Genomic DNA, 57,671 nt, shown 5'->3' with positions numbered 1-57,671 from the left:
TAAAGAGAGCTTTCTAGCGTGTAATGCTTGACGATTCAGTTCTTCGAGCGCCATTCGCACTTCGTTACTGGTATCCATTTTAGGCGCTACGCCATACACCGGATCTGCGGCCAGTGGATGTTTAATATGTGCCATATGCACACGAATTTGATGGGTTCGACCGGTTTCTAAGCGGCATTCGATCAAGGTGTAAGCGTTAAAACGCTCTAAAATATGGTAATGCGTAATCGAAGGTTTACCACTTCGCACTACGGCCATTTTTACGCGATCTTTCGGGTGACGACCAATCGGTGCATCCACCGTGCCATCTGCATGGATTAAACCGCTGGCAACGGCGAGATAATGGCGTTTAACGCTGCGTTCTTGTAATTGGTTGACTAAGTGCACTTGAGCTTGCAGCGTGCGTGCAACCACCATTAAACCACTGGTTTCTTTATCTAGGCGATGGACAATGCCGGCACGCGGGATTTGGCGTAATTCTGGGTAATGAAACAGCAGGGCATTTAATAAAGTGCCCGACCAATTGCCGCTACCCGGATGAACCACTAAGCCAGCAGGCTTATTGATAATAATAATGGTGGCGTCTTCGTATAAAACATCGAGTTCGATGTCTTCGGCTTCAAACGCCACTTCGTTGGGGTCGGGCTGCACGTCGACTTTAAGCGTTTCTCCTCCCCAGAGTTTGGTTTTTGGTAGCGCAGTTGCGTCATCTACCCAAACCCGCCCGTCTTTAATCCACGTAGTCAAGCGGCTGCGGGAAAAATCAGGCAAAATCTTCGCTAAAGCAGCGTCCAAGCGTGTACCTGCCAAGTCGGCGGGCACAGACAAAACACGGATGTCTGCGAAGTCGTTATAATCGTCGAGTTCAATATCGGATTGCATCATGACTAAGATTCTACCGCGAATCCTGATTTCTGCCTTGTTAGTTAGCTTAATGGCAGGATGTTCTTCGCTTAATAATGAAAAACCAGATGAAACTCAGGGCTGGAGTGCCGAGAAATTATTCTCTGCGGCTAAATCTGAGCAAGTGAGCCGCAGCTATGAAGCGTCTAATAAGCTGCTGGAAAAATTAGAAGCACGTTTCCCCTACGGGCGTTATGCACAGCAAGCGCAATTGGAAATGGGCTACAACTATTACAAAGATCAAGAGCCGGCTTTGGCTTTAGCTGCAATTGATCGCTTTATTAAACAAAATCCAAGTCACCCGAGTTTGGATTACGCTTTGTATCTAAAAGGCCTAGTGACTTTTAATGAGTCTCAGGGTTTTATGTCGAATATATCGAAGCAAGATATGTCCGAGCGCGATCCAAAAGCTGCGAAAGAGTCATTCAATTCATTTCGTGATTTAGTGCAACGTTTTCCTGAGAGTAAATATGCGCGCGATGCCGAAATTCGGATGGGCTATTTAATTGGTGCAATGGCCAAATATGAATTGCATGTGGGTCGTTACTACTTTCAGCGCGGGGCTTATTTAGCTGCAGCCAATCGTGGCCGTGCATTGCTGGATAACTATGCCAATACCAAGCAAGTTGAAGATGCATTGGGTTTGATGATTCAGTCCTACGATAAATTGGGAATGAAAGAGTTGAGCGCAGATACCCGCCGAGTTTTATTGCAAAACTATCCTAATTCGAAGGCCGCTGAGGTGGACTTTGAAACTGATCCTTATTGGTGGGCACCGATTTAAAAATAAGTGCAGAATAATTCAAAGAGGGCTTGACGTACTTTAATTTGCCGTCTATTATTCTGCTCTCTCTGGGGGTATAGCTCAGTTGGTAGAGCGCTTGCATGGCATGCAAGAGGTCAGCGGTTCGATTCCGCTTACCTCCACCAGTTAGATTTAATTGATTGTTTTTGCATCAGTTAAATAAGATTTAAGTCCCTATAGTTTAGCGGTTAGAACACTGCCCTTTCACGGCGGCGGCCGGGGTTCGATTCCCCGTGGGGACGCCAGTATTAAGTTGTATGTTTATTTGTAAGTGCGGGGGTATAGCTCAGTTGGTAGAGCGCTTGCATGGCATGCAAGAGGTCAGCGGTTCGATTCCGCTTACCTCCACCAGTTTTAAGCAAATTGGTTTTAGTGATCAATTTGAGATGTAGTTTTAATGTCCCTATAGTTTAGCGGTTAGAACACTGCCCTTTCACGGCGGCGGCCGGGGTTCGATTCCCCGTGGGGACGCCAATAGATAAAAAAGCACTCAATGTTTTGAGTGCTTTTTTATTGTCTAAAAATTAATGCCGACGATTTTTATCGTATTCAATACGCGCATGTGCAAGGCAATCATAGAAATCAATGCGTAAGTTCGCACAGAGCTCTAAATAATGCTGTAGTTGCGCAGTCACTTCATCACTCAGTTGTTCTGTTGGCTTTTGTTGCGAACCAGTCGGAATATGAGACTTGAGTTGATAGCTGGCCATCTGAATTGCTCCTTGCAACACTGTGAATCAAGTATTGCAAGACGCGTGCCATGTTGCAATGCGGAAAATACGTATATTTGAATGGCGAAACTCATCTTTTGACGTGAAATACGTTGAAACACGGCAAAATTTGCCAGAGTACCGCGGCAATTGATGTATTTGCTCGTGTTATTGCGGCAAATAATTGTTTTTATTGAAGATTACTCATTCCTCCATTCATCGTTTTAAATGCGAGTGTATAAAAAAAGCCACGAAAATCGTGGCTTTTTTGCGTCATAACAGCGATTTATTTTTTGCGCTGTGGCGGCAAATCGGTACAAACACCTTTTGCCACTTCGGCAGCCATACCAATCGATTCGCCCATGGTTGGGTGAGGGTGAATGGTTTTGCCGATATCTACTGCATCTGCGCCCATTTCGATGCCGAGACAGATTTCACCAATCATATCGCCAGCGTGCGGGCCAACAATGGCACCACCGAGGATTTGGCCGTTTTCTGCATCAAAAATCAATTTGGTAAAGCCTTCAGTGCGGCCGTTGGCAATCGCACGACCAGAGGCTGCCCATGGGAATACGCCCTTGGTGATTTTGATGCCGTCTTTCTTGGCTTGATCTTCGGTCAGACCTACCCAGGCCACTTCAGGGTCGGTATAGGCAACACCAGGAATCACGCGTGCGTCGAAGTAGGCTTTGTGACCGGCGGCGTTCTCAGCGGCAACGTGCGCTTCGTGGACCGCTTTATGCGCCAACATTGGTTGACCAACTAAATCGCCAATCGCGAAAATATTGGCCACATTGGTACGCATTTGTTTATCAACGTTGATAAAGCCACGCTCGTCGACCATCACACCGGCATTTTCTGCGCCAACTTTCTTACCGTTCGGTGAGCGACCGGTTGAGTACAGTACCAAGTCATAGCATTGCGCTTCGCTTGGGGCTTTCGGGCCTTCAAACGTCACCCAAACACCGTCTTCTTTTGGCACAATCGACGTGGTTTTTGAGCTGAGCATGATATTGTCAAAGCGATGCGCATTCCAGTCTTGCCATACTTTAACGAGGTCACGGTCTGCGCCTTGCATCAAGCCATCAGACAATTCAACCACGTCTAAACGCGCGCCTAGGGTTGAATACACGGTACCCATTTCCAAACCAATAATCCCGCCGCCGATAATCAGCATGCGTTTTGGTACTGATTTGAGCTCCAACGCGCCAGTTGAATCAACAATGCGTGGATCATTCGGGATAAATGGTAGTTTCACCGCTTGCGAACCCGCTGCAATCACGGCTTGCTTAAATTTAACGACTTTTTTCTCGCCGCTTAAATCTTTACCGGTGCCGCTAGTGACTTGAACTTCCATGTGATTGGCGTCAAGGAAAGTACCAATACCGCGTACTTGTTCAACTTTACGCATTTTTGCCATGCCAGCGAGGCCGCCAGTGAGCTTGTTAATCACTTGCTCTTTGTAGCCGCGTAGGGCATCGATATCGACTTCGGGCGCGCCGAATTTAATCCCGTTTTTGGCCATGTGCGACACTTCATCGATGACCGCTGCATTGTGCAGCAAGGCTTTCGATGGAATGCAACCAACATTCAAGCACACACCACCGAGCGTGGCATAACGCTCAACGATGACAGTTTTCATGCCCAAATCAGCGGCACGGAATGCCGCTGAATAGCCGCCAGGGCCAGCGCCAACGACCAGCATATCGCATTCAATATCGACATTACCGGTGTATTGACCTGCAATCGGTGCCGCTGTTGGTGTAGGGGCCGATACGGGGGCCGAAGTTTGAGCCGGCGCAGTTGCAGCTGGCGCTGGTGCCGCCGCACTTGCAGCAACTTCCAAGATGGCGATCACGTCGCCTTCTGAAGCTTTGCTGCCTGCAGTCAAGCGCATTTCTTTGATGACACCCGCGTGCGTTGACGGTACTTCCATCGTTGCTTTGTCGGTTTCGAGTGCGATCAAGCTGTCTTCTACGGCAACGGTATCGCCGACTTTAACAAACACTTCAATCACATCAACACCAGCATGGCCGCCGATATCGGGTACTTTTAATTCAATCGTATTGCTCATTTTAAAATCCTGTATGGGATCGCCCTGTAGGGTGGGTTAGGCAAAGCCGTAACCCACCGACTGGATATAATGGTGGGTTACGCCCAAGGGCTAACCCACCCTACGGAGCTGCTTACAGCACCAGTCGACGCACATCCGACAACAATTTACCCAAGAACACAGTGAAACGGCCGGCTTGCGCGCCGTCGATTACGCGGTGATCGAATGACAACGACAATGGGCACATTAGGCGTGGCGCAAATTCTTTACCATTCCAAATTGGCTTGATTTGCGATTTGCATACGCCCAAGATCGCCACTTCAGGTGCATTCACGATTGGGGTAAAGCTGGTGCCACCGATGCCGCCGAGACTAGAGATAGTGAATGTCGCGCCTTGCATATCGGTCGGTTTGAGCTTGCCATCACGCGCTAAAGCTGACAATTCACTCAATTCTTTAGTGATTTGTTTCAAGCCTTTTTGGTCGACGTTTTTGATGACCGGTACGACCAAGCCATTTGGCGTATCAGCTGCAAAGCCGATGTTGTAATACTGCTTCAGAATTAAATTATCGCCATCGAGTGATGAATTCATTTCTGGGAAGGCTTTGAGTGCTTCAGCAGCGGCTTTGATAATGAAAGCCAGCGGCGAGAGTTTCAGGCCACTTTTTTCCCATTCTTTACCGATGGTTTTGCGGAAGTCTTCCAATTCGGTGATATCGCACTCGTCGTTAAACGTAACGTGCGGGATCACGACCCAGTTGCGATGCAAGTTGGCGCCAGAAATCTTTTTGATTTTTGACAATGGCTTGCTTTCGATCGGGCCGAACTTGGCGAAGTCCACTTTTGGCCAAGGCAGCAATTCCAAACCAATGCCTGAGCCAGCAGCTGGTGCCGCCAGCGATGAAGCGACTGCACTGGTCATGACTGATTTAACGAAGCTTTGCACGTCTTCATGCAAAATACGGCCTTTCGGGCCTTTGCCGGTGATTTTGCCTAAATCAACACCGAGTTCACGGGCGAATTTACGCACTGATGGTGACGCATGCGCTTTACCAAAAGTCACTTCATTTACAGCGGTGCTTGCAGCTGGTGCCGCAGTCACTACGGCAGCAGGGGCTGCAGCAACGGGTGCTGGCGCTGCGACAGGGGCTGCGACGGCAACTGTGGCTGCGGGTGCGCTCGCGGTTGCGGCGACTTCAAGCAATAAAATTACATCGCCTTCAGATGCTTTGCTGCCGACTTGGATTTTGATTTCTTTCACCACGCCGGCGTGCGTTGATGGCACTTCCATGGTGGCTTTATCTGTTTCAAGCGCGATTAGCGATTGCTCTTTTTCGATGACATCGCCAACTTTAACGAAAACTTCAATCACGTCAACGCCAGCATGGCCGCCGATATCGGGTACTTTGACTTCAACGACACCCGCGCTAGTCGCAGGTGCAGCCGCGGCTGGCGCAGCAGCAACGGCAGCAACCGGCGCAGCAGCGGCTGCAGGCGCAGGCGCCGCTTCGCTGACTTCGAGCAACAATACCACGTCGCCTTCAGAGGCTTTATCGCCGACTTTGATTTTCATTTCTTTAATAACACCCGCGTGCGTTGATGGCACTTCCATCGTCGCTTTATCGGTTTCAAGTGCGATTAAAGATTGTTCTTTTTCGATCGTGTCGCCAACTTTGACGAAGACTTCGATCACATCAACACCAGCATGCCCGCCGATGTCTGGAATTTTTACTTCAATTAAATTGCTCATCATCAAATCCTGTGTGGGTGAGAGTTAGGGGCGAGGTATAGGCCTCGCCCTCTGATCGTTCTTGATTCTTGGGGCTATACCCAACAAGAACGACTCACTCGATTACACTGTCCAAGGGGCTGGTTTCGCTGGGTTGATGCCATATTTTTCCATGGCTTCAAGTACCTTCTCTTTACCGATCTTGCCTTCGTCAGCCAAAGCTTTAATTGCGGCAACCGCAACGTAGAAGCTGTCGACTTCAAAGAACTTACGCAATTGTTTGCGTGAGTCAGAACGGCCAAAACCATCGCAGCCAAGTACCACGTAACGACCTGGTACATATTCGCGAACTTGATCGGCAAAGGCGCGTTTGTAATCGGTTGCAGCGATCACAGGACCTTGACGACCAGTTAAGCATTCGGTCACGTATGGCACCGCTTGTTCACCCATTGGGTTGAGCATATTGTGACGCTCAGCAGCCATACCATTGCGGCGCAATTCGTTAAAGCTTGGGCATGCCCAGATATCAGATTCGATACCGAAATCAGCTTTAAGTAATGCTGCAGCTTGGATCACTTCACGGAAGATTGTGCCTGAACCCATCAATTGCACTTTGAGCTTGGCGTCTTTCGGGCCTTCTTGGAACATATACATGCCCTTCAGAATGCCGGCCTCGCTACCTGCTGGCATGGCCGGCTGGGTGTAGTTTTCGTTCATTACTGACAGGTAGTAATAGATGTTCTCTTGGTCTTGGTACATACGGCGCATACCGTCTTGTACAATCACAGCCAATTCATAGGCAAACGTTGGATCGTACGATACGCAGCTTGGGATGAATTCAGCAAACAAGTGACCGTGGCCGTCTTGATGCTGCAAGCCTTCGCCATTCAATGTGGTACGACCCGCAGTACCGCCAATCAAGAAGCCGCGTGCGCGCAAGTCGCCAGCTGCCCAAGCCAAGTCACCGATACGTTGGAAACCAAACATTGAGTAGTAGATGTAGAACGGAATCATGGTTACGCCGTGGTTGGCGTAAGAAGTTGATGCGGCGATCCAGTCAGACATCGCGCCAGCTTCGTTAATCCCTTCTTGCAAGATTTGACCGGTTTTTGACTCTTTGTAGAACATCAATTGGTCAGCATCTTGTGGCTCGTACAATTGGCCCACGTGTGACCAAATACCGAGTTGACGGAACAAACCTTCCATACCAAAAGTACGTGATTCATCCGGAACGATAGGCACAACGCGATTACCGATTTTCTTGTCTTTGGCCAAGGCAGTCAAAATACGCACGAAAGCCATGGTGGTCGACATTTCACGATCACCAGAAGACTCAAGTAGACCTTTGAATAGATCTAAACCTGGCACTTCAAGTGGTTCGTCAACTGGCTTACGGCTTGGCAAGAAGCCGCCTAAAGCAGTGCGACGCTCGTGCATGTATTTCAATTCTGGAGAATCGGCCGGTGGCATGTAGAACGTGCATGATGCCGCTTGTTCATCAGTCAATGGAATATTGAAGCGATCACGCAGGTTCAATAAATCGTCATTGGCTAATTTTTTCGTGTTGTGAGCTACGTTTTGTGATTCGCCAGCGGTACCTAGACCAAAACCTTTTACTGTTTTAACCAGCAATAGGGTTGGTTGACCTTTGTGTTGTACGGCCGCTTTATAGCCTGCGTACACTTTGTACAGATCATTACCACCGCGAGTCAGGCGCCAGATGTCGTCATCCGACATGCTAGAAACCAGATCGAGCAACTCTGGGTAAGCACCAAAGAAATGCGCACGAACATAAGCGCCATCTTTTGATTTGTAGGTTTGATATTCGCCGTCAACGACTTCCATCATGCGTTTTTGCAACAAGCCTTTTTTGTCTTGTGCCAACAACGCATCCCAGCCTGTGCCCCAAACGACTTTAATCACATTCCAGCCAGAACCACGGAAGTCGCCTTCGAGTTCTTGGATGATTTTGCCATTACCGCGAACTGGGCCGTCAAGACGTTGCAAGTTGCAGTTAATCACAAAAATCAGATTGTCGAGGTGCTCACGACCTGCGAGTGAAATCGCGCCGAGTGATTCTGGCTCATCCATTTCACCATCACCGCAGAAGCACCATACGTGACGATCGCCTTTTTGCGTGAAGCCGCGATCATCGAGGTATTTCATAAAGCGCGCTTGGTAGATCGCCATCAATGGACCTAGACCCATTGATACGGTTGGGAATTGCCAGAAATCAGGCATCAACCAAGGATGTGGGTAAGACGACAAACCGCCACCGTCGACTTCTTGACGGAATTTATTCAGTTGTTCTTCAGAAATACGGCCTTCAAGGAAAGCACGTGCGTAAACGCCAGGTGCTGAATGACCTTGGACGTAAACCAAGTCACCACCGTGGTTTTCGTCTGCGGCGTGCCAGAAGTGATTCCAGCCCACATCATACAAAGTAGCAGCAGAGGCAAACGATGAAACGTGGCCACCTAAATCACCATCAAAACGATTGGCTTTAACCACCATTGCCGCCGCATTCCAGCGGGTGTACGACAAAATACGCTCTTCAAGATGCGCGTTGCCTGGATGTTTGGCTTGTAAATGCGCTGGAATGGTATTGATATAAGCGGTGGTCGCGGTGTATGGAATATTGACACCGTCTTGACGGGCGTGATCGACCAATTGTTCCACTAAGAAATGAGCACGCTCAGCGCCCTCAGTTTCAATCACGCTTGCTAAAGCATCGCGCCATTCTTTAGTTTCTTGTGGATCATGGTCATTGAGTTGCTCTGCCATTTGTATCTACCTTGTGAGTGGTGTTGTGGTACACATCCGATGATCGGTTCGGATATTGTTTGTAAACAGGCGACGAGTAGTCGCCCTTTTGGGTTAGCGCGGGGTGTTCCGCTTGTAGTAATTGATTAAACCATTGGTCGATGCATCATGCGAATGTGTCAGACCTGGGGTAGTTAGATCGGCCTCGATCGCCTTGGCCAATTGTTTGCCGAGCTCAACGCCCCATTGATCGTAGGAATTGACATTCCATACCGTGCCTTGCACAAATACTTTATGTTCGTACAGGGCAATCAATGCGCCTAAGCGGCGCGGGGTCAGGCGTTGCATCAAGATGGTATTGGTCGGGCGATTGCCTTTGAAAATCTTGTGTGGCACGAGTTTTTCTTGGGCTTCACCAGTAATACCAGCTTTGTCGAGTTCGGCTCGCACTTCGGCTTCGTTTTTACCGCGCATAAAGGCTTCGGTTTGGGCAAACACATTGGCCATCAAAATGGTGCTGTGTGGCTCTGGAATGTCCGGATGCTCAATGGTCGCAATAAAATCGATAGGCAGTAGCTGGGTACCTTGATGCAGCATTTGATAATATGCGTGCTGGCCGTTAATACCCGCATCACCCCAAACCACAGGGCCGGTGGCGTAATCAACGCGATTGCCATCAAGGTCAATCGATTTGCCGTTTGATTCCATATCCAATTGTTGCAAGTAGGCTGGAAAGCGCGACAAGCATTGGTTGTATGGCGAAATCAAATACGTAGTGGCATCAAAGAAGTTGGCATACCAAATGCCAAGCATCCCCATAATGACCGGTAGATTTTGCTCGAGTGGTTTGCCACGGAAGTGTTGGTCCATGGTGTATGCGCCATGCAGCAAATCTTGGTAGTTATGTTTACCTAAGAAGATCGCAATCGGCAGGCCAATCGCCGACCACAGGCTGTAACGACCACCAACCCAATCCCAGAATTCAAACATATTGTTGATGTCGATACCAAACTCAGCCACGGCTTTGCTATTGGTCGAAACGGCAACAAAGTGTTTAGCAATGTGTTTTTCTTCGAGTGCGCTCGACAAGAACCATTTGCGGGCAGTGCGCGCATTGGTAATGGTTTCTTGGGTGGTAAAGGTTTTTGACGCAACAATAAATAACGTGGTTTCAGGGTCGAGCTGCTTGAGCGTTGAAACAATTTGGTCGCCATCTACAGTTGAAACAAAGTGCATTGTTAAACGTGCGTGACCGTATTCTTTGAGTGCTTGGCAGACCATCAGCGGGCCTAAATCAGAGCCACCAATGCCGATGTTCACAATGTCAGTAATCGGTTTGCCGGTGTAACCTTGCCATTCACCTGAGCGAACTTTGTCGGAAAACACGCCGATTTGTTCTTTCACGGCATTCACTTTAGGCATCACGTCTTCGCCGTCGACCATGATCGGCGTGCGGTCTAAATTACGTAATGCGGTATGGAGTACGGCACGATTTTCGGTGGTGTTGATTTTTTCACCAGAAAACATTTTTTCAACGCGATCTACCAAGCCCGATTGACGCGCTAAGTCCATGAGTAAGGCCATGGTTTTTTCGGTAATTCTATTTTTTGAATAATCAAAAAATAGACCACCCGATTCAAGCGAAAACCTTTCAAATCGATGCGGATCATTATTAAATAAATCGCGCATATGCATCGGTGACACTTCTTTAAAGTGCTCAGCAAGTGCCAGCCAAGCAGGAGAAGAGGTTAGGTTAGACATCGGGATCGTTCCTTGTTGATCGCTTGCAGGTATTGTCGTGTGAGGGCGAATTTTTTTAGTGCTCATGTCCACGAACTCGTTTTTCTTTCATATTGCGTTTCATTTTCTCGAGCTGATCGATCAGCTCAGGGCCACGTTTGAGTGCAACACCCACGGCCAATACGTCGATGATGACCAAATGCACGATGCGGGTAATCATTGGCGTGTAAAGGTCTGGATCTTCCATCGTGTCGGCAAACAGACAAATATTGCAGCGCTTGGCCATCGGCGATTTGGAATGGGTAATGCCGATCACATCGGCGCCAGAATCACGCGCAATTTCGACCGAGCGCAGCATATCTAAAGTGCGGCCCGAATTGGATACCGCAATTACCGCGTCACCCGGTTTGAGCATCGATGCGCTCATGCCATGCATATGGGGGTCGGTATACGCAACCGTTGGCACGCCAAGGCGGAAGAATTTATTTTGCGCATCAATCGCTACCGCGCCCGACTGGCCTTGGCCCCAAACTTCAATTTTTGGGGTGTTAGATAAGATCTTGATGGCTTTTTCTAATACATCGGTATCGAGTTCATTCCGACAACGCAGTAGATGAGAAATATTATTGTCGAATAATTTTTTTGCCAAGTCATGCGCCGAGTCATCCGCTGAGACCATCGAATGCACATAAGGCACGCCAGAAACCAAGCTGCGCGTGAGGCGTAGTTTGAAATCTTGCAATCCTGAGCAATTGAGTGAACGGCAAAAGCGAATCACGGTAGGCTGAGAAACGGCGGCCAGATCGGCAATTTGTGCAATCGGCGCATTGGCGACTAAATTGGGTTGCGCCAGCACTAAATCGGCTACTTTACGTTCGGATTTAGATAAAGTATCGAGTACTGCTTTGATTCGTTCGAGCATTATTTAGCGCCCTCAATCAAACGCAATAACGCCAAGCAGGATGACTGCTTTGGCGTTGATAGAAAAAAGTTAAAGGAAAAGCGGTTCACTTAAGCGGTCCAATAAACCTGAGCAGGCTGCTCGCTTTGATCGAGCACACGGCGAATTGGATATTGCTCGGTTAGTGATTTTTGTTCTTGCATGGCGTGTTGCAATAATTCTTTTTTGCCTTCACCGGTGATATGGACGTAGAGATTGCGTGCTTTCGCAATCGTTGGCAAAGTGAGGGTGATACGCGAATGCGGTGCAACCGGCGGCGTGACTGCCGCGACCCAGTCTGTGGATGCACAGGCTGCTTCGAGCTCTGCGGCATTGGGGAATAAAGACGCAGTATGACCGTCATCACCCATACCTAAGATCAGTATATCAATAGGGGCTTTGATTTGTTTAAGCTGCGCTTCAATACCTGCTAGACCTGCATGTGGCGTTGCGGCATCGTTGACCATAGAAATAAACTGCGCTGCTGCCGCATTGTCTTGCAATAGATTTTCGCGGGTCAGGCGTTCATTGCTATCGGCGTGATCGATCGGCACCCAGCGTTCATCAACCAAGGTGATGATCACTTTTGACCAATCAATCGCACTGGTTCGCAATGCTTTAAACATGCCAGCTGGCGTGCGGCCACCTGATACGGCCAGACTCGCTGAGCCTCGCTCAGTAATCGCCGCTTGGAGTTGTTGGGCAATGGATTGAGCGAGTTTGAGGTCGAGTTCGTCTTTACTTGTGAACTCATGCCATTGCAACGTCATGCGTGGATCTCCAGATTTATAATTGTGCAATGCAATACGGAGTTTCCCCAATTTTGACATATCCAGTCAAAAATTAGGGAAACTCTTTAAGGTTTGTTGCAGATCAAGATTCTTCGTGCCAGCACAAACCATCGCGAGATAACAGGGCAGAAGATGCTGCAGGGCCCCAAGTGCCGGCCGTATAGGTTTTCGGACCTTCTGAACTATTTTCCCAGCTCTCGATAATCGGCTCAACCCAACGCCATGCGGCACGTTGTTCGTCACGACGTACAAACAGCGATAGATCGCCTTTGATGACATCCATCAACAAACGTTCATACGCTTCTGGACTGCGAGTGCTGAAAGTTTCTTTGAAATCCAAGTCCAAATACACTTCGCGCAAACGTTCACGACCTGGTTCTTTGGCCAACAAGTAGAGACGAACGGATTCATCCGGTTGTAATTGAATCACCATGCGGTTCGCTTGCATGTTTTTGCCAAAAATCGACGTCGGCGCGGCACGGAAATTAATCACGATTTCAGCTAGACGTTCTTGCAAACGTTTACCAGTACGCAAGAAGAACGGCACGCCAGCCCAGCGCCAAGTTTCGATCTCGGCTTTTAACGCCACAAAGGTTTCTGCTTTCGAACCAGCCGGAACGCCAGGCTCATCTTGATAGCCAGGAACAGCTTTGCCGCCAACAGCGCCGGCACGATACTGACCGCGTACGACTTTGTTGTGAACGTTTTCAGGCGTCAGTGGTTTGAGTGCGCGCAATACTTTGAGTTTTTCGTCACGAACTGCGTCAGCATCAATGGATGCTGGCGGCTCCATCGCCACAATCGTGAGCAGTTGCAAGAGATGGTTTTGCACCATATCGCGCAGTGCACCGGTTTTGTCATAAAAATCAGCGCGGGTTTCAACGCCGACTTGTTCAGTAACGGTGATTTGCACGTCGCGAATCCATTCGCGGCGCCACAGTGGTTCAAGCAAAGTGTTGGCAAAACGCAATGCAATTAAATTCAGAACCGGCTCTTTACCCAAGTAATGGTCAATGCGGTAAATTTGCTGTTCTTGGAAGTATTCGCCGACTTCGTCGTTGATTTTATTCGAAGATTCTAAGTCGTGGCCGAGTGGCTTCTCAAGTACGACACGTGAATTACCTTTGTTAAGACCAACTGCAGCTAAATTTTTTGCAATCGGAGCAAAGAAATCTGGCGCAGTTGAGAGGTAGAATACACGGCTACGATTTGGATAAATATTCAGTGCTTCAGCTAAAATCTCGAAGTCGCTGAGGGTATGGGCATCGACTTTAAAGTATTCGATGCGTTCCGCGAACTGAGCCCAATCGGCTTCGTTATAGTGGCTACCTAAAAATTCTTTAGCTTTGCTTTGCGCTTTAGCGGTGTAGCTGGCCGTGTCTGAAGGGCTGCGGCCTAAGCAAATAATCCGGCCATCTTTTGGAAGGTTGCCGTCTTGGTGTTGGTGGTAAAGTGCCGGCAGCAACTTGCGCAAGGCTAAGTCACCAGTGCCGCCAAAAAATACCATGTCGAAAGCGTCGATCGGGTTCATTGCAGCAAATCCTTCCTGATAATAAGGGGGGTTAATATGCACCTAAATGATACAGGTTAACAAGTAAGCTTTGTAATCTTACTACATGCCTAAATGACGGTGCAAACGAATTTAGTTTTTAAGTTTTTCCTTATAGGTATTTTTACCATTTTGCGCGTCAAGTCCATGGTACTAAACACCAATGTTGCATTGCAGCGCGAGTGGCTGACGTACTTTTTGGGTTGCTCTAGCGCGCTGATTGTAGTAAAACTACGCCAAATTTCATAAGCATTTTAGCTGAGTGCTGATCCCTCAGCCTATCAGGAGTTCCGTATGACATTGCATCCTCGTCTGGTCGAAGTAACACAACGTGTTATTGAACGCAGTAAAGCGTCTCGTGGTCGTTATTTAGCACGTATGGAGCTCGCTGCAAGTAAAGAGCCGGTTCGTAAAGGTTTAGCCTGTACCAATCAGGCGCATGCTTGGGCTGCAATGCCAGAAACCGACAAAATCATGATGCGGGAAATGCGCCAGCCTAATTTGGCGATTGTGTCTTCGTATAATGAAATGTTGTCAGCGCATCAGCCGTTTGAAGCTTTTCCAGCACTGATTAAGCGTGCTGCGCACGAAGTTGGCGCAACGGCGCAGTTTGCTGGCGGAGTGCCAGCAATGTGTGATGGCGTGACACAAGGTCAAGCAGGGATGGAATTGTCCTTGTTTAGTCGTGATGTGATTGCGATGTCAACGGCAGTGGCTTTGTCGCACAATATGTTTGATGCGACTTTATGTCTTGGTGTTTGCGACAAAATCGTTCCGGGTCTGTTGATCGGCGCATTGCAGTTTGGTCATCTGCCTACGATTTTTGTACCAGCGGGTCCTATGACCAGCGGTATTTCAAATAAAGAAAAAAACGTCACTCGTCAGCTTTTTGCTGAAGGTAAAGTGGGCCGTGATGCCTTGTTGGCATCAGAAGAAGGCTCTTACCACGGTGCGGGTACTTGTACTTTCTTTGGTACGGCCAACTCCAATCAAATGCTCATGGAAATCATGGGTCTGCATTTGCCAGGCGCAGCGTTTACTAATCCAGGTACGCCATTGCGTGATGCATTGACGATGGCAGCTGCCAAGCGCGCAGCGCAAATTACCTCACTGGGTAATGAATTTATTCCAGTCGGTAAAGTGGTTGATGAAAAAACAGTCATCAACGGCATTATTGGTTTGCTGGCTACTGGTGGCTCGACCAACCATACGATTCACTTGATCGCAATTGCACGGGCGGCTGGCATCATTATCGATTGGTCTGACTTTAGTGATTTATCGAGCATCATTCCGTTGTTGGCTAAAGTCTATCCAAATGGCGCGGCCGATGTGAATCACTTCCACGCTGCTGGTGGCATGGGCTATGTGATTCGTGAATTGCTCGATGCTGGCTTATTACATAACGATGTGTGGACTGCCGCTGGCTTTGGTTTACGTCATTACGCCCAAGAGCCTTTCTTGGATAATGGTGTTGTGGTGTGGCGTGATGCGCCAACGGTTGCCGGTGATGCCGAGGTCCTGAGTACCGTCGCCAATCCATTCCAGGCCGATGGCGGCACTAAATTGTTGCAAGGTAATTTAGGCCGTGCGGTGATTAAAACTTCGGCAGTTGCTCCTGAATTCCGCGTGGTGAATGCGCCAGCCATTGTGTTTGACGATCAAGAAGATGTCATTGCTGCATTCAAACGCGGCGAACTTGAGCGCGATTTCATTGCGGTAGTGCGCTTCCAAGGTCCACGTGCCAATGGGATGCCAGAGCTGCACAAGCTCACGCCACCACTCGGCGTGTTGCAAGATCGTGGTTTCAAAGTGGCGCTAGTGACTGATGGCCGTATGTCGGGCGCGTCGGGTAAAGTGCCTGCTGCAATTCACATTACGCCAGAAGTGGTATCGGGTGGTGCCTTAGGTAAAGTGCGCACTGGCGATATGATTTTACTCAATGCTGAAACCGGTGTGCTTGAAGCGCAAGTTGATGCCGCAGAGTGGGCTGCACGTGAAGTGGTTACCGCTGATCTAAGTAAAAATGAACACGGCATGGGTCGCGAGTTATTTGCGACTTTCCGCCAAAATGCAACCGGAGCCGAAGAAGGCGCGGTTAGCATGGGTTTAGCGCATTAAGCGGTTCGTATTGCCTGTACGGTAAAGGATCGTGCGCTTAGCGCTGTGAGTATGTGTAGTTATTGGTTATATCTGATGGTATGTCGATCTAGGTCATGATTTGATTGGCTTTGGTCGATATACTCTATGCTTTATTTGAGCTATGTTATTTTTGATGGCTTATTTTTATAACGTAAAACGGAAGAGTTAAAAATGCAGATTCGTGACATCATGCGCTCGTGCTCGGTTATGCCGGTGCTCGTAATCGAAAACGTGGAACACGCAGTACCTTTGGCAAAAGCCTTGGTTGACGGCGGCATCCGTGTCTTAGAAGTGACTTTGCGTACCGAAGCTGCATTGGCTGCGGTGAAAGCGATTGTTGATAACGTACCTGGTGCGATTGTTGGCGTGGGTACCGTGGTTCGCCCAGAGCAATTCCAAGCGGCAAAAGACGCCGGTGCCGTATTTGCGGTAACACCAGGTCTTACACCTAAATTGGCCGCGGCGGCTCGTGCTTGCGGTATTCAATTATTGCCAGGCGTAATGACGCCATCAGAAGCGATTGCTGCGCTTGAAGAAGGCTTTGATGCCATGAAGCTGTTCCCTGCTGAGCAAGCGGGTAGCTTGGGTATGCTCAAAGCCATGGGTGGTCCATTGCCACAAATCTTATTCTGCCCAACTGGCGGTGTGAGCTTGGAATCAGCGCCTAAATTATTGGCGTTGCCAAATGTTGGCTGTGTGGGCGGCTCTTGGTTGGCCCCGAAAGATATGGTAGCTAAAGGCGATTGGGCTGGCATTACTGCGCTAGCGCGTGAAGCTGCTGCATTGCGTCCAGAGTAATGATTGTAGCTAGGCGTTTTGCCTAGCTGCTGATAAAGCGCACTTGGTTTATATTTTTGCGCTATTGCGATGCGCGCTGTGCGGGTATCGCAGTGAATCTGTTTTTTTTGCATGGTCTTTGTCGTGGCGCAATGGCACTCCTATTCTGAATAGTGCATGCTTAGTCGTCCCGATTTATTTGATTTCTTTTCTGGAGATGATTCATGACTATTAAAGTTGGTATCAATGGTTTTGGCCGCATCGGCCGTATGGTGTTTCGCGCAGCTGTTTATGACTTTGCCAATGATATTGAAATCGTTGGTATTAACGATTTGCTTGAGCCAGACTACCTAGCTTATATGCTCAAGCACGACTCAGTGCATGGCAAATTCAAAGGTGATGTTGCGGTTGTTGATGGCCAATTGGTTGTGAATGGCAAAACAATTCGCCTGACTGCAGTAAAAGATCCTGCAGAATTGAAATGGGGCGAAATTGGCGCTGATGTTGTTGTTGAAGCGACTGGCCTATTCTTGACTAAAGAAACTTGCGAGAAGCATTTAGCCGCTGGTGCGAAAAAAGTCATCATGTCTGCGCCAAGTAAAGACGATACACCGATGTTTGTTTACGGCGTGAACAACGCAACGTATGCCGGTGAAGCCATTATCTCTAATGCTTCATGCACCACCAATTGCTTGGCTCCGATTGCTAAAGTCCTAAACGACAACTTCGGTATCAAACGTGGTTTGATGACTACAGTGCATGCCGCGACTGCAACGCAAAAAACCGTTGATGGTCCATCCAACAAAGATTGGCGCGGTGGCCGTGGTATTTTGGAAAACATCATTCCTTCATCAACTGGCGCAGCAAAAGCCGTTGGCGTGGTGATTCCTGAGATCAAAGGTAAATTAACCGGTATGGCATTCCGTGTGCCAACTTCCGATGTGTCGGTAGTTGACTTGACGGTTGAGTTGAACAAAGAAGCCTCATACGAAGAAATTTGCGCGGCAATGAAAGCCGCTTCTGAAGGCGCAATGAAGGGCGTGTTGGGTTATACCACTGATAAAGTGGTCTCAACTGACTTCCGCGGCGAAGCATGCACTTCTACATTTGATGCCGATGCCGGTATTGCTTTGGATAAAACCTTCGTTAAATTGGTTGCTTGGTATGACAACGAATGGGGCTATTCAAGCAAAGTGTTGGAAATGGTTCGTGTTATGGCGACTAAATAAGTCGTTGTATATATAAGTAGCAGTCAAAGATTGGATGGTAGGACGTTAAACTTGAGAGCGAATGCCTCAGTGCTTTGATGTAAAGTCGTCATGCAGTCTAATTTTTGATTAAACACTTAGATAGTTAAAGCCAGTCGGTGATGCCGACTGGCTTTTTTTATGTGTATACGCAGTAGTCACTGGTTTTGTGTGCAATGTGCGTTTTGCTTGTTGTTGGTGTGTGGGTGTATCACTGAATTAGGTGGCGCGGGCTGGTTGGCGTTTTTAGGCTGTTTAGGGGCGAATTTTTACTTGCAATTGAGTTTTTTTTGCGGTTTGCGGTTTTTAAACGCAGTTTTTTTTATTTGCTGTGTATTTGTTCTCTTTTGCATCGCAATTTGTCATCGTTGCGTGTCGGTGTTGTGCTGGCTTTGCCGCTGATTTACTTGCTAAGTCAAGCACTTGCTGTTTTGTCTGCGGTGGTGTCGTAAACAAATCACACTTTAGGATTAAGTTGACGCAAATATTATGACAGCAATATTTTTTGTTGCTGTGTTGTGAAGTTTTACACTGTTCAAAGCTACCTTATTGCACAGATTACGAGGGATAGCGTCTGGATAATGCCGAGCATACCTTGCATTTTGGGGTGGTTATTATCTGTTCAACAGGAGTTTAAAATATGTTCAAGCGTGTATTGATTGGTGCTTTGGTATCAACTGCCTTCGCAATGCCAGCAATGGCAGAAGTTTCTATTTCGGGTTCAGCTGAAATGGACTTCTTCTACCGTACTAACCAAGCCAATGGCAATGGTTCTTCTACTGACGGCGCTTTCGGTCAAGAAATCGCGATCATCGTTAACGTAGATGGTAAAGACAAATTAGACAGCGGTGACGTATTGAAATGGCGTCTCGCGCAAAAAGTAGCAACTGACTACCGTTATGACTCTTTCGGTCAACGTGAAGCTTGGATCGGCTACCAAGGTACTTGGGGTGAAGCTCGCTTCGGTAACCAATTCTCTAACCAATACTTGCAATTAGACTGGCCATATGGCGCGCAAGGCGTGGGTAACTTGTGGGCTGACTTCGGCGCGCAAAACGTGCAATACGCTCGTGCAATCAGCTACTTCTCACCAAGCTTTGGCGGTTTTGCATTCCAAGCTCAGTATGACTTAGGTTCAGGCACTTCTGATGCTAACGCTTACGAAATCACTGCAAACTACGCCAACGGCGGCTTCCGCATGGACGCAGGTTTCTCTGAATCGAAAAACAGCGCGACTATGTCTTCTGAAGCTGCTGTATTTGCAGGCGGCGGTAACTGGGGTCGCAGTGGTCAATTTAGTAACGACCAAAAAGCAGATGTTATTGTTGGCGACAACAAAGCTCGTGCCTACAACATCGGCGCAATCTACAAGTTTGAAAGCGGCTTTGATTTAGCAGCTGGCGCTAAACGCAATGAATGGTCTGGCGATGTAAATGACGCTATCCATACTGGCAACGGCAAAACGACTGTTGACCAATACTTGGTTCGCGCTGGTTACACCACTGGCAAGCACAACATGAACTTGGGCTTCCAACGTGTTGAAGACAGCAAAACTGACGGCGTTAAAGCTGATGATGGTATCAACGTTATCAATGCTCAGTACAACTACAGCTTGTCTAAAAACTCGACTGCCTTTGTACAAGTTCGTCACCACATGTTTGACAATGCAAGTAACCACAGCGTAATGCACGGTTCTTGGCAGCTTGATGGTGCAGCTGGTAGCGGTAAAGACAATGCAACACGTATCTTAGTAGGTACTTGGACTGGTTTCTAATCAGCCAAACCACTGATTTATAAGTGTTTTAAACAAAAAACGGCGCAGCAATGCGTCGTTTTTTTGTTGTATCCGAGATACAGTTTGTGTTAGTGCATAGGCATGTTTTTGCTTTGCCTATAAACAGTGAGTATTCTCGAGTCTGTAAAGCAGTGGCAACAATTGTTCAGGTTGTAGCCTGCTGTTACGGTGGTTTTAACTTAACTCTCGTATCTTTTGGAGAATAATAAATGTTCAAGCGCGTTCTTATGGTTGCAGCTATCGCTGCTGCTGTTTCTGCCCCAGCTTTTGCTGAAGTGTCTATCAACGGTTCTGCTGAAATGGACCTGTTCGTACGTACTAACCAAGCTGCTGCTCAAGGTACAACTTTGGCTGAAGAAATCGCCATCGTTGTTAACGTTGATGGTAAAGATAAATTAGACAACGGCGACACTTTGAAATGGCGCCTAGCTCAAAAAGTGGCAACTGACTGGCGTTATGACGGTTGGGGCGGTCGTGAAGCTTGGATCGGTTACGCTGGTAACTGGGGTGAGTTGCGTTTCGGTACTCAATTTACCAACGCTTACTTGACTCTTGACTGGCCTTACGGTTCTAAAGCACAAGGCAACTTGAGCGCTGACTTCGGTGCTGTGAACGACAAATGGAAAGATGCAATTACTTACTTCTCTCCAGATTTCGGCGGCTTTAACTTCACTGCTCAATACAAAATCGGTGCTGACACTGGTTCTAAAGGTACTGGCAAAGCAGCTAATACATTAACTAACGGTTATGACATCGGTGTTAATGGCGCGTTTGGTCCAGTAGCAGTGAATGCTGGATGGCAACGTCATAACGATGCGCTTTTTGGTCAAGCTCCAATCGGTGCCGGTGGTTCTGGTGATGTAATCCAAGCAACTGACGCAGTAAACGGCGCATCTACTGACATGTACTTTGTTGGTGCTCGTGGCTCGTTCGGCGACTTCTCTGTGAAAGCATTGTACAAAAACAATACTTGGAAAGCAGAAGGCAACAAGCTAGAAGTTAACCAATACTTGGTTGGCGGTACTTACTCTGCAGGCAAAAATGCCTTCAGCTTGGGCTGGCAAGAAGTGTTGGATGGTAAATACAACGGTAAAGACCTTGACAACAGCGTTCAGCAAATTTCAGGTCAATGGGATTACAGCTTGAGCAAAAACACTGGCGCATTCTTGCAAGCTCGTTACCACATGTACGGCAAAGACACTCAAGCTTTCAAAGTTGACGGCTCTGCTGGCTACAAAACTGACGACACATTGCGCGTTCTTGTTGGTACTTGGACAGGCTTCTAATCGATTGATTTAATCATCGATAGATAAAAGAAAGGCAGCTTAGGCTGCCTTTTTTTATTTAATTGAATTAAGTTACAGTGTATTCATTATGAAATGAGCTGATGAGTTAGCACAAATTGTAAGCGTGGGCTTGCTCATGAAAGTATTGCCTATAGTCGCTGCAATTGGCCATGGGTTAATGCAAACCACGCTATCGTGATAAGTAGCAAGTTATTATTGGGTCGATTGTCGAAACTAGAGTTTAAAATGAATACAGTACGATTGAATAAAAATGAATTGATTTAAACCTAGGGTTTACTCGAAGTGGAAAGCTTGCAACACGAGAGGCTGATTTAGGGGTACTTTTATCGGTTTGTCATATATTGGTAACTTGAAGCTGCTAATATTTAGATATAAAAAATTAAACTCATCACTAGAATTACATTGACGAGTTAAAACAATTTTTTACTTATTTTAATATCCCTTTTATAAGAGTTAAATCGATATGAGCAAAATTATTGCCCTTTCTATTGCTGCTGCTTTGTTAGCACCATTAGCTTCTGCTGAAGTGACCATTAGCGGTAGTGTTCGTACTGCGATGGAATATCTTAGCCCGGATCAAGTTGGTGTTAAAGCCGGTTCTAAAAATGATGGCGGTAATAAAACCCAATTAGCTGATCAAAGTTCACGTATCCGTTTTTCTGGTGTCGATAAATTAGATATCGGTGGTGATTTGGTTTGGGTTTTAGAAAGCCGTTTCCGCGTTGGCGATCCATACAATAAAGAAGCTGGTTCAGTATGGGGCTCACGTGATACCTATATCGGCTATAAAGGTGATTACGGTTTTGCCCGCTTTGGTAAAATGGATAATGCCTATAAAAACTTATACAAAAACATTGCGCCAACAATTGAAGGCGAAATGAATGATACATCAGGTTATTTGGGCGATGGCCAATTGTTGCGTCGTTTAGGCGCTCGTTCAGGCTCGGTTATTTATTACGAAACACCTAATTTTAGCGGTTTTAATGCGAATGCGTCGTATACCATTGGCGAAAAAACAGCGACTTACGATGCATCAACATATCAAATCGGTGGCTATTGGAAAAATGATATGTTTAACGTCGGTGCCTCATATTCAATGGGCAAAGATCAAACATCTAGCTATACCTCATCAAAAATTACCCCAGTTGGCACTGCGAATGGTTCAAGCATTAGCGGCTTTATGGTTGGCGGTAATGTTAAATATATGGATTTCGGTCTAGGTTTAACTTGGGAACAAGTAGATCGTGATGATGGCAAGCAATCACGCACTCAAGATAGTTATGCCATTGCCGGTTCGTATAAATATGAGAAATTAAATTTCTTGCTATCGTATGTACAAGCTGGTGATGTAGAAACATTAAATGATTCTGGCGCTGATCAAGTTTCGGTTGCGGCTTCGTATAATTTATCAAAACGCAGCAAAGTTTATGCAACATATACTAAAGTGAATAACGATAAAAACGCTAATTTCACCACTGAATCAGGCTATGTATTAAACAATGGCCAAAGCGCTGATTTGTTCTCAGTGGGCGTACGTACTGATTTTTAATTGAATTTAAAGTTTTACCGCTTGAACTTGAGCCGCTCAAACAGTGTTTGGGCGGTTTTTTTTAGCCTGAATAAAACTTCCGTATGCAGAGTCAACGGCAATCCGGCATGCGCGTGGTAAAATTGCAGCAATAAATTCATTTTGAGTTAGGGGCGGGCAATGTCAGGCAATTCTATTGGTTTATTGTTTACCGTAACGTCGTTTGGTGAAAGCCACGGCGCAGGGATTGGCTGCATTGTTGATGGCTGCCCACCAGGAATGGCGCTGTCTGAGGCGGATATTCAGTTGGAACTGGATCGTCGTAAGCCGGGCACCAGCCGTCACGTTACGCAGCGCAAAGAGCCCGATACGGTCGAGATTTTGTCGGGGGTGTATGAGGGTAAAACCACGGGTACGCCAATTGCCTTATTGATTCGCAACCAAGATCAGCGCAGTCAAGATTACGGCAAAATTGTTGAAACTTTCCGTCCGGGCCATGCTGATTACACCTATTGGCATAAATATGGCATTCGCGATCCACGTGGTGGTGGCCGCTCTTCAGCGCGCGAAACCGCGGTGCGCGTTGCAGCGGGCGCCATTGCTAAAAAATGGCTCAAAGAGCGCTATGGTGTTGAAATTCGCGGCTATATGAGTAAGCTCGGTGAAATTGACATTCCATTTGTTAGCTGGGATCAGGTGGCTGAAAATGCATTTTTTGCACCCAATAATGCCATTGTTCCGGAACTTGAAGACTATATGGATGCGATTCGCAAAGAGCGCGATTCGGTTGGCGCACAAATTTCGGTTGTCGCCGAAAACGTCCCCGTTGGTTGGGGTGAACCGGTTTATGATCGACTCGATGCCGATATTGCTTTTGCGATGATGAATATCAATGCCGTTAAAGGTGTTGAGATTGGCGCGGGTTTTGCCAGCATCGCTCAGCGCGGTTCTGAGCATTGTGATGAGTTAACACCACAAGGTTTTGCTAGTAATCATGCTGGCGGTATCTTGGGGGGTATCTCTACAGGGCAAGCGATTACTGTCAACTTGGCGGTTAAACCCACCTCAAGTATTGCACAAGAGCGGCGCTCGATTGATAAAGACGGCAATCCAGTGATGATGGCCACAACCGGCCGTCATGACCCTTGTGTCGGCATTCGTGCTACGCCAATTGCCGAGGCGATGATGGCCTTGGTGCTGATTGATCATGCCTTACGCCACCGGGCGCAGTGTGCTGATGTGGTGGTGAATACACCACAAATTGCGGGGAGTATCAAAGTATGAAATTACGCGGATGGAGTGCTGTGGTTGGCCTGATGTTACTGGCCGGTTGTGCCAATACTTTTGTTTCACAAGTCTCTGTTCGCCATGATTTACCTGCATCAATGGCCGGTAAAGTATTTGCCATTGATCGCCCCAAAGCCGATGACCAAAGCTTGGCGCGCTATGACTTTGAAAACCTATTGGCGACTGAATTACGCCGCCAAGGCTTGGTGCAGCAAACCGATCCTAAGCTAGCTGATTGGTTGGTGCAGCTCGATTATCAAATTGACGACGGCAAAAATGCATCTTACCAGCAGCCGATTTGGGGCACGATTGGTTACTCAGTGAGTTATCAGCGCATCAATACCGGTGGCGGTATTGCCTTTATTCCGCGCTATTACCCAGAAACGGGGATTATCGGCTCGCAAACCATCAATGAAACGCTATTCACTCGCGAAGTGTTTGTCGATATTTTGGATCGTAAAGCCTTGGCTGCTGGCGATTTTGCCAAGTTGTATGAAGGACGAGCCAGAAATCGTAGCCTCAATGACGTGCTCGATCCGGCCGTGCCTTGGTTGATCCGCAGCTTATTTTTACCTTTTCCGGGCCCTTCGGGCGTGACGCGAGAAGTGCGGCAAGTTTTGCCTGAAACCAAATAAACTGTGCGGCCAGCGCATCAATCGTTGGCAGCAACAGATTAAGTAGTCAGGCAAAAGTTTCCGTGCAGCGTTGCTTCGCCTTGTCGTACGTGTGTACTGTCTGCGGCTTTGCGCTTTGCGCGAAAACTTTTGCTCAGTGACTTAGTTATTTTTGAATTGGATTTTCTTGTGACACCAGATCAATATTGTGAAGATAAAGCGGCGAAAAGCGGCTCGAGTTTTTATTACAGCTTTCGTTTTTTAAGTCCAGAAAAGCGCATTGCCATTACCGCTTTGTATGCATTTTGTCGTGAAGTGGACGACGTGGTCGACGAAATCAGTGACGAAGGCGTTGCGCGGACGACGTTGGCATGGTGGCGCAATGAAGTTGACCAAATGTATGCCGGCTCGCCGCAACATCCGGTAACTCAATCATTGTGGCCAGCGGTCCAAGCCTATGATTTACCGCGTGAATTGCTGCTTGAAATTATCGATGGCATGGAAATGGATTTAAATCAGGCGCGTTATAACAGCTTTAAAGATTTGCATCTTTATTGCTATCGCGTTGCCAGCGTAGTTGGGCAATTGGCGGCGATGATTTTTGGTTTTACTGATCGTAAAACCTTAAAATACGCGCATGATTTAGGCATTGCTTTTCAGTTGACCAATATTATTCGCGACGTCGGTGAAGACGCCCGCCGCGGCCGGATTTATTTACCGGTGGATGAATTGCAGCGCTTTAATGTGCCCGCTGCCGACATTATGAATTACCGTGAAACGGCTGAATTTAAAGCCTTAATGAATTTCCAAATTGATCGTGCCGAACAATATTACGATCAAGCCATCGCTTTATTACCTGAGTGCGATAAAAAAAGTCAGCGTACTGGCTTGGTGATGGCGGCGATTTACCGCGCTACCTTGGCCGAAATTCGCGCCGATGGCGCGCAAAAAGTACTCAATCAACGCATCAAACTCACCCCCATCCGCAAGCTCTGGCTGGCTTGGAAAACATGGTGGTTTGCTTGAGCGTAACTAGTGCAAAGCATCATCCTGGGGTGAAAACCGTTGCTATTATTGGCGGCGGTTATGCGGGTATGGCGGCGGCGGTGGAGTTAGCTGCGGCGGGGGTATCGGTCACGGTGTTTGAGGCCGGCAAAGTGCTCGGTGGCCGTGCGCGCCGCGTTGCGCGTAGTCATCTGGTTGGGGATAGCGCCGTGGATAATGGCCAGCATTTATTGATTGGTGGCTATAGCGAATTATTGCGTTTAATGGCGCAATGCGGCGTGGATTTATCTCGCGTTTTTTTGCGCTTGCCGATGCGTTTACAAGTCGATCCCGATTTTGTATTAGCCTGCCCACGGTTGCCAGCACCCTTGCATTTGGCCGTGGGTTTATTGTTGGCCAAAGGCTTATCGTGGTCTGAGCGTTGGGCCTTAATTCGCACCATTCAGATCAGCAAATGGCGGCGCTGGCGTTTAGCGCAAGACATCAGCGTGGCGCAGTGGCTAAGCAATGAGCGGCAACCGGCGAGTTTGATCGCTAAATTTTGGTCGCCGTTGACCTTGGCGGCGCTGAATACACCGCTGGAGCTGGCCAGTGCCCAAGTGCTGCTTAATGTGTTGCGCGATAGTTTGGGTGGCGCCCGCGCTGCGTCTGATTTATTGTTGCCGCGTTGTGATTTTAGTCAGTTATTTCCTGAGCCTGCGGCGCAGTATATTGAGCAGCATGCTGGGTATTTAAAGCTGGGCCATAGGGTAAAAGGGATATCGATAGATACCCAAGGTTTTTTGCTGGATGATAGTGAGCGATTTGACGCGGTGATTTGTGCCACGCCACCGCATCAAGCGGCGAATATTTTGCCATCATTACCGGCGCTCAATGCCTTAAGCGCGCAGTTAGCCGCTTGGCAATATCAGCCGATTGTGACGGTGTATTTGCAATATGCCGCCGAGATTAAACTGGCTACGCCGATGCTCGGTTTGGCTGATGCGTATTCGCAATGGGTGTTTGATCGCGGTGTGAGTCACGGCCAGCATGGTTTGATTGCGGTGGTGATTTCTAGCGAAGGGCTGCATAGCGGCTTAAGTCATGATGAATTAGCTACAGCCGTGCAAGCTGAATTGCATCAGCGCTTAGGCCTGCCCGATTTAGTGTTGCGCCAACAAGTCATTAGTGAAAAACGTGCGACGTTTGCCTGTACGCCCGACTTGCTTCGGCCTGACAATAAGACCGATATTGCGGGTTTATTTTTGGCGGGGGATTTTACCGCTGATTTAGCCGGACAAGGGCGCGGTGAATACCCCGCGACGCTCGAAGGCGCGGTGCGTAGTGGCGTTAAAGCGGCGCAGCAATGCTTGCTGTATTTGCAACGCTAGATTGTCGCGCGAATAAAGCGAGCGTCAACCCCACGCTAACAATCCATGATGAATTTGCCGCGGTCGGCCTAGGCCCACTTCGGCGGAATTGATTGCAACGATGAGCCGAGATCTCAGTGTATTTTTCGGTGCGCCGCTGGCGAATTAAGTAGCACTTTAAGTAATCACACTTCAAGCCGTTTGGCTGATGATTAGGAATAAAAAATGGCAGATTGGAAATCAGCAAGCATTGCAGCAGATGCATTTAAAGATCGAGTAATTCTCGTTACCGGAGCCGGTCAGGGCTTGGGCGCAATGGCCGCTATTGAGCTGGCCAAACTCGGCGCGACGATTATTTTATTGGGCCGTAACGAAAAAAAACTCAGCCGTACTTACGATGCCATCGAAGCGGCTGGCGGGCCGCAGCCTGCGGCTGTACCGCTTGATTTAGCCAAAATGGGTGAAGCTGAGCTCAATCAATTGGGCGTACTCATCCAAAAAGAATTTGGTCGTCTAGACGGCATTTTGCATTGCGCCAATGGTTTTAATCATTTGTCGCCACTGGCTAATCAAAAGCTGGATGAATGGGTGGATATGTTCCGCGTGAATGTGGCGGCGCCATTTGCGATGACGCGGGCGTTGTTTCCGCTGTTGCAGCAATCGCCCGATGCCGCGGTATTGGTTTTGGGTGAAACCCATGCCTTTGAGCCCAATGCGTATTGGGGCGGTTTTAGCGTGAGTAAAGCTGGGCAAAAAAACTGGGTTGAAATTGCCGCTGCCGAATGGGAAAACATCCCGAATGTACGGATTAATTTACTGGTGCCCGGCCCGATTCAATCGCCATTCCGTTTGGCAACGCATCCGGCAGAATCGGCTGAGAATCTACCCCAAGCCAGTGATTTATTCCCGGCGATGGCGTATTTATTAGGCGGCAATAGCACCGGTCAATCTGGCCAAGTGGTGTTTTTTCAAGCGCAAAAAAATTAACACTTGTGCTGAACTTTTGCCAATAGCGGCACTCTGAACAAGGGTAGTGAGCAATGCGATAGATTGTGTTGGTTTAGGTTGAAAGATCTGCGCTAATGCGATGTGTATTGTGTTTTTCATCTCTCCCTGTATTGATTGGCCCCGCCGCGTGCGGGGCTTTTTTTTTGCCCGATGCCATATTGAAATTGACCACGTTGATTCAAGCGTCAGCAGCGCCTAGCTACGGTACAATCGATCATCCGATGTTTTGAGCTTTCCATGACTCTTGAAGAAGTTTTTGCCGATGACGGCCCGTTTGGTGCTGCTTTTCCCGGCTATAAATTGCGTCAACCCCAGCTAGAAATGGCGCAAGCGGTTGAACGCACGATTGAAGCGCGTGGGCAATTGATTGCCGAGGCCGGCACCGGCACCGGTAAAACCTTTGCCTATTTAGTACCCGCACTCTTGTCGGGTGGCAAAGTGATTGTTTCAACCGGCACCAAAACCTTGCAAGATCAGTTGTTTAATCGCGACGTACCGAGCGTTCGCGATGTGCTCAAAGTACCGGCGATTATTGCCTTACTCAAAGGGCGCTCCAATTATGTGTGTCATTACCATTTGGCGCGTGCCGAGCATGAAGGGCGCTTTATGCGCCGTGAAGACATCGCCGATTTACAAAAAGTAAAACGCTACGCCAATACCACCGGCTCTGGTGATAAAGCCGCTTGCCCTGGGGTGGCCGAAGACGCGCCGATTTGGGCGCAAGTGACTAGCACGCGCGATAATTGCCTGGGGCAGGATTGCCCCAATCACAAAGAATGCTTTGTGCTCAAAGCGCGTAAAGACGCCCAAGAAGCCGATATTGTGGTGGTGAACCATCATTTGTTTTTTGCCGATGTGTGGCTAAAAGACGAAGGCGCAGGGGAATTACTACCGGCATGTAATACGGTGATTTTTGACGAAGCGCATCAGCTGCCTGAAGTCGCTAGCCTGTTTTTTGGCGATACGCTGACCAATGGGCAAATCATTGAGCTGGCGCGTGACGCGCGCGCCGAAGCTTTAGTGGTGGCCAAAGATTTTGTCATGCTGCCCAATGCCGCCGAAGCGCTGGAAAAATCAGTCAAAGATGTGCGTTTAATTTTTAAAGACACCGTGCGCTTACCGCAGCATGAGCTTAAAGAAAAATTCCCGAGCTTTTTTAGCCAGCTGGTTGAAATGACCGGGCATATTCAGCATTTAACCGAATTACTCGCCAAGCAAGCCGAGCGCGGTGAAGGGCTAGAAAAGTGCTATAAACGCGCGGCAGAAATGTTGGCCTTAGTCGAAAAATGGCAAAAATCAGATTCAGCCGAAACCGTGCATTGGCTCGATGTGACGCAGCATGGTTTTTTGCTGCATATTACCCCGCTCAATATCGCTGATTTATTCCAAAAACAAGTCAATCTCAATCCGCGCGCTTGGATTTTTGCCTCGGCGACGTTGGCGGTGAATCATCACTTTACCCATTTTCAGCATGAATTAGGTTTGTGGTCAGCCGAAACCGCTACCTGGGATAGCCCGTTTGATTACAAGCAGCAGGCTGTGCTGTATGTGCCGCAAGACATGCCCCAGCCTAATACTGCGGAATATACCCGTGCAGTGGTTGAGAAAGCTTGGCCTTTATTGCAAACCACTCAGGGCCATGCTTTTTTGCTGTTTACCTCGTTGCGCGCCATGCGTGAAGCGCATGAAATCTTGCTTGAAAAACTCAAAGCGGCTGGCTTAGATTGGCCGGTGTTTTTGCAAGGCACCGGCTCGAGAACTGAATTACTCGATCAGTTTCGTAAAGAGCCGAATGCGATTTTGGTGGCCAGCCAAACCTTCTGGGAAGGTATTGACGTGCGCGGTGAGCAATTGTCTTTGGTGGTGATTGATAAATTACCGTTTTCGCCGCCCGATGATCCGGTGCTTTCAGCCAGAATGGAGCAGCTGACCAAAGCCGGGCGCAGCCCGTTTATGGATTATCAACTGCCCAATGCCACCATTACGCTCAAGCAAGGCGCAGGGCGCTTAATTCGTGATGAGAGCGACATTGGCATTTTAATGATTGCCGATTCGCGCCTCGTTGAAAAACAATACGGCAAAATGATTTGGAAAAGCCTGCCGCCGATGTATCGCTCGCGCGACTTGGCCAATGTGCAAAAGTTTTATGCCGTGCAACGAGAAAAAGCGCGCAATAACGACGTCGATGGTGATATGAGCACCGCCGAAAATCAACATAACTGACCCTAAGGTAAAACGCAGTGGCTGCACCAACACCCTATAAAAAGAAACCCAATCTCTACCACAAGAAAGCAGTAAATAAACCCGTATCGTTTTGGGGGCGCTTGTTTGGCTTACTCATTTTTGGTTTTTTTGCCGTACTCATTGCTGGTGGCGCATGGTTTTATAGCTGGACACAATCAGAGCAGCCCAATCCGCCTTCGCATTCGGTCTTGATTGAGCGCGGTGGCGTGAATGCGGTTGCTGCGCAATTGGTGCAGCAAGGGGCTATCGATTCCGCGCCATTATTTATTTTGCTGGCGCGAATTACTGGGCAAGATGCCAGCATTAAAGCCGGTAGTTACGTTTTAAAAGCACCGATGTCGCCTTGGCAAATCCTTAAAAAATTAGCCAAAGGTGAGGTTGATTTACAAATGTTCAGCATGATCGAGGGCTGGAATTGGCGCGATCTACGTCGCGCGCTCAACGCTCATCCCAATTTAAAACACGATACAGCGGCCATGAGCGATAGCGAAATTTTGGCGGCATTAGGCATTAGCGCAGCGTCGCCAGAGGGCTTATTTTTTCCCGATAGTTATCGCATCGATAAAGGCAGCTCAGACCTCAAGCTATTAGCGCGTGCGCATCAATTAATGCAAGAAAAACTCGATGCCGCATGGGCTAATCGTCACCCTGATTTGCCACTTAAATCGGCCTACGACGCGTTGATTTTGGCATCCATTATTGAGAAAGAAACCGGCAAAGCGGCTGATCGACCGATGGTCTCGGGCGTATTTGTCAATCGTTTACGTAAGGGCATGCGTTTACAAACCGATCCAACAGTGATTTATGGCGTTGGCGAAGCGTTTAAAGGCGATATCACCAAAGCGCATTTGCGTACCGATACGCCTTACAACACCTATACCCGCGCTGGATTGCCACCGACACCGATTGCCATGGTTGGTGAAGCGGCAATGATTGCTGCAACGCAGCCAAGCAGTACCAATGCATTTTATTTTGTCGCCAAAGGCGACGGTTACTCGGCGTTTTCCGAGACCTTAGAACAACACAATGCGGCAGTGCGGCGTTACCTAAGCAACAAATAAGCAGGCGCTGTGTAAAATCGCAATTCAACTTTGCTGGGCCGACTAAGGGGTAACAATGAAACCGGTTTTAAAAGGCCATTTAATGGTGTTGTTTTGTGTTTTGGTCTGGGGCGTGACCTTTGTTTCCACCAAAATCTTATTAGACTTTCGCAGCCCGGTTGAAATTGCCCTTGATCGTTTTGTCTTGGCCTACGCTTTATTGTTTTTAATGCACCCGGTGCTTAAAAAACCGCAATGGCGCGAAGAATTGTATTTCTGTGGCCTAGGTTTATTTGGTGTAACGCTGTATTTTTTAACTGAAAATATCGCGCTGCAATATACGCAAGCCTCCAGCGTGGGTTTATTAGTCTCATCCGCGCCATTACTTACGGCATTTTTTGCCCATTTCACCACGCACGATGAAAAACTCAGTCTGCGCTTAATTGTTGGCTCTTTAATTGCATTAGCAGGCGTGGCCTTAGTGATGTTTAATGGCAGCGTGATTTTAAAACTCAATCCACTGGGCGATATTTTGGCTTTATCCGCGGGGGCAGCGTGGGCGATTTATTGCTTATTACTCAAGCGAGCAGGGCAGCGCTATGGGTATTTATTTTTAACGCGGCAAGTGTTTTTTTACGGCATCGTTACCTTGCTACCCGCCGCATGGATCATGGGTTATCGCTTGGATTTGGCTTTGTGGCTTAATCCAATACAAGGCGGCAATATGCTGTTTTTAGGTGTAATCGCTTCGGCGCTGTGCTTTGTGGCGTGGAATAAAGCGCTGGGTATCATCGGCGCGGTGAAAGCCAGTAATTACATTTATTTAATCCCTATGGTCACCATGCTCACTGCGATTGTGATTTTGGGCGAGCGCATTACCGCTGTTGGTGCAGCTGGCGCAGTTTTAATTTTGCTTGGGGTATATTACGCTGAGCATGGATTTAAATGGCCTGCAGCTAAATACTAGCTAGAAAATTGAATGCAGGTTTAATTCACCGCCTCGACGCCTTTTTTTGCCGCCAACACATCTACAGGTCGGTTTATATGCAATTGATTTTAATTAGCGGTGGGCAAAAAAGCGGCAAAAGCCGCTACGCAGAACAGCGTGCTTTGGCGCTCTCTACGCGGCCGGCGTATTTGGCCACGTCGCGCGTGTGGGATGATGACTTTGCCCAGCGGATTGCTCGGCATCAAGCGCAGCGCGATGCGCGCTGGGTGAATTTAGAGCAAGAGATTGATCTGGCGGCGCATGGTTTTAGCGGCGAGGTCATGGTGCTCGATTGCATTACTTTGTGGCTCACCAATCTATTTACCGATTGCGCTTACGATGGCGATGCAACGCTGCTTGAGGCGCAAATTCGCTGGGCTGCCTTTGCCGCATGTACGCCGCAAACCGTGATTGCCGTGGGTAATGAAATCGGCTGGAGCTTACACGCCGAAACGCAGATGGGCCGCCATTTTGTGGATTTACACGGCAGCTTTATGCAGTGGGTGGCGGCACAAGCCGTGGAAGTGGTGTTGATGGTGGCAGGGCTACCTTTGTTGGTGAAGGCGCCTTCATCCAAGGAATGATGCATTCGTATCGCTAAACAGCGATTCAGCAAAGAAAATGCCGTCAACGTGAGTTGACGGCGTTTTTATTCTGACTTAGTGAAAGTAAGGGAACTGCGCTGAGTTTACGGGATTAAATTTAAACTGAGCCAACTCGGCAATCGGTAAAGGTTTAGAGAAATAAAACCCCTGCAAATAATCAATGCCCAGTATCGCTAGATAATCCGCTTGATCTTTACTTTCTACGCCTTCGGCAACGACATTTAAATTAAGTTGTCGTGCCATATCGACCATATTCGCAACAATAATTTGGTCTTTTTCTCGGCTAACAATGTGATCAATAAAGCTTTTATCGATTTTTAAATAATGAAATGGAAAGCGGCTTAAAGAAGCCAGTGAGCTATGCCCAATACCAAAGTCATCTATCGCCACCATAATGCCGGATTGTCCCATTTCTTGAATGATTTTATTGGCCAAATCAGGGTCGCTGACTAATCCTTCTTCAGTTAATTCAATCACCAGTTGGTAATCAAGATATTTTAATTTTGCATTGAAGGCAAAGATCGCATTGAGCATGGGCTGCTCGGTTAATTGTTGTGCTGTCATATTCAGCCCAACGCGCGATTGGGCTGGAATGGGTTTGTTGGTTAAATCATTTTCTGCTTGTTGAATTAAACTCAGCATAATTTGAGTCAACACATTTTGCGCTTCAGCTTGTTGAATAAATACCGCGGGGTTTAATACGCCAAGCGTTGGATGTTGCCAGCGTGCAAGTATTTCTACGCCAGAGATGGTATTTTGCTGACCAATGACGGGTTGGTAATACGGTATAAATTGCTGTTGTGCAATTGATTCGATGACTTGCTGGCGAAAGTTGTTTTTTTCTCCGAGTCGTAGCCAAATCCAGCGACTGCTCCAAGCAAGAAAAATCATGCCCAGTAAGAAGGCTAGCGGTAAGTTAGTTTCAATATATTTTCGTAACTGAAAGTGATTATGCTCTGCGGTGACTTTAACTGGCAGCTGATCTAGCGATACTAATGTGCTATCGTTTTTGGCCTCGGTCAGTGGCGTTAATACAAAATCATTACCCTGATTCACGAGCTGTAAATTACCGACTTTGAGCGTAATTGTTTTAACCCGCAAGCCCATGACCAGTTGCAAAATATCTTTGTAATATTGTGAATCCAGTACGCCGATAAGTACGCGACCATTATCCAGTTTGCGATAAATAACTAAAGCTTCTCGATTTGAAACCAGACTGTTCTTATGCCAAGCAATGCCGCTGGCCTGCATTGCGCCATCACTAATCAGGGTTTGTATCGGTGAGTCTATTTGGCCGAGCGCATGGGCCGATGAGCAAAAAATACGCTGTGTTTGGCTATCTGCAATATAAATCGAGCGAAAGTAGGGCGTCGCTGCGCTGATTTTTTGTAAATCCGCGTATAAATCTTGGCAAGGTGCTGTTGGATTTAAAGCGATTTTATCCAGCACGGTATAGGCATTACGTAAAGACAGCTCAATCATCGCCGAGCCACGTTCAGTGAGCAATCGAATCGATTGCCGCGATTGATAGCTCGCCACTTGCCAGACCAAGAGCGCAAGTAATAGAAAAACCCCTAGGTTGCATCCTGCTATTAATAAGATGCGAAACGCTTTCGAGCTCCCAAACATAGGCTTAACAAAAAATGAATTCATGGGACTTGTCTATTTGACCTATTCGGGATGATGGTACTTGGTCTAGATTGTTTATTAGGTATTGCTAATATACAGGATTGATGTAAGGTAGGTATTGCAAGAAAAGTAATATTTTAATACTAAACGTACTAAGGGTCTGTTGATGTTCAGTTTCCCGCCGCGCTGGAGCGATTTTCGCGGCAAACCAAACGTCAACAGACCCTAGGGTTAGTGCAAGATTGATCGCAAACTGGCACTGACTCGGATGCCATTCAAATTAGGCCTTGAGAATGGTTTGCAAAGCTGCGATCAATGCAGCGCTTTCGGCATCGCTGCCGATCGAAATCCGCAAAAATTGCTCAATGCGCGGTAGTTTGAAGTGACGAACTAAAATCGCGCGCTCGCGCAGTGCTTGTGCGAGCTCAGCCGCATCTCTTTGTGGATGAGATGCAAAAACAAAATTGGCGTGTGATGGCAACACCTCAAATCCCAATTGGCTTAATTGCTGGGTGAGGGTATCTCGTGTGGTGTTAATTGCCGTGCAGGTTTGATTGAAATACGCTGTATCTTCAATAGCTGCCACGGCACCGGCCAGCGCAATGCGATCGAGCGGATAGGAGTTAAAGCTATTTTTAACCCGCTCCAACCCCGCAATCAAATCGGCGTGGCCAACAGCAAAGCCAACGCGTAATCCCGCTAAAGAGCGAGATTTAGACAGCGTTTGCACCACCAGCAAATTATTAAAACGATTCACCAGCGCAATCGCGCTGCTACCGCCAAAGTCGATATAGGCTTCGTCCACCACCAGCACTTGATTGGGATGCGCTTTTAATAGTGCTTCGATTTGCGCCAGTGGCAGCAAAATACCGGTTGGGGCATTGGGATTCGGGAAGATAATCGCGCCACCGCCGGTGTAATCGTTGGTGTCGATTGCAAACGCGTCGTTCAGCGGCACACTGCGATATTCAATGCCATACAAGCCGCAATACACCGGATAAAAGCTGTAGCTAATATCGGGAAACAGCAGTGGTGCATCGTGCTTTAGCAGCGCTTGAAAGGTATGCGCCAATACTTCATCTGAGCTATTGCCCACAAAGACATTCGCTCGCGTAATGCCATCGGCGCGATGAAAATGCGCCACCGCGTCTTTAAGCACATCGCCATTGGGATCAGGATACAGCCGTAAAAAATCATTCACCGCAGCTTGCATCGCGCTGATGGCTTTAGGTGATGGGCCATACGGATTTTCATTGGTATTGAGTTTGATCAGATTAGTGATTTTAGGCTGTTCACCCGGCGTATACGGCGTAAGGGTGTGAACAACAGGGCTCCAAAAACGGCTCATGGCATTGATCTTTTGACGTGGGCAAAAACTGATTTTACCAAGATCACGCTCAATAGGAATGCCCGTTTTATGGGATGAAAAAATTTTTAATTAAAATCGCCTAAATCGCATTCAGTTTGCGGCTATTTAACGGTAGGCTGTGTATTGATCAGCTGCTCAAAATCAGCCATTTTCATCGGCTGACCAAATAAATAGCCCTGATAACTCAGGCATCCCATGCTTTTTAATAGGTTTTGTTGCGCTTGGGTTTCTACCCCTTCGGCAATGACGGTTAAGCAAAGATTTTTGCCCAGGGCAATAATGGTTGAGGCAATCGCCGCGTCTTTTGGATTACTTAATATGTCTTGGATAAAAGACTGATCAATTTTTAATTGTTCGAGTGGCAAGCGTTTTAAATATGAAAGAGAAGAAAAACCAGTACCAAAGTCATCAATTGAAAAGGCCACTTTTTGTTTGCGAATGGCATTCATTTTGTTAATAACAACCTCGGTTTTGTCTAAAAATAAGCTTTCGGTGATTTCGATTTTTAGCCGATTTGGATTGGTTTGATAGGTCGCGAGTAATTGCTTAATTTCATGCTCAAAACTAGGTAACCCAAATTGCTTGGCACTGACATTCACCGATAAGGTGAGGTGTGCAAATAAAGGGTCGACTGCCCAACGTGCTAGATGTTGGCAGGCTTGTTCCAGCACCCAAAACCCCATCGGTAGGATTAAGCCGGTTTCTTCTGCTAAAGGAATAAACTCTGCTGGTGAAATTAAGCCTTGCTTGGGGTGTTGCCAGCGAATTAAAGTTTCGGCGCCAATGTATTGCCCTAAATGATTCACCTGCGGCTGAAAATACAGAATAAATTGTTCCTGAACTACGGCGTGGCGTAATTCAGTTTCTAGTGTAATTCGTGTTAAAACCGCTTTTTGCATTTCCGGATCAAAAAAACGGTAGGTGTTTTTGCCGCCACTCTTTGCTTGATACATTGCGGTATCGGCACGCTTGAGTATTTCTTCTGCACTTAAGGTACAGCCTTGAAATAGAGAAATGCCAATACTTGGACTGCAGCGATGTTGAATTGCCGATTTGACTTCGATTTCATTTGGCATTTGGATTTGAAACTCATGAATGAATTGCTCTAAAATTTGCTTGGCAATCCACTCTAAATCTTGTGCCGCATGCGATTCATCGGCGTTAAGATCATCCAAAATAAGCACAAATTCATCGCCACCCAATCGGGCAACGGTATCGCCTTTTCTAACTACACTAATTAGCCGATTGGCGACTTCTTTGAGTAGCCAATCGCCGGCATCATGGCCATGGATATCATTCAGTGATTTGAAATTATCTAAATCAATTAATATGAGCGCAGCATGTTTACCCGATCTGGCGCTACCTAATAGCGTTTGGCCTAGCCTATCGAGCATCAGACGACGATTAGCGAGTCCAGTTAGCGGATCATAAAAAGCCAGTTTTTCAATTTCATGCTCTGCCGCGCGTTTTTCGGTTACATCGATTGATACGCCAAGCAAATGAGTGGCATCGCCTTTTTTATTGGTTAGGGCGATTTTACGCGTAAATAAAGTTTTAATTTCGCCGTTGCGGGTGCTGATGTCTTCGGTATTAATTTCAACAACGCAAGTTTTAGCTAAAATTTGACGATCACTTTGAATAAATCGTTCGGCTTGTTCTTGCGGAAATAAATAAAAGTCATTTTTGCCGATTATGTCTTCTTCTTGAATGCCAAAAAATTCACAACCCGCAGGATTAAGTAATTTGAAGCTTAAATTATCGGCATTTTTTAGGGTCACGATCGCTGGTATATGTCGAATAATTGACGCCATAATTTCTTGCGTTTGTTCTAGTTTTTCGGTGACTGCATTTAATTCATGCTCGTTTTTTTCTAGCTTGAATATATATTCAATTTGATTCAGTAAGGCAGCACCAAAGCGCTGTGCAATCATGATTTGGGCGGGCAGCCAAGCTTGGGCATGCCCTGGCCACATCTGAATCCATTCAGAAAAAGACGTTCTGGGGATTAGTCTGTGCGAGCCATCAGCAGCATGAACGTGGGTTTTATTGGGTTCGCCAGCCCAGTGAATGTGACGAGGGTATTCAGAGCGAAACCACAGCACAAAGCTGCCGTTGCGGAATGGAAATGGTCCTGCCAAAACCCCAGAAACCAGATGCTGATAGGCTTTAGCGGGTTCAAAGCGAAAGCTCAGATCATCACAGGCAAAGGCTTTGTCACCCTCTTGAGTATGCAGCCACTGAATTAAGGCTTCGAGTTCAACTGATTCCGGTACTTTACCAAAATGATGGCGCTTGTCTTTTAAGGATAAAACCACGCCATCTGCAGACATTAAATGTTGAATTTCTTCTAAAATCTTGTCGGGAATGCCTTGCTGTGGCAACCATAAAAATTGCGATAATTTACCAAATAAAAGAATGATTTGTTCATCAAGTGAAAATTGTTCCTGTACCTGATCGGTATTTAAATGTTCAGAAACTAAATTGCCGATTAATTCACACCTTAGCAAGGCTTGAGTGCTTAATAATTTGGGGGTTTTATGGTGGCAGGTAATCAGCCCCCATAAACGTTTATTTTGTAACAAGGAAATAGAAAGTGAGGCTGCAACGCCCATGTTTTTTAAGTATTGCAGATGAATTGGTGATAATGAACGTAATTGAATGTAACTTAAATCAGGCGTTTTATCGCTATATAAGGGGGCAGATAAAATCGGAATTTGATCTGCATCGACGTTAGCGACATAACGAATGGTGTTTTTAGTATAGAGCTGCCTGGCTTGTGCGGGGATATCACTCGCTGGAAAGCGAGAGCCCAGATATGAGTCTGAGGTATTGTGACAGTTTTCTGCGATCACTTCGCCATCCCAATTACTATCAAAGCGATAGATCATCGTATGGTCAAATCCGCTAATTTCTTGAATATATTGCGCTAATAAATTGAAGTAATCAGAATGATGAGTCGTTCTATCGATGGAGAGTAGCTCATTAATTGTACTTTCAATTTTAAATTGATTATCTAATTCAATGGTATTGGGCGTTAATTCGATATATAGACTTTCATCATGAATCGATTTGCTGATATTAAATTGATATTTATTTCCTATGGATATATTTTGATGATGAGCAGCTGTTTTTTTGTCTTTAATCAAGCTCAATAATGGCTGTAGTGCCGATATGTGCTTAATGTTTTTACCTAGTAATTCATTAGGATCTAATCCGAAAAAATGCTCGGTGTTGCTACTCACGTGGGTGAGCTCATCGTTTAGATCTAAAACCAACAAAATGCCATGGTCTTGTATAGAGCCAATTAAATGAATCGCCTCAGTTGCGCATTGGCGCAAGGCTTGCTCAAATTCTGGCGTACTCAATGCTCTATTGGGCATAAAAATCAAGACCTTTATTAAATAAGCCAAAGGTCTGTGATGCTGCAGCGGTGATTTCTGTTGTGGCCACAATCGGATGACGGGCTAAAAAATTTTGGTATTCATGCCAGTATTTTGAGGTATTTAAACCATAGGCATTAAAAAAATGCCCAGCAAACTGCGGGCTAATACGGAGTGATTTTTGTAAACAAGCGCTAATAACGCGGGCTCCTAAAGTTGAGCCCTCAAGCACATACGCCGCACCGAGCCATTGCTCGGGCGTGGTGATGATGCCCGATGTTTCATTAGCGAGAGTGGGGTGGCTCATCGTGGGTGGCGATTCAAGATCCTTTAAATCGGCTTGTAACCATGGCAGCTTATAGCGCGCTTGATAATCAAAATCGAGATTAAATTGGCTTTGTCTTTGCAAAAGTACCGTTTCAATGGCGGAGTAGATTTCATAGTAAGCTTTTAATAATTGAATATAGCGTGCCAAAGAATACCCAGACTGGGTAATCCCTTTGAGTAGGGGGTGCTGATGCAGGCGTGAGTGCTGTTTACGAGTTTTTAATTTTAGCTGTTCTAAAATCATCATCATCTCAGCCCCAGTTTGCTTTCTGTTTGCTTATGTTAGTACTGTTTTTTGGTTTAAGCTCGGTGTAAATGCTAAAAGAATGACATCAAGTCCTTCTTGCCTTGAATCAGCGCTGGGTATAGATATTCAGTCTATTTTTTGACAGTAAATTACGCCGCAATCAGCGCCAAAACCGCAGCAACTAGAGAAAAAAATATCTTTACTTGGTTGTTGAGGTATCGCCCGGCGGGAGCGTGGTATGTGTCGATGAAGTGATGGGACATTGGTTTCAAGATGGATGCTTGCAATAAGCTCACAATCGCAATGTGCTTTTTGGGCTATTTATTCGAAGCCGCACGCTGATTGGACAAAATGTAGAGGGGGGCAGGTTTAGTACTGGCTGTCTTGGGATATGTTGATGCGCTAGACAACAAAAAACCCCGCAAAGCTAAGCTTGTCGGGGTTAATGTTTTTTGTGGTGCGCAACACGAGACTCGAACTCGCACGCCTGTAAGGGCACAGCGACCTCAACGCTGCGTGTCTACCAATTCCACCAATCGCGCACTACATACTGAACTGATTGCTCAATTCAGTGAGGTGGCGAATTCTAGCTAGACTTAGGGCGTTTGTAAACCCCTTGGCGCTAATTTTTTACCGTGGATTGAGTAAATGTTTGAATTCACGCTAAAATTTTTGCTCGCAAGATGACCCGCTTTGCCGTGTAGCGATTTTATTTTGTTTGCTTTGAGATGGGGCGTCGGTGCTGGTGGGCGGTTTGATTGCATTTTTGTCATGGGATCTACTTCAGACTTGATGCTAATTAAAAGGGGCGTCACACTGCTGAGATACACTCTTTTGTAAATCGAAAGCTAGGAGCATTAAATGAGCAATAAAGGTCGTTATAAAGTCGGTGCCCGTGCAAGTAATCGTTTACCTGAAGCATTAAAGTCGAATGAAGGAATTCGTCAGGCGCTAAAGGCGGTGGAAGATCATTTCCCTATGGATTTGTATGTGGATGATTTGGAGTTAGAATTATTGCAAAAGTCATCACGTACATTAAGCCGATTTTTAGTACCGGGCAGCAAGATTGATATTGCGATTCAATTTGCTCAATTGTGCGAAATTTCAAGCGACTTATTTAAAGAAGTAAAAGAAATTCGCAAAAAAATTAAGAGCATTATTAGTGATAATGAAGATGAGCTTGAAAGCAATCACGTTGGCGCTTTGCAATATGTGGGTGAGTTTCGCTCTGAAATGGGCCCAGCCTTAGCTAATTCGATTGTATTGCGTCGTTTTGCTAATTTTGTTGATGCGGTATTGTTGGCGCAAATTCAATATTCGGCAGAAAATGTTGAAATTGAATTGTTTATTACTCAATAAATTGACTTAGCCGTTTGAATGACCAAGCCCCATCGATTGATGGGGTTTTTTTATGCTTATTCGAGGTTACGGTCGGGACATTTTTGTATAGATGCGTTGGATAGTGTTTTGGCAGATTGTTGCGTGGCCTTGGGGTTAACAATATTGAGGCGTCGTGCCATTAGCCTGAATGCGTGAAGCAAAGCGTGAAATAGAGCGGTGGCAGTGAATAAAGAGGCAAGTGGGGCACGTATTAGGAACACTTAACTCAGTTAAGTTCATGGGTATATTGCTGTGAATCATGTAATAAAAAGCCTGTATTGATATACATAGGTATTTTTTAACTGATATCGGCGAGCTATTCGTCGCCTTTGAACAAGAGTTTGATGGCCAGCTGTCAAGTTCACAGCAAGAAAACGACGGGGAATGATTGAATTTTTAAGCAAAAAAAGCCCCGCCTTATGCGGGGCTTAAGCAGATTGTTGCTGGTTTAGTTGACTACAACCGTGGCGCTCTTGCGATTGGTGCTGCTAAAGGTAGCCAGCTTCACGCCCGTAAATCCAGCGGCTTGGCTGAGCGCCGCGTAATCGAGCGCGCCGGTGTAGGGCGCTGATTGTGCGGTGGGTTCACTGCCATCAACGGTGTAGCGAATGGTTAAACCCGGTGCTGAAACATTGGCGAGTAATTGGCCGTTTTCCACTTTGGCCCCCGGCAATGGGATGCGGTAGCCGTAGCCGCCTAAAAATCCATCTAAGCGCGCTAGTTCACGTTGGCCAAGACGATTGGCAAATTCATTCCAATCCGCATCCATTTTGGCTTGGCGCTGGTCTGCATCGGCGATCAAAGTCCATTTTGGATCACGCGCCCAAGCGCGCTCGGCTAAAGCCATCATGCGTGGCATGGCGAGATATTCCAAACGGGCGGCATCACGGATGTTTTCAGCCCACAGCTGGCCTTGAATCCCGATGATATTGTTCACCCCAGTTGGCGTTAACCGTACTTTGCTGGCGATTTTTTCTTGATCGAGCGGGTGGCCCATTAAATCGACGGTGGCGGTGGTGAAAATATCCAAGGGGCAAAATTCAAATGCGCCACGGGTTTCGATAAAGCCACCCCAGTAGTAGCCAGGCTCGGCAGGGTCTTTGCAATAGGCCAAGTCAAAGTACAAATTGGTCACATTGGATAACACGGTTTTATAACCGGCATTGGCCAATTGATAGGCAAAGTCTTCTTGGCCCCAGCCCCAAACGTTGTTCCATACGTAAGGGCGGAAGTTGGCATTCACAAACTCTGGATTTGGCCCATGCGTGTGCTCGCCATTGACTTCTTTTTTGACTAAGGCGATTTCTTCCCAGCCACCAAACACCAAGCCATATTTTTTCAATAAATCACGGTAACGGGCGAGGAAGTAATTTTGCAGTTGAACGATTTGCGTCATGCCTTGCGCTTGCATAAAGGCTTGGCAAACCGGTGATTTTTCCCAGGCACCGTGCGGTACTTCATCACCACCGGTGTGCATCGTGGTTAGCGGCGCGCCAGCTTCAAGGTACATCGCTTGTAAATCGTGCAGTACTGTTTCGATAAAGTTGTAGCAAGACTCTTGGGCGATGCAGATGACATTGTCGTGCCACAACTGCACTGATTCATAGTCGGATGCATCGTCAAAGTCGCACAGCAAATATTGTTTGGCGGCGTCGGTTTGTCCTTGCGCCATCAAGCGATGGTAGCGCAAGTTCATTGCTTTAATTGCCGCACGGGCATGGCCGGGTACGTCGATTTCTGGCACGACTTCGATGTGGCGCGCGGTGGCAAATTGCAAGATTTCGATAAAGTCGGCGCGGCTATAAAAACCACTGCCGGCTGGATTGCTCACATCACCGCCAGAGCCAAAGCACGGCACTAAATGATCGGTTTCAGTTTGGGTAAAGCCGCGTTGGCTGCCGATTTCGGTGAGTTCTGGCAGGCTAGGGATTTCTAGGCGCCAGCCTTCATCGTCAGTGATATGGAAATGAAATTGATTCAGTTTATACAGCGCCATGCAGTCCAGTAGGCGCAAGACACTGTCTTTGCTGCTGAAATTACGGCCAACGTCTAAATGCATGCCGCGATACGCAAAGCGCGGTGCGTCAATGATTCGGCAACAAGGTACATTAAGTACTGCTTGCGGATTGAGGAAGGCAGCTACCGGTAAGAGCTGACGCAGGCTTTGCAAGGCATTAAACACGCCGTGTGCGCTCGCGCCGGTAATGATGATTTCGTTGGCGTTAATCTGTAACGAATATGCTTCGTTGGGCGCCAATGTGTCACTGACTGTGACCGCGCCGATTTGCAACACAATCGCTTGGCTGCCTGTTGGACGAATAGCGGCTTGCTGTAAATACACGCGGCTCACATCATGAATCGCCGCGCGCAAAAAGCGCGCTTCGGTGGCCAATTGGCTGCTGTGAACAATCAAAGTGTCTTTATTAATACTAAATTCACCATTGAGCCATTCGCTCGACAATGGGCTTGGGGTGATTTTACCGACTTGCTCGATTGGCAGTAGGTGCAAATCTTTATTGTGTTCAAACGTCAGTGCAGGGGTGCTCAGCGGCACTAAATCATCGGCTTTGCGATGGCGTTGCTGCTCGGTCACAAACGGCACAATTTCAGGATCACCAATCGTCTCGTGGTAAGCGTTCTCTTGGCCGTCGTTATACACAATATAAAAACCCAGTGGTGCATCGGTCTCGGCAATGACCCAATACAGGCCTTCATAGGCAAAGGTGCGTGCCTCGCCTGGGGCTACCGCAGCAAAACCGGCCTTCGGTGCGAGTCGCCAAAAATCGCCGTTTACATGCGTGACTTCAACGTCACCGCTAACGGTTTCGGGTTTGATTTTGCGGCAAGTATTAAAATACAAAGCCCAGCCCGATGACGGCAAGATTTGATCAGAGAGATTGACGAGGCGAAGCTCGGCAAGGAAATTATCGCCGTTATGGGCATTGGTATGATTGGCCCATATCAGTTTGAGGTGTGCGCCAGCTGGATTGCTCATTATTTTAACTCTCCCTTTGCTTGGTTGAAGTGGGTCTTTTGCCCATGCGACAGTGTAAAAGCGCCACCAGCACAATGCGAGCATTGCCGGTGCGCTGTCGTTCAGATGATGCGACAACGTCCGATGAGTGCAGTTATACCGCGACTATCGCCGATTTTATCTGCTATCAGCTCAATAAAGTATATGATTGGCTCAAACGAGAGGTGACGATGCTCATTAGAGAATGGATTGGAAATTCGCAAGGCCATGCATGGCGCTTAAATCATCATGTGGCCGAGCATATTCCGTTTAATTATCACTTTCATCCCGAGTATGAGCTGACTTTAACGCTAGGCGCAGGCGGGCAGCGCCATATTGGTCATGACATTGAAAGTATCACTGAATGTGATTTGGCCTTGGTCGCGCCCAATCAACCGCATAGTTGGCAAGCGCCGGCACGCAGCGATGGCGCCGCGCTGGAATTACAAGTGGTGCTGTTTCGGCTTGATTGGCTGGTGGCATTGACTGAGCACGGCATGCCAGAATTACGCCATCTGTGCCAATGGCTGGCGCAGATTCGGCAAGGGGTGGTGTTTAGTCCGGCATTTACCCAGTTGCTGGCACCGCGTTTGGCGCGCTTACATGAATTAACGGGCGTCAAGCGCTTGATTGCGGTGCTGGATATTTTGTCTGAATTAGAAAAAGACCGCGCTGCGCGCTTTATTGATTGCGAAGTCGCGCAATTGGAGCCCGATCGCCGTTTAATTAAAGCCATGACGCATTTACAAAGCCATTATCTGCAACCGGTCACTTTGGGTGAATTGGCTGAAGTCGCCGCATGCAGTGTGACGACGCTCAAGCGCTTATTTTTGCAGCAAATGAAATCGAGTTTTAGCCAAGAGCTGATGCGATTACGCATCGCCCATGCCAGTCATTTATTGCTCACCACCGATCGCGGTATTGATTGGGTTGCCAATCAAAGTGGTTATCCGTGTTTAAGTCATTTTTATCAGCAGTTTAGTGCTCGGTTGGGGCTGAGTCCGCGTGCTTATCGCCGTCAGGCCAAAATTAACAACCATCCCCTTGGTTAAGTGATTACTGGCGTTCATCGCGGGTTCTTAGCTTGAAAAATGTCAAATAAATACCGCAGGCTTAGTGCTATTGCATGGGTGCGGTCAGTCCGATTGCGCGTAGGTGAATGCAATCTGGGGTATTGGCTGGGAATTCCTTGCTTTCTTTCTCCTAAAGAGGGTGATTTTTCGGTATAATTACGTACTTTTTGCCACATTTCTGGGTTAATTTCAAACATGGCCAATGTGCTCCAACTACGCGGCGGTACCGCGCTTTCACCGTTCCGGATTGAAAAATTATCATCGGCACTTGCTGCGCAAGGCGTTGCTGTTAATTTGTACGCCGAATTCTGGCACTTCATTGAGCAAACTCAGGATTTGAGTGAGGCCGATACCGCAATTTTGGCGCGAATTTTGAGCTATGGAGAACCAGCTCAAGTCGATTTGGCGCAAGGTACGCCGATTTTGGTCTTGCCACGTTTGGGCACGATTTCACCATGGTCTTCTAAGGCGACGGATATTGCCTTGCATTGCGCTTTGGCCGGCAAGGTGGCAAGAATTGAACGAGGTATTGCGGTGTATGCCAGCAAAGCCGATGGTTCAGCTTTGTCGAGCGCAGAAAAAAACATCCTACTGCCGTTGATTCACGACCGAATGACCGAGCAAGTGTTTGATGGCTTGGCGGCGGGCAATGAATTATTCCGTCACTTTGAGCCAAAACCACTCGAAACCGTTGATGTATTAAACGGCGGTAAAGCGGCACTGGAAAAAGCCAATGGCGAGTATGGCTTGGCTTTGTCGGATGACGAGATTGATTACTTGGTGGAAAACTTCACCAAGCTAGGCCGTAATCCAAGCGATGTGGAATTAACCATGTTTGCGCAAGCGAACTCGGAACATTGCCGACATAAAATCTTTAACGCAAATTTCATTATCGATGGCCAAGCGCAAGACTACAGCTTGTTTGGCATGATTCGCGAAACGCATAAAGCCGCGCCGGAAGGCACTGTGGTGGCGTATTCGGATAATTCATCGGTGATTGAAGGCGCGTTAACTGAACGTTTCTTCCCTGCGGCCATGTCAGAAAATGGCAGCGCTGAGTATGCATTTACTCAGGAAGAAACCCATATTTTGATGAAAGTGGAAACCCACAACCATCCAACCGCGATCTCGCCATTCCCGGGCGCAGCCACTGGTTCGGGCGGTGAAATTCGGGATGAGGGCGCAACTGGTCGTGGCTCAAAACCGAAAGCCGGTCTGTGTGGCTTTACGGTTTCAAATTTGAATTTACCCGGTCATGTTCAGCCGTGGGAAACGCCGTACGGCAAACCTGATCGCATCGCCAGCGCGCTCGATATTATGATCGAAGGCCCAATTGGTGCGGCAGCGTTTAATAATGAATTTGGTCGCCCAAATCTCGCGGGTTATTTCCGTACCTTTGAACTTGATTTCAACGGCGAGCGCCGTGGTTATCACAAGCCGATTATGATTGCCGGTGGTTTGGGCAATATCAGCGCCTTGCACGTGAAGAAAAATGATTTGCCTGATGGCTCCTTGCTGATTCAACTTGGCGGCCCGGGCATGTTGATCGGTATGGGCGGTAGCGCTGCTTCATCGATGGAAACCGGCTCAAACGCGGCGGATTTGGATTTTGATTCGGTGCAGCGTGGAAATCCAGAAATGGAACGTCGTTGCCAAGAAGTGATTGATCGCTGCTGGCAAATGGGTAGCAAAAATCCAATTCAGTCGATTCATGACGTCGGTGCCGGTGGGATTTCGAATGCCTTCCCAGAATTGGTGAACGATGCCGGCATGGGCGCGGTCTTCAATTTACGTAAAGTGAATATCGAAGAGCGTGGCATGGCGCCGAAAGAAATTTGGAGCAATGAATCACAAGAGCGCTACGTGCTCGGCATTCATCCAAATGACTTGCTGACCTTTGAAGCGATTTGCGAGCGCGAACGTTGCCCGTTTGCGGTGATTGGTCGCACTACCGACGAGCGTCAGCTGACAGTAGAAGATCCGTATTTCGACAATAAACCCGTCGATATGCCAATGGATGTTTTGCTTGGCAAACCACCAAAAATGACGCGGGATGTCACGCGGATTGCGCCAGAATTGCAAACTTTTGATTCAGCGGCGCTGGACTTAAAAGAATCGCTCTACCGTGTTTTGGCTTTGCCATCCGTGGCCGACAAATCGTTCTTGATTAATATCGGCGACCGTACTGTGGGTGGTTATACCGCGCGCGATCAAATGGTTGGCCCGTGGCAAGTGCCGGTGGCGGACGTTGCGGTCACTACGATGGGGTATAACACGCTACGCGGCGAAGCCATGGCGATGGGTGAACGTACCCCCCTTGCTTTGATTTCTGGCCCCGCATCTGGCCGCATGGCCGTCGGTGAAGCGTTAACCAATATTGCTGCAGCGCCAATTGCTAAATTGTCTGACGTTAAATTGTCAGCTAACTGGATGGCGCCAGCTGGGCATCCGGGTGAAGACGCTAATTTATACGATACCGTCGCTGCCGTTGGTTTGGAATTGTGCCGTCAATTGGGCGTGTCGATTCCCGTTGGTAAAGACTCGTTGTCGATGAAAACGCTGTGGAATGATGGCGAGGCGAAAGCGGTGACTGCGCCGCTGTCATTGGTGATTTCGGGTTTTGCACCCGTTACCGACGTGAGCAAAACGTTGACGCCGGTACTCAAAGACGTTGAGTCTGATTTATTGCTGATTGATTTGGGCACTGGCAAGTGCCGTTTAGGCGGCTCGGCCTTGGCGCAGGTGTATAGCCAAGTGGGGAATTTTGCCCCTGATGTGGTGAGTGTGGATCACCTGAAATCTTTCTTTGCAACGGTGCAGCAATTGAACGCCGATGGTAAGTTGTTGGCTTATCACGACCGTTCTGACGGTGGCTTGATCTCTGCCGTGTCAGAAATGATGTTTGCTAGCCATTGTGGCGTGACACTGGAAATCGACGAACTCTGTATCGAGCGTCGTTTGCGTCAGCGTCAACAAGATGAAATTTCGTCGGACGACATCGAGCGCGCTGAAAACGGCCGTGTGATGGGCGTGTTGTTCAACGAAGAACTTGGCGCAGTGATGCAAGTGCGTCGCTCCGATACCGCAGCGGTGATTGCGGCGTTTATGAATGCCGGTTTGGCAGGTGAGTTGCACGTGATTGGTTCGACCAACCATGACGACAAGCTTAAAATCAAAAAACGTAATCGTTTGTTGCTGGATGAAACACGCGTTAATCTGCAGCGCGCTTGGAGCCACACTAGCTGGCAAATCCAACGTCTGCGCGACAATCCAGAATGCGCCGACGCTGAATACGCGCGCATTGGTGATAAAGCCGATAAAGGCTTGTTTGCTAAATTAAGTTTTAATCCGGCGGAAGACGTTGCTGCGCCGTACATCAACAAAGGCGGACAGAATGCGAAGCCACGTGTTGCGGTATTACGTGAGCAAGGTGTGAATGGTCATGTGGAAATGGGCGCGGCGTTTACCCGTGCGGGTTTCGCAGCGGTTGACGTGCATATGAGCGACGTGATTGCTGGCCGTGTGCAATTGGCTGACTTTAATGGTTTGGCGGCTTGCGGTGGTTTCTCTTACGGCGACGTACTCGGTGCCGGTGAAGGTTGGGCGAAATCGATTCTGTTTAACGGCGCTGCGCGTGAGCAATTCGAAGCGTTCTTTAATCGCGCTGATACCTTCGGTTTGGGCGTGTGTAACGGTTGCCAAATGATGGCCAATTTGTCGGGCATTATTCCAGGCGCTGAGCACTGGCCGAAATTTACCCGCAATCAAAGTGAGCAGTTTGAAGCGCGCTTTGTGATGGCTGAGGTGATGAAATCACCATCGCTGTTCTTTGCCGGTATGGAAGGCAGCCAAATGCCAGTGGTGGTGAGCCACGGTGAAGGTTTTGCTAACTTTAGTCAGCAAGGCGACAAGGCCAAGGCCTTGGTGGCGATGCGTTATGTAGATAGCCACGGCAAGGCAACGCAAACTTACCCGATGAATCCAAATGGCTCGCCCGACGGCATTGCCGGTGTAACAACGCCAGATGGCCGCTTTAGCATTATGATGCCGCATCCAGAGCGCGTATTCCGCACGGTGCAAAACTCGTGGCATCCGGAAGACTGGTCAGAAGATGGCGCATGGTTGCGGATGTTCCGCAACGCGCGCGTTTTCCTCGGTTAATCCGCTCGGTAATTACTACGATGACAAGCAGCCTACGGGCTGCTTGTTTTTTTTATTTGAAATCAAGGACAAACAGTATGAAACGTTACGTCATTTTATCTTTGCTGGTGCTGCTGATGGCATGTAGCAAAATCACCGTCGAGAATTACAACAAAGTCACAACCGGCATGAGCCGTGCAGAAGTGGTGGCCATTTTAGGCGAGCCGACTCAGAGTGAATCGGGTGGCTTCTTAGGTATTCAAGGTGAAACTGCCAGCTGGAAAGACGGTAAAGTGCAAATCACCGCACAATTTGTAAATCAAAAACTACTGACACATTCCATGGTGAAACAATAAGCAATTAATCGCTTATTTATTACAAATAACTATGGTTATTTTTACTAATAAATAAAGCAAACTATGGCTTGAGTGTTGGATTTGCTTTGTTATACTCAAAAAGAACCGTATTTAGCGGTTTCAATAGGAGATTTCAATGCGTCATTTGATTCAAGCCACATTGCTGGCCACCGCCGTTTTGGGTTCTACCATGGCTTACGCCGACTGTGATGATGGTCCACGTGTGATGCCAAAAGTAGAAGTGACAAAAACGGACTATCTCAAAAAAATGGAAGCCTTTTTTGATTTTGTTGATGCTGATAAAAATGGCGTGATGACCCCTGCTGAGCGCACTGCTGCCAAGCAAAAAATGAAAGCCGATTGCCGTACTAAAAAATCCAACGCATCGGTTTGGTAATTTCAGTCGCTGCCTTGGGGTATTTTTCGGTTGAATATCAAGATGAGCAATAATCAATTGCAATTAAAAATAGGCCAAATGAAATGGCCTATTTTTTTTATCTAAAAATGGATCAATCATCCCTACCGTAAATTAATAGGGTTGGTTGACCACAATATAAGTCACATTACTGCCTTGATATTGCGGTTGATACCAGGTTGATCCGCATTGCATATACGCCGTATTCCCGCGCATCACTTGAACACAATTACTCGGCATTTGGTTCGCATTCACAATACTGCCAATCACTGCTGAGGTGACCGCGACAGCAGCAGTGACTGCCACTGCGGTCGCAACCGGATGATAGTCATCGTCATAATAACCGCCATGACGGTAGCCGCCGTTATTATCGACATTCACATTAACGTTATTGTTGCTGACATTGGTGTTTTTAATATTGTTATTTCGATGATCGTTTTTATTATTATTGCGCTGGTCGTTTTTGTTGTTGCTGCGATTGTTAGTCGCTTTATTATTTTTGTTAGCGGCAGCAGGTCGAGCGCCTTTTTGGTGATCGCCTTTAGCTTGTGCTTGGATTGGCATACCGAGGCTGATTAAAGCCACGGCGCTCAGTGTCAGGATGCTGGCTTTTGTTGCGAATTTAAACATAATGTGCCCCTTATTCTGCCGCTTTTTTAAATGGAATCGCAATATCACCTGCTTTAGCTTTAAAGGTAAATTCGCGGTTATTGAGCTTAGGCTTCAGATTCCAAGTATAGGTTTCGGAGAGTGCCGGGCGATTAGGCTTACTGCTATCGGTAATCAGCACCTTGCAAGGTAGGGATGGCTTGCTGCGGCTAGTCCATAATTGCCACACGGATTCTGCCTGAGCAAACACTAAATGATCACATAATTGACCATTAATTTTGCTGACACCAACGTATTCAGCCAAGGTTAATTGATTGAGTACGGCTTGGTCTTTGCCAATATCAAATAATGATTTGAGTGGAATATTCAGCGCATAGTAGTTTTTGACTTGATTGAGCATATCGCTGGTATTGCTGGCAACATCAACCGTGGTGTAGTAATGCAAGGTGGGGGAGTATTGCGTTAATTGCTTGCCGTTATAAAAATATTCGCGATTTAAATTGTCGCTATTTATTTTTACATAGAGTTTATTGTTGCCATCAATGAGCATCGTGCTATTGCCCATGGTTTGAATCATTTGGCCTGATGGCGACAAAATATCTTGCGTGATAGCGGCTTTAACCTCGGCCTTGGGCAAGCTACGTAGGTAATTGCCGATTTCAACCGCTTTAGCTACCACCAATGGATTAACTGCTGCTTCGAGTGGCTGGTTATCACTAGCCCATAGCGAAACGCTCAGTGGCAGTAGTGCCAAGCCTAGCCAACTTGTTTTTAATTGCATTAGCTTACTCCAAAAATGATAAATCATTAAGATGCTTGAATGATAGCTTATCAGTACTAAGCAGAAGTCATATTATTTTTGTCAGCTTGTTGCTATTTATCCATTGTAATTGCTGTGTAGATTGCTCACTGATTTGGCTTGATAGCGAATTCGGCTTAAGGCTAAGCGCAGTTCAAGCTCAAGTGGGTTGAGCTGTTTTTGTGAAATGCGCTGCAATTTTCTTTCGGCTTTGGATTGCAGTTGCTGTAGCTGTTTGGCGTGACCCGCTTTGAGGTGGCTTAGGGCACTTTGGAAGTCGCCTTGTTCAATGCATAGCTTTTCAAGCAATTCATGTGCTTGTTGGCTCATATTAAAGCCACGAATTTGTTCGCCCAATTCAAGGCAAAACTCAAGTGATTGCCGTGCGGCATCGTGTTGATTTTGGTGTAAATAAATGCGCCCTAAAATTAAGGCCACTAAAGATCGGCACCATAAACCACCGTAGTTTTGCGCTAATGTTTTTGCCGTTTGCAATTGATCAAATGCTGCGGTGAGCTGGTGGTGATCAAATAACACTAAGCCGGTATAAATATGAAATTCAGCTTGGGCTTCGATGCGCGGATTTCTTGCCAGATGCTCAGCTAATTGTGCCAATAGCCGCTCGACTTCAGTGTAATGCTTGAGCTGGTAGCAATTGGCGATTAAAGCCAGCTGGCAATCAGTAAACAGCGTGGCATCGTCGATGTTGGCGGCTAAATCAAAAGCGCGTTGTTGGTACTCAAGCGCGAGCTCGGCTTGACCAAACACTAAGCAAACCTGAGCAATTCCCGAGTAGCTGCGCACAAAAGCGGGATGATCTTCCGCGTCGATGGCTGTTTGTAGGGCTTGCAACCAAATATCCAGCGCACGCATGTATTCGCCCAAGTGCAATTGGCATTGCGCTTGCCAATGTAATGTTTGGGCGAGTAAAGACCAGTCATTGAGTTGGCGGGCGAGTATGCCGGCCTCGCGAAAGTCTTTGCTGGCGGCGCTGGGTTGCTCGCCGATATCGATTAAATATTCACCACGACACAGTAGCGCTTGTGCCAATAGCGATAATTGATGCGTTTTTTTGGCGTGTCGAATGACGTGGTCTATCTCGGCGGTATCGTGATCGCGGTGGAGGGCATGGCGTAGTAGTGCCAGATCGCTAGTTGCTGTTTCACAGATCATCGATATAACTCCACACGGTTACGGCCCAGGTGTTTGGCTTGATACAGCGCTTGATCAGCGTGTTTGATCAAGGTTTGGGCATCGGGCTCATCGTGATATTCGGCAGCACCAATGCTGGCGCTGACGCGTAAATCGATATGGCTGTCTTGCCAAGAATGGGTTTCAACTCTTTGCCGAATTCGCTCGGCAATCTCTGAGGCGGTGTTGCCGGCTGCGCCAGGCAGTAAGAGCACAAATTCCTCTCCGCCGTAACGGACAATCAGATCGCCACTGCGGCAAGATTGCAGCAAAATCTGCGCGGTATTTTGAATAACGATATCGCCAATCGGATGGCCGAAGCGATCGTTAATGTGTTTGAAATGATCTAAATCGACCATCAGTACGGAAAATGGACGCTGCTCTTCGATACAGCGCTGATACATTCTGGGCATTTCTTGTTCGAGATGGCGGCGATTACTCAGGCCAGTTAATGGGTCTTGCAAAGTGGCGCTGCGCAGTGAGCTGAGTAATTCAGAATCAGCGGAGCTTTTTTGCCGCAAGATGATGTTTTCTTGCCGCGTTTGTAAAAACAGCAATTGAATATCGAGCTCTTTCATTCTGCGCTCGAGTGCCGAGGTGATTTTATCTTTGGCAATTTGTTGTGCGTCTTGCAGTGCCAAATGTTGGTATTGGCGGCGGTATTCCCACGCCATTTTAAAGTCGGCGATTTCTTCACCCAATTGCGCTAACAAGTGATAAGCCTTGAGCCGCAATGGATTGGATTCAAACGATTGGATCAGATTGAGTGCCATCAGTAGATACTGCTTGGCCGATTGCGGCTCTTGGGTCGCCATATATACGCGGCCTAAGGCTAGCAAATTATTGGCTTGGCACCAGCGATAATTGAGCTTTTGATTTAAGTCCCACGCGGTGTGTAGCCAAGTTTTTGCTTGGGTATATTCAGCTAGCTCAAGATGAGCTTCACCTCTATAGCTATACCATTCAGCTAGCCATGCTTTATGCTGGCTAGATAAAAAAATCTCCTCGCCTTGCGTGGATAAAGACAGCGCAATTTCGTATTCGCCTAACAGATTTAAATCGGCTGCGACGTGTAAATAACTATTGGCGAGCAATTCATATTGCTGGCTATGCGGTGCAAACTCTAAGGCCATTTCATGCCAGTGCAAGGCATCGCCATATTGTTGATAGGCGCAGTAGATATTGCCGATACCAATACAGGCGTGGACATATAAATCGTAGGCGTGTAATGGCAACGCTTTTTTTAAGCAGCTCATCCACAATTTAAGTGCGGCAAGGTATTGGTTACTCGACAGCAATAATTGCGCGCGGGCATGCTCATATTCGGCATGCTGACGGGGTGATTTTTGGCTTTTTATCAGCGTCTCAGCCCGATCTAAGGCCGTATGGCCTGCTACGCTATCGTCTAATGCCCAGTAGCACTGAGCTAAAAGTAATTGTGCATTGAGTTCGGCTTGCGGGGCGTCTTGGGCCTGGGCAATGACCGGCAGTAAAATGGCCACACTTTGAGTGCAATCGGCAATAAAACAGGCGCGAGCAGCGGCGATGCTTTGCTCAAGATGGGGCTGAGCGTCGAGAGTCATTTGCATACGTTATCAATCAATAAAGTCGGTGATCGTCGCGGGCCAACAAGGGCATCAAGCTGCTGGGTTTTATCAACGACCCAGTGAAACGATTTAACGATCAGAAGCTTTAAATTATAAACGCTTGCTGTCAGCGAATCAGATATTTATAGTGCAGATTGAATTTTAAAAATCAATTGAAGGTATCGAAATGAAATTCACCCTACGCCAGTTAGAGGTGTTTGTGGCCGTAGGTCGTGGCGAAAGCGTGTCGCGGGCCGCAGAATGCGTGGGTTTATCGCAATCGGCGACCAGCACCGCGCTATCTGAATTAGAGCGGGTGTATGATCGGCGCTTATTTGATCGGATTGGCAAACGCTTGCAACTTAATGAATTGGGCGCAGCTTTATTACCACAAGCTATCCAGTTACTCGATCATGCGGCAGAAATTGACGCTTTGTTGGCGGGGCGTTCGGGGTTTGGCCCGATGCGTGTCGGTGCGACGCTGACCATTGGTAATTATCTGGCCACCTTACTCATTGGTGATTTTATGCGGCAGCATCCGGGCTGCCGTGTTTCATTAGGGGTGCACAATACCGCACATATTGTGCGGCAAGTGGCGCATTATGAGCTGGACTTAGGTTTGATTGAAGGCGATTGTCAGCATGCCGATTTGGATGTGATTCCCTGGATTGCCGATGAATTAGCCGTATTTGCTGCGCCAGAACATCCCTTGGCGCATAAATTGCAGCAAGGCGGTGAGATTGATTTTGCTGATTTGCTGGCCGCGTCTTGGATTGTTCGTGAATCCGGTTCGGGTACTCGGCAAACCTTTGATTACGCCATGCGGCATGTGCAATCCAAGCTCGACATCCGCTTAGAGCTGGAGCATACCGAGGCGATTAAACGCGCGGTTGAGTCGGGTTTGGGAATTGGTTGTATTTCACGGCTGGCGCTAAAAGAAGCATTTCGCCGTGGCAGCTTGGTGGAATTGCCAGTAGCGGGTTTGGATTTAGCGCGGCAGTTTCATTTTGTGCTACACAAGCAAAAATATCGCACGGCAGGGATTACGGCTTTTTTAGAGCTTTGCCGCAGCGTCACTGCAGGGGCCAGTCGTAGTGACGACATTGTTTTACCGTATATTCGCTAAACAACGGATTGTTTAATCGTTGGTTATGCGTAGATTTGTTGTTTATGCCGTGCCGCGCTCGTTGGGCTGGGGCTTAAAAACCCGTCCAAGCGCACCGAGTGAGGAGAGAGACAAACCGTCTTATCGTTTGGCTCACGACGATCGAGGGCACAGCGGAGCTGGGCGCGCTCGGGTCGCCTTTCTTTCCCCCTTTCTTTGGCGACGCAAAGAAAGGGGTCCCCGTCGCGGATTGCGACTGTAAATAGCCGTGCCGCAGGCACTTAAAAAACTATCAAAACGTAATCGGAACAACTCTAGTATTTAAGGGTATGTGACAGTAAGTATTATTTAATATAGGTTGTAGTAATATACCCATGGAGGTCTATGTCTGATGCTGTATCGTGTAGTAGTTGTAAAGCCTGTTGTTGCCAATTAGAAGTGATGCTGATTGCGGGTGATGATGACGTGCCTGCGGAGTTGATTGAAGTCGATGCTTGGGGTGGCGAGATTATGCATCGCTTGGCTGATGGTTGGTGCGCGGCGCTTAATCGTAGCAATATGCTGTGTACGATTTATGCGCAGCGCCCTTGGATTTGTCGTGAATATGAGGCGGGTGATAGCGATTGTATCGAGCAAAGACAGCGCATTCCGTTACTGTCGATTCAACGCATTATTTAACCGGTTGCAGCTACTGGTTCAAGACCGACCATCGTTTGATTACGAATATGCAACGATGGTCGCGTCGACTTAATATTGTTGCAATGCTTTGGCGAGGCGATGTTTGGCAATGGTGGTGCGCGGCACTTTGCTATCAAACCAAACGCGCACATCGTCATCTAAGCCAATGCCGTGCATATAGTTATACAGCGCTTTATTCAGCGCTCGACCGAGTGCATCGTGATCAACCCCAGTAGGATCAATAAAGCCAATATCATTGGTGGCAAAACTGATTTCGGGGAGCTTTTCCAGCGTGACGCCAAATTCTTCTGGATTTTTGCCAACCGGGGAGTGCACCGTGCAGGCAAAACGATGGAAAAAGCCCGATTGAATACAGCCATTATCAAATAGTTGCCGCACGTATTCGAGCGCATCCACGGTGTCTTGCACCGTTTGCGTTGGAAAGCCGTACATCAAATACGCATGCACCAGCACACCGGCCTCGGTAAAACTTTGCGTCACTTTGGCCACTTGCTCGACCGACACGCCTTTTTTCATCAAGGTCAGTAAACGATCCGATGCGACTTCAAGCCCGCCAGAAATCGCGATACAGCCACTTTCGGCGAGCAATCGGCAAAGATCTGGGCTAAAGGTTTTTTCAAAGCGAATATTGCCCCACCAAGAAATCGATACATTGCGGCGAATAAGCTCTTCGGCCAACGCTTTAAGCGCCTTCGGCGGCGCAGCTTCATCGACAAAGTGAAAACCGGTTTGTCCGGTTTCGGCGATGATGGCTTCAATGCGATCGACCAGCACTTCGGCGGTGGTGGTTTCATAGCGCGAAATATAATCGAGGGTAATATCGCAAAAACTGCATTTTTTCCAATAGCAGCCGTGCGCCACGGTGAGTTTATTCCAGCGGCCATCTGACCACAGCCGGTGCATTGGATTGAGCATGTCGAGTAGTGATAGGTAGCGATCCAGCGGCAAACCATCCCACGTTGGCGTACCGACCTCGCCAAACGGCACTTCTGGCTCGACAAAGTTGATGTATTTCACCGCGCCGTCAACACGGGTAAAGGTGCGAACTAAGCGTTGTTGCGAGCGTTTGCCTTTTAAGTGCTCGAGCAGCGCCAGCAACGGGCGCTCGCCGGCGTCGAGCATGACGAAATCAAAGTAATCAAAAACCCGCGGCTCTTTCAGTTCGCGCAATTCGGTATTGGCAAAACCGCCACCGAGTGCGATGACCATATCAGGGTATTGCCGTCTAATCGTTTGGGCAATACGGAAGGCGGCATATACTGCACCAGGGAAGGGCACAGACAGCAAGACGATATTGGGCTGGTGCTGCAGGGCGGATTGCAGTGTCAGTTCGGCTAGATAATCATCAACCAGTGTGGTGGGCGCCGCCAACGCGCGCGCCAGCGGATCAAATGTGGCTTGCGACATGGCTAGCGATTCAGCGTAGCGAACAAATTC

At 47.6% G+C, this 57,671-nt stretch carries 42 protein-coding genes and 5 tRNA genes (2 of these 47 cut by a window edge); 27 read left to right on the top strand and 20 right to left on the bottom strand.

Going from position 1 to position 57,671, the window contains the following annotated elements:
* Positions 1 to 885: the 5' portion of a 23S rRNA pseudouridine(1911/1915/1917) synthase RluD gene (gene rluD, locus HQN60_RS02745; protein WP_373281539.1), read on the bottom strand. Its footprint begins 171 nt before the window's first position; the window shows 885 of its 1,056 coding nt (coding positions 1–885); its start codon is at positions 883 to 885; its stop codon lies off the left edge, out of view.
* Here rluD and HQN60_RS02740 point away from each other — a divergent pair.
* From HQN60_RS02740 to HQN60_RS02720, 5 genes are all read left to right on the top strand, one after another.
* Positions 884 to 1,687 carry an outer membrane protein assembly factor BamD gene (locus tag HQN60_RS02740; RefSeq protein WP_173532238.1) on the top strand — a complete coding sequence of 268 codons (804 nt, stop codon included), beginning with the start codon at positions 884 to 886 and terminating at the stop codon, positions 1,685 to 1,687. The two genes, rluD and HQN60_RS02740, sit on opposite strands and share 2 nt — an antisense overlap.
* Before the next feature lie 70 nt (positions 1,688 to 1,757).
* Positions 1,758 to 1,833: transfer RNA gene (locus HQN60_RS02735), tRNA-Ala, on the top strand.
* Between the two features lie 45 nt (positions 1,834 to 1,878).
* Positions 1,879 to 1,953, top strand: a tRNA-Glu gene (locus HQN60_RS02730).
* A gap of 30 nt (positions 1,954 to 1,983) precedes the next feature.
* Positions 1,984 to 2,059 (top strand) — tRNA-Ala (locus HQN60_RS02725).
* Between the two features lie 48 nt (positions 2,060 to 2,107).
* Positions 2,108 to 2,182 (top strand) — tRNA-Glu (locus HQN60_RS02720).
* 50 nt (positions 2,183 to 2,232) lie between these two features.
* On the opposite strand, the gene HQN60_RS02715 is transcribed toward HQN60_RS02720, so the two are convergent.
* From HQN60_RS02715 to zwf, 8 genes are all read right to left on the bottom strand, one after another.
* Complete coding sequence (locus tag HQN60_RS02715; protein WP_173532237.1) at positions 2,233 to 2,418, bottom strand: hypothetical protein; 186 nt, start codon at positions 2,416 to 2,418, stop codon at positions 2,233 to 2,235.
* Between the two features lie 286 nt (positions 2,419 to 2,704).
* Positions 2,705 to 4,492, bottom strand: coding sequence for a dihydrolipoyl dehydrogenase (lpdA, locus tag HQN60_RS02710; protein WP_173532236.1), 1,788 nt, complete (start codon positions 4,490 to 4,492; stop codon positions 2,705 to 2,707).
* A 112-nt stretch (positions 4,493 to 4,604) separates the two neighbouring features.
* Entirely contained in the window at positions 4,605 to 6,221 is a 1,617-nt protein-coding gene (aceF, locus tag HQN60_RS02705; RefSeq protein WP_173534570.1) for a dihydrolipoyllysine-residue acetyltransferase, read from the bottom strand.
* A gap of 102 nt (positions 6,222 to 6,323) precedes the next feature.
* Complete coding sequence (gene aceE / locus HQN60_RS02700; RefSeq protein ID WP_173532235.1) at positions 6,324 to 8,984, bottom strand: pyruvate dehydrogenase (acetyl-transferring), homodimeric type; 2,661 nt, start codon at positions 8,982 to 8,984, stop codon at positions 6,324 to 6,326.
* A 93-nt stretch (positions 8,985 to 9,077) separates the two neighbouring features.
* A complete protein-coding gene (pgi, locus tag HQN60_RS02695) occupies positions 9,078 to 10,724 on the bottom strand; it encodes a glucose-6-phosphate isomerase (protein ID WP_173532234.1) in 1,647 nt (548 codons plus the stop codon).
* 55 nt (positions 10,725 to 10,779) lie between these two features.
* A complete protein-coding gene (hexR, locus tag HQN60_RS02690) occupies positions 10,780 to 11,625 on the bottom strand; it encodes a transcriptional regulator HexR (RefSeq protein ID WP_173532233.1) in 846 nt (281 codons plus the stop codon).
* Positions 11,626 to 11,714: 89 nt separating this feature from the next.
* Positions 11,715 to 12,413: a 6-phosphogluconolactonase gene (pgl, locus tag HQN60_RS02685; RefSeq protein ID WP_173532232.1), complete on the bottom strand. Its 699-nt coding sequence runs from the start codon at positions 12,411 to 12,413 to the stop codon at positions 11,715 to 11,717.
* Between the two features lie 103 nt (positions 12,414 to 12,516).
* Positions 12,517 to 13,965, bottom strand: coding sequence for a glucose-6-phosphate dehydrogenase (gene zwf, locus HQN60_RS02680; RefSeq protein WP_173532231.1), 1,449 nt, complete (start codon positions 13,963 to 13,965; stop codon positions 12,517 to 12,519).
* A 312-nt stretch (positions 13,966 to 14,277) separates the two neighbouring features.
* On the opposite strand from zwf, the gene edd reads away from it, so the two are divergent.
* The 15 genes from edd to HQN60_RS02605 all read left to right on the top strand — a co-directional run bounded on the left by edd (position 14,278) and on the right by HQN60_RS02605 (position 32,895).
* Positions 14,278 to 16,101, top strand: a complete 1,824-nt coding sequence (edd, locus tag HQN60_RS02675) for a phosphogluconate dehydratase (RefSeq protein ID WP_173532230.1) — start codon at positions 14,278 to 14,280, stop codon at positions 16,099 to 16,101.
* Between the two features lie 192 nt (positions 16,102 to 16,293).
* Complete coding sequence (gene eda, locus HQN60_RS02670) at positions 16,294 to 16,920, top strand: bifunctional 4-hydroxy-2-oxoglutarate aldolase/2-dehydro-3-deoxy-phosphogluconate aldolase (protein WP_173532229.1); 627 nt, start codon at positions 16,294 to 16,296, stop codon at positions 16,918 to 16,920.
* A gap of 203 nt (positions 16,921 to 17,123) precedes the next feature.
* On the top strand, positions 17,124 to 18,128 hold the full coding sequence (gene gap, locus HQN60_RS02665) for a type I glyceraldehyde-3-phosphate dehydrogenase (RefSeq protein WP_173532228.1): 1,005 nt from the start codon (positions 17,124 to 17,126) through the stop codon (positions 18,126 to 18,128).
* A gap of 658 nt (positions 18,129 to 18,786) precedes the next feature.
* Positions 18,787 to 19,920, top strand: a complete 1,134-nt coding sequence (locus tag HQN60_RS02660; RefSeq protein WP_173532227.1) for a porin — start codon at positions 18,787 to 18,789, stop codon at positions 19,918 to 19,920.
* A 230-nt stretch (positions 19,921 to 20,150) separates the two neighbouring features.
* Positions 20,151 to 21,227, top strand: a complete 1,077-nt coding sequence (locus HQN60_RS02655; RefSeq protein ID WP_173532226.1) for a porin — start codon at positions 20,151 to 20,153, stop codon at positions 21,225 to 21,227.
* A 484-nt stretch (positions 21,228 to 21,711) separates the two neighbouring features.
* Positions 21,712 to 22,797 carry a porin gene (locus HQN60_RS02650; RefSeq protein WP_173532225.1) on the top strand — a complete coding sequence of 362 codons (1,086 nt, stop codon included), beginning with the start codon at positions 21,712 to 21,714 and terminating at the stop codon, positions 22,795 to 22,797.
* A gap of 159 nt (positions 22,798 to 22,956) precedes the next feature.
* On the top strand, positions 22,957 to 24,060 hold the full coding sequence (gene aroC, locus HQN60_RS02645) for a chorismate synthase (protein WP_173532224.1): 1,104 nt from the start codon (positions 22,957 to 22,959) through the stop codon (positions 24,058 to 24,060).
* Entirely contained in the window at positions 24,057 to 24,698 is a 642-nt protein-coding gene (locus HQN60_RS02640) for a DUF4136 domain-containing protein (protein ID WP_173532223.1), read from the top strand. Before aroC ends, HQN60_RS02640 begins: the two co-directional genes overlap by 4 nt.
* Before the next feature lie 168 nt (positions 24,699 to 24,866).
* Entirely contained in the window at positions 24,867 to 25,703 is an 837-nt protein-coding gene (gene hpnD, locus HQN60_RS02635) for a presqualene diphosphate synthase HpnD (RefSeq protein WP_173532222.1), read from the top strand.
* Positions 25,700 to 27,052, top strand: a complete 1,353-nt coding sequence (gene hpnE, locus HQN60_RS02630) for a hydroxysqualene dehydroxylase HpnE (protein ID WP_254456669.1) — start codon at positions 25,700 to 25,702, stop codon at positions 27,050 to 27,052. The genes hpnD and hpnE overlap by 4 nt, the downstream gene beginning before the upstream one ends.
* Positions 27,053 to 27,256: 204 nt before the next feature.
* Positions 27,257 to 28,018 carry an SDR family NAD(P)-dependent oxidoreductase gene (locus tag HQN60_RS02625; protein WP_173532220.1) on the top strand — a complete coding sequence of 254 codons (762 nt, stop codon included), beginning with the start codon at positions 27,257 to 27,259 and terminating at the stop codon, positions 28,016 to 28,018.
* Between the two features lie 258 nt (positions 28,019 to 28,276).
* On the top strand, positions 28,277 to 30,262 hold the full coding sequence (gene yoaA, locus HQN60_RS02620) for a DNA repair helicase YoaA (protein WP_173532219.1): 1,986 nt from the start codon (positions 28,277 to 28,279) through the stop codon (positions 30,260 to 30,262).
* 17 nt (positions 30,263 to 30,279) lie between these two features.
* Positions 30,280 to 31,344, top strand: a complete 1,065-nt coding sequence (gene mltG / locus HQN60_RS02615) for an endolytic transglycosylase MltG (protein ID WP_217390202.1) — start codon at positions 30,280 to 30,282, stop codon at positions 31,342 to 31,344.
* A gap of 55 nt (positions 31,345 to 31,399) precedes the next feature.
* Positions 31,400 to 32,290, top strand: coding sequence for a DMT family transporter (locus HQN60_RS02610; RefSeq protein ID WP_173532218.1), 891 nt, complete (start codon positions 31,400 to 31,402; stop codon positions 32,288 to 32,290).
* Positions 32,291 to 32,367: 77 nt separating this feature from the next.
* Positions 32,368 to 32,895: a bifunctional adenosylcobinamide kinase/adenosylcobinamide-phosphate guanylyltransferase gene (locus HQN60_RS02605; RefSeq protein ID WP_173532217.1), complete on the top strand. Its 528-nt coding sequence runs from the start codon at positions 32,368 to 32,370 to the stop codon at positions 32,893 to 32,895.
* 75 nt (positions 32,896 to 32,970) lie between these two features.
* Here the strand turns inward: HQN60_RS02605 and HQN60_RS02600 are convergent, their stop codons facing one another.
* From HQN60_RS02600 to HQN60_RS02580, 5 genes are all read right to left on the bottom strand, one after another.
* A complete protein-coding gene (locus tag HQN60_RS02600; protein WP_173532216.1) occupies positions 32,971 to 34,455 on the bottom strand; it encodes an EAL domain-containing protein in 1,485 nt (494 codons plus the stop codon).
* Positions 34,456 to 34,825: 370 nt separating this feature from the next.
* Positions 34,826 to 35,893, bottom strand: coding sequence for a histidinol-phosphate transaminase (gene hisC / locus HQN60_RS02595; RefSeq protein WP_173532215.1), 1,068 nt, complete (start codon positions 35,891 to 35,893; stop codon positions 34,826 to 34,828).
* Positions 35,894 to 36,015: 122 nt separating this feature from the next.
* Positions 36,016 to 39,294 (bottom strand): bifunctional diguanylate cyclase/phosphodiesterase, encoded by a 3,279-nt coding sequence (locus tag HQN60_RS02590; RefSeq protein WP_173532214.1) that lies wholly within the window; start codon positions 39,292 to 39,294, stop codon positions 36,016 to 36,018.
* On the bottom strand, positions 39,284 to 39,871 hold the full coding sequence (locus tag HQN60_RS02585) for a biliverdin-producing heme oxygenase (RefSeq protein WP_173532213.1): 588 nt from the start codon (positions 39,869 to 39,871) through the stop codon (positions 39,284 to 39,286). The genes HQN60_RS02590 and HQN60_RS02585 overlap by 11 nt, the downstream gene beginning before the upstream one ends.
* 452 nt (positions 39,872 to 40,323) lie before the next feature.
* Positions 40,324 to 40,410, bottom strand: a tRNA-Leu gene (locus HQN60_RS02580).
* A 319-nt stretch (positions 40,411 to 40,729) separates the two neighbouring features.
* Between HQN60_RS02580 and HQN60_RS02575 the strand changes: the two genes are divergently transcribed.
* Complete coding sequence (locus HQN60_RS02575; RefSeq protein WP_173532212.1) at positions 40,730 to 41,227, top strand: hypothetical protein; 498 nt, start codon at positions 40,730 to 40,732, stop codon at positions 41,225 to 41,227.
* A gap of 469 nt (positions 41,228 to 41,696) precedes the next feature.
* Here the strand turns inward: HQN60_RS02575 and HQN60_RS02570 are convergent, their stop codons facing one another.
* On the bottom strand, positions 41,697 to 44,243 hold the full coding sequence (locus tag HQN60_RS02570) for a family 20 glycosylhydrolase (protein ID WP_173532211.1): 2,547 nt from the start codon (positions 44,241 to 44,243) through the stop codon (positions 41,697 to 41,699).
* A 44-nt stretch (positions 44,244 to 44,287) separates the two neighbouring features.
* On the opposite strand from HQN60_RS02570, the gene HQN60_RS02565 reads away from it, so the two are divergent.
* From HQN60_RS02565 to HQN60_RS02550, 4 genes are all read left to right on the top strand, one after another.
* Positions 44,288 to 45,313, top strand: a complete 1,026-nt coding sequence (locus tag HQN60_RS02565; protein ID WP_173532210.1) for a helix-turn-helix domain-containing protein — start codon at positions 44,288 to 44,290, stop codon at positions 45,311 to 45,313.
* Between the two features lie 216 nt (positions 45,314 to 45,529).
* Positions 45,530 to 49,495 (top strand): phosphoribosylformylglycinamidine synthase, encoded by a 3,966-nt coding sequence (gene purL, locus HQN60_RS02560; protein ID WP_173532209.1) that lies wholly within the window; start codon positions 45,530 to 45,532, stop codon positions 49,493 to 49,495.
* A 77-nt stretch (positions 49,496 to 49,572) separates the two neighbouring features.
* The gene (gene bamE / locus HQN60_RS02555) at positions 49,573 to 49,830 is read left to right on the top strand and encodes an outer membrane protein assembly factor BamE domain-containing protein (RefSeq protein WP_173532208.1); all 258 of its coding nucleotides are present in this window, start codon (positions 49,573 to 49,575) and stop codon (positions 49,828 to 49,830) included.
* Between the two features lie 136 nt (positions 49,831 to 49,966).
* Complete coding sequence (locus HQN60_RS02550; RefSeq protein WP_173532207.1) at positions 49,967 to 50,227, top strand: hypothetical protein; 261 nt, start codon at positions 49,967 to 49,969, stop codon at positions 50,225 to 50,227.
* Positions 50,228 to 50,359: 132 nt separating this feature from the next.
* On the opposite strand, the gene HQN60_RS02545 is transcribed toward HQN60_RS02550, so the two are convergent.
* From HQN60_RS02545 to HQN60_RS02530, 4 genes are all read right to left on the bottom strand, one after another.
* Positions 50,360 to 50,875: a hypothetical protein gene (locus tag HQN60_RS02545; RefSeq protein ID WP_173532206.1), complete on the bottom strand. Its 516-nt coding sequence runs from the start codon at positions 50,873 to 50,875 to the stop codon at positions 50,360 to 50,362.
* 10 nt (positions 50,876 to 50,885) lie between these two features.
* Complete coding sequence (locus HQN60_RS02540; protein ID WP_173532205.1) at positions 50,886 to 51,635, bottom strand: DUF2092 domain-containing protein; 750 nt, start codon at positions 51,633 to 51,635, stop codon at positions 50,886 to 50,888.
* Positions 51,636 to 51,731: 96 nt separating this feature from the next.
* Entirely contained in the window at positions 51,732 to 52,826 is a 1,095-nt protein-coding gene (locus tag HQN60_RS02535) for a tetratricopeptide repeat protein (RefSeq protein WP_173532204.1), read from the bottom strand.
* Positions 52,823 to 54,433, bottom strand: coding sequence for a GGDEF domain-containing protein (locus tag HQN60_RS02530; protein WP_173532203.1), 1,611 nt, complete (start codon positions 54,431 to 54,433; stop codon positions 52,823 to 52,825). Before HQN60_RS02530 ends, HQN60_RS02535 begins: the two co-directional genes overlap by 4 nt.
* A 184-nt stretch (positions 54,434 to 54,617) precedes the next feature.
* Between HQN60_RS02530 and HQN60_RS02525 the strand changes: the two genes are divergently transcribed.
* Positions 54,618 to 55,556 (top strand): LysR substrate-binding domain-containing protein, encoded by a 939-nt coding sequence (locus HQN60_RS02525; RefSeq protein WP_173532202.1) that lies wholly within the window; start codon positions 54,618 to 54,620, stop codon positions 55,554 to 55,556.
* Between the two features lie 363 nt (positions 55,557 to 55,919).
* Positions 55,920 to 56,213, top strand: a complete 294-nt coding sequence (locus HQN60_RS02520) for a YkgJ family cysteine cluster protein (RefSeq protein ID WP_173532201.1) — start codon at positions 55,920 to 55,922, stop codon at positions 56,211 to 56,213.
* Positions 56,214 to 56,282: 69 nt separating this feature from the next.
* On the opposite strand, the gene HQN60_RS02515 is transcribed toward HQN60_RS02520, so the two are convergent.
* A protein-coding gene (locus tag HQN60_RS02515) for a B12-binding domain-containing radical SAM protein (protein ID WP_254456668.1) crosses the window boundary here: on the bottom strand, positions 56,283 to 57,671 show its 3' portion. 606 nt of this gene lie beyond the right edge of the window; the window shows 1,389 of its 1,995 coding nt (coding positions 607–1,995); its start codon lies off the right edge, out of view; the stop codon is at positions 56,283 to 56,285.

It is taken from the genome of Deefgea piscis (genome assembly GCF_013284055.1).
Taxonomy (GTDB): Bacteria; Pseudomonadota; Gammaproteobacteria; order Burkholderiales; family Chitinibacteraceae; genus Deefgea; species Deefgea piscis.
Note: the sequence above shows the minus strand (reverse complement) of the source record. Positions and strands in the feature narration are given on the sequence as shown.

Coding starts and splice junctions, on each gene's coding strand:
- HQN60_RS02740 (WP_173532238.1), top strand. CDS start 884: ATGACTAAGATTCTACCGCGAATCCTGATTTCTGCCTTGTTAGTTAGC.
- HQN60_RS02715 (WP_173532237.1), bottom strand. CDS start 2,418: ATGGCCAGCTATCAACTCAAGTCTCATATTCCGACTGGTTCGCAACAA.
- lpdA (WP_173532236.1), bottom strand. CDS start 4,492: ATGAGCAATACGATTGAATTAAAAGTACCCGATATCGGCGGCCATGCT.
- aceF (WP_173534570.1), bottom strand. CDS start 6,221: ATGAGCAATTTAATTGAAGTAAAAATTCCAGACATCGGCGGGCATGCT.
- aceE (WP_173532235.1), bottom strand. CDS start 8,984: ATGGCAGAGCAACTCAATGACCATGATCCACAAGAAACTAAAGAATGG.
- pgi (WP_173532234.1), bottom strand. CDS start 10,724: ATGTCTAACCTAACCTCTTCTCCTGCTTGGCTGGCACTTGCTGAGCAC.
- hexR (WP_173532233.1), bottom strand. CDS start 11,625: ATGCTCGAACGAATCAAAGCAGTACTCGATACTTTATCTAAATCCGAA.
- pgl (WP_173532232.1), bottom strand. CDS start 12,413: ATGACGTTGCAATGGCATGAGTTCACAAGTAAAGACGAACTCGACCTC.
- zwf (WP_173532231.1), bottom strand. CDS start 13,965: ATGAACCCGATCGACGCTTTCGACATGGTATTTTTTGGCGGCACTGGT.
- edd (WP_173532230.1), top strand. CDS start 14,278: ATGACATTGCATCCTCGTCTGGTCGAAGTAACACAACGTGTTATTGAA.
- eda (WP_173532229.1), top strand. CDS start 16,294: ATGCAGATTCGTGACATCATGCGCTCGTGCTCGGTTATGCCGGTGCTC.
- gap (WP_173532228.1), top strand. CDS start 17,124: ATGACTATTAAAGTTGGTATCAATGGTTTTGGCCGCATCGGCCGTATG.
- HQN60_RS02660 (WP_173532227.1), top strand. CDS start 18,787: ATGTTCAAGCGTGTATTGATTGGTGCTTTGGTATCAACTGCCTTCGCA.
- HQN60_RS02655 (WP_173532226.1), top strand. CDS start 20,151: ATGTTCAAGCGCGTTCTTATGGTTGCAGCTATCGCTGCTGCTGTTTCT.
- HQN60_RS02650 (WP_173532225.1), top strand. CDS start 21,712: ATGAGCAAAATTATTGCCCTTTCTATTGCTGCTGCTTTGTTAGCACCA.
- aroC (WP_173532224.1), top strand. CDS start 22,957: ATGTCAGGCAATTCTATTGGTTTATTGTTTACCGTAACGTCGTTTGGT.
- HQN60_RS02640 (WP_173532223.1), top strand. CDS start 24,057: ATGAAATTACGCGGATGGAGTGCTGTGGTTGGCCTGATGTTACTGGCC.
- HQN60_RS02625 (WP_173532220.1), top strand. CDS start 27,257: ATGGCAGATTGGAAATCAGCAAGCATTGCAGCAGATGCATTTAAAGAT.
- yoaA (WP_173532219.1), top strand. CDS start 28,277: ATGACTCTTGAAGAAGTTTTTGCCGATGACGGCCCGTTTGGTGCTGCT.
- HQN60_RS02610 (WP_173532218.1), top strand. CDS start 31,400: ATGAAACCGGTTTTAAAAGGCCATTTAATGGTGTTGTTTTGTGTTTTG.
- HQN60_RS02605 (WP_173532217.1), top strand. CDS start 32,368: ATGCAATTGATTTTAATTAGCGGTGGGCAAAAAAGCGGCAAAAGCCGC.
- hisC (WP_173532215.1), bottom strand. CDS start 35,893: ATGAGCCGTTTTTGGAGCCCTGTTGTTCACACCCTTACGCCGTATACG.
- HQN60_RS02590 (WP_173532214.1), bottom strand. CDS start 39,294: ATGCCCAATAGAGCATTGAGTACGCCAGAATTTGAGCAAGCCTTGCGC.
- HQN60_RS02585 (WP_173532213.1), bottom strand. CDS start 39,871: ATGATGATGATTTTAGAACAGCTAAAATTAAAAACTCGTAAACAGCAC.
- HQN60_RS02575 (WP_173532212.1), top strand. CDS start 40,730: ATGAGCAATAAAGGTCGTTATAAAGTCGGTGCCCGTGCAAGTAATCGT.
- HQN60_RS02570 (WP_173532211.1), bottom strand. CDS start 44,243: ATGAGCAATCCAGCTGGCGCACACCTCAAACTGATATGGGCCAATCAT.
- HQN60_RS02565 (WP_173532210.1), top strand. CDS start 44,288: ATGCGACAGTGTAAAAGCGCCACCAGCACAATGCGAGCATTGCCGGTG.
- purL (WP_173532209.1), top strand. CDS start 45,530: ATGGCCAATGTGCTCCAACTACGCGGCGGTACCGCGCTTTCACCGTTC.
- bamE (WP_173532208.1), top strand. CDS start 49,573: ATGAAACGTTACGTCATTTTATCTTTGCTGGTGCTGCTGATGGCATGT.
- HQN60_RS02550 (WP_173532207.1), top strand. CDS start 49,967: ATGCGTCATTTGATTCAAGCCACATTGCTGGCCACCGCCGTTTTGGGT.
- HQN60_RS02545 (WP_173532206.1), bottom strand. CDS start 50,875: ATGTTTAAATTCGCAACAAAAGCCAGCATCCTGACACTGAGCGCCGTG.
- HQN60_RS02540 (WP_173532205.1), bottom strand. CDS start 51,635: ATGCAATTAAAAACAAGTTGGCTAGGCTTGGCACTACTGCCACTGAGC.
- HQN60_RS02535 (WP_173532204.1), bottom strand. CDS start 52,826: ATGATCTGTGAAACAGCAACTAGCGATCTGGCACTACTACGCCATGCC.
- HQN60_RS02530 (WP_173532203.1), bottom strand. CDS start 54,433: ATGCAAATGACTCTCGACGCTCAGCCCCATCTTGAGCAAAGCATCGCC.
- HQN60_RS02525 (WP_173532202.1), top strand. CDS start 54,618: ATGAAATTCACCCTACGCCAGTTAGAGGTGTTTGTGGCCGTAGGTCGT.
- HQN60_RS02520 (WP_173532201.1), top strand. CDS start 55,920: ATGTCTGATGCTGTATCGTGTAGTAGTTGTAAAGCCTGTTGTTGCCAA.